The organism is Oligoflexus sp., from assembly GCF_035712445.1.
Taxonomy (GTDB): Bacteria; Bdellovibrionota_B; Oligoflexia; order Oligoflexales; family Oligoflexaceae; genus Oligoflexus.
Map to the genome: position 1 here is coordinate 1 of NZ_DASTAT010000047.1, position 48773 is coordinate 48773.

Annotated in this window: 39 protein-coding genes, 1 tRNA gene and 1 pseudogene; 27 read left to right on the forward strand and 14 right to left on the reverse strand. The window is 53.2% G+C overall.

What is annotated here, in order from left to right:
- Window positions 1-419: pseudogene (locus VFO10_RS09430) on the reverse strand (RNA methyltransferase); the annotation flags it as partial.
- A 179-nt stretch (window positions 420-598) separates the two neighbouring features.
- On the opposite strand from VFO10_RS09430, the gene VFO10_RS09435 reads away from it, so the two are divergent.
- Together VFO10_RS09435 and VFO10_RS09440 are read left to right on the forward strand one after the other, a co-directional pair.
- Complete coding sequence (locus tag VFO10_RS09435; protein ID WP_325139372.1) at window positions 599-1390, forward strand: TIGR00266 family protein; 792 nt, start codon at window positions 599-601, stop codon at window positions 1388-1390.
- A gap of 72 nt (window positions 1391-1462) precedes the next feature.
- A tRNA-Ala gene (locus VFO10_RS09440) sits at window positions 1463-1538 on the forward strand.
- A gap of 65 nt (window positions 1539-1603) precedes the next feature.
- Here the strand turns inward: VFO10_RS09440 and VFO10_RS09445 are convergent.
- Window positions 1604-3175: a response regulator gene (locus tag VFO10_RS09445; RefSeq protein ID WP_325139374.1), complete on the reverse strand. Its 1572-nt coding sequence runs from the start codon at window positions 3173-3175 to the stop codon at window positions 1604-1606.
- 721 nt (window positions 3176-3896) lie between these two features.
- On the opposite strand from VFO10_RS09445, the gene VFO10_RS09450 reads away from it, so the two are divergent.
- On the forward strand, window positions 3897-4700 hold the full coding sequence (locus VFO10_RS09450; RefSeq protein ID WP_325139376.1) for a hypothetical protein: 804 nt from the start codon (window positions 3897-3899) through the stop codon (window positions 4698-4700).
- Between the two features lie 46 nt (window positions 4701-4746).
- Here VFO10_RS09450 and VFO10_RS09455 read toward each other — a convergent pair whose 3' ends face one another.
- Window positions 4747-6483, reverse strand: coding sequence for a DEAD/DEAH box helicase (locus VFO10_RS09455; protein WP_325139378.1), 1737 nt, complete (start codon window positions 6481-6483; stop codon window positions 4747-4749).
- Between the two features lie 93 nt (window positions 6484-6576).
- Between VFO10_RS09455 and VFO10_RS09460 the strand changes: the two genes are divergently transcribed.
- Window positions 6577-7389 carry an aldo/keto reductase gene (locus tag VFO10_RS09460; RefSeq protein WP_325139380.1) on the forward strand — a complete coding sequence of 271 codons (813 nt, stop codon included), beginning with the start codon at window positions 6577-6579 and terminating at the stop codon, window positions 7387-7389.
- A gap of 20 nt (window positions 7390-7409) precedes the next feature.
- Here the strand turns inward: VFO10_RS09460 and VFO10_RS09465 are convergent, their stop codons facing one another.
- The 3 genes from VFO10_RS09465 to VFO10_RS09475 are packed head-to-tail and all read right to left on the reverse strand — an operon-like array spanning window position 7410 to window position 11379.
- Window positions 7410-7859 (reverse strand): hypothetical protein, encoded by a 450-nt coding sequence (locus tag VFO10_RS09465; protein WP_325139381.1) that lies wholly within the window; start codon window positions 7857-7859, stop codon window positions 7410-7412.
- A 34-nt stretch (window positions 7860-7893) separates the two neighbouring features.
- Window positions 7894-10509, reverse strand: coding sequence for a DNA ligase D (gene ligD / locus VFO10_RS09470; protein WP_325139383.1), 2616 nt, complete (start codon window positions 10507-10509; stop codon window positions 7894-7896).
- Window positions 10510-11379 carry a Ku protein gene (locus tag VFO10_RS09475; protein WP_325139385.1) on the reverse strand — a complete coding sequence of 290 codons (870 nt, stop codon included), beginning with the start codon at window positions 11377-11379 and terminating at the stop codon, window positions 10510-10512.
- Window positions 11380-11565: 186 nt separating this feature from the next.
- On the opposite strand from VFO10_RS09475, the gene VFO10_RS09480 reads away from it, so the two are divergent.
- The 6 genes from VFO10_RS09480 to VFO10_RS09505 all read left to right on the forward strand — a co-directional run bounded on the left by VFO10_RS09480 (window position 11566) and on the right by VFO10_RS09505 (window position 22370).
- Window positions 11566-13020 (forward strand): hypothetical protein, encoded by a 1455-nt coding sequence (locus VFO10_RS09480; RefSeq protein ID WP_325139387.1) that lies wholly within the window; start codon window positions 11566-11568, stop codon window positions 13018-13020.
- 108 nt (window positions 13021-13128) lie between these two features.
- On the forward strand, window positions 13129-13632 hold the full coding sequence (locus tag VFO10_RS09485) for a hypothetical protein (RefSeq protein WP_325139389.1): 504 nt from the start codon (window positions 13129-13131) through the stop codon (window positions 13630-13632).
- 347 nt (window positions 13633-13979) lie between these two features.
- Window positions 13980-17918, forward strand: a complete 3939-nt coding sequence (locus VFO10_RS09490) for a PAS domain S-box protein (RefSeq protein ID WP_325139390.1) — start codon at window positions 13980-13982, stop codon at window positions 17916-17918.
- Window positions 17919-17999: 81 nt separating this feature from the next.
- Window positions 18000-20690 carry an ATP-binding protein gene (locus VFO10_RS09495; RefSeq protein WP_325139392.1) on the forward strand — a complete coding sequence of 897 codons (2691 nt, stop codon included), beginning with the start codon at window positions 18000-18002 and terminating at the stop codon, window positions 20688-20690.
- A gap of 16 nt (window positions 20691-20706) precedes the next feature.
- Window positions 20707-21681, forward strand: coding sequence for an NAD(P)-dependent alcohol dehydrogenase (locus tag VFO10_RS09500; protein WP_325139393.1), 975 nt, complete (start codon window positions 20707-20709; stop codon window positions 21679-21681).
- Between the two features lie 23 nt (window positions 21682-21704).
- Entirely contained in the window at window positions 21705-22370 is a 666-nt protein-coding gene (locus VFO10_RS09505) for a YkgJ family cysteine cluster protein (protein WP_325139395.1), read from the forward strand.
- Here VFO10_RS09505 and VFO10_RS09510 read toward each other — a convergent pair.
- Window positions 22367-23515 (reverse strand): hypothetical protein, encoded by a 1149-nt coding sequence (locus tag VFO10_RS09510; RefSeq protein WP_325139397.1) that lies wholly within the window; start codon window positions 23513-23515, stop codon window positions 22367-22369. The genes VFO10_RS09505 and VFO10_RS09510 overlap by 4 nt on opposite strands.
- A 107-nt stretch (window positions 23516-23622) precedes the next feature.
- On the opposite strand from VFO10_RS09510, the gene VFO10_RS09515 reads away from it, so the two are divergent.
- On the forward strand, window positions 23623-23949 hold the full coding sequence (locus VFO10_RS09515; protein ID WP_325139399.1) for a thioredoxin family protein: 327 nt from the start codon (window positions 23623-23625) through the stop codon (window positions 23947-23949).
- A 16-nt stretch (window positions 23950-23965) separates the two neighbouring features.
- On the opposite strand, the gene VFO10_RS09520 is transcribed toward VFO10_RS09515, so the two are convergent.
- Entirely contained in the window at window positions 23966-24376 is a 411-nt protein-coding gene (locus VFO10_RS09520) for a hypothetical protein (protein WP_325139401.1), read from the reverse strand.
- 373 nt (window positions 24377-24749) lie between these two features.
- Here VFO10_RS09520 and VFO10_RS09525 point away from each other — a divergent pair, with 373 nt between their 5' ends.
- The 6 genes from VFO10_RS09525 to VFO10_RS09550 all read left to right on the forward strand — a co-directional run bounded on the left by VFO10_RS09525 (window position 24750) and on the right by VFO10_RS09550 (window position 31050).
- Entirely contained in the window at window positions 24750-26906 is a 2157-nt protein-coding gene (locus VFO10_RS09525) for a carbohydrate-binding domain-containing protein (RefSeq protein ID WP_325139403.1), read from the forward strand.
- Window positions 26907-27157: 251 nt separating this feature from the next.
- Window positions 27158-27646, forward strand: a complete 489-nt coding sequence (locus VFO10_RS09530; RefSeq protein ID WP_325139405.1) for a MarR family winged helix-turn-helix transcriptional regulator — start codon at window positions 27158-27160, stop codon at window positions 27644-27646.
- A gap of 140 nt (window positions 27647-27786) precedes the next feature.
- Window positions 27787-29553, forward strand: a complete 1767-nt coding sequence (locus VFO10_RS09535; protein ID WP_325139407.1) for a chloride channel protein — start codon at window positions 27787-27789, stop codon at window positions 29551-29553.
- Between the two features lie 10 nt (window positions 29554-29563).
- Window positions 29564-29782, forward strand: coding sequence for a hypothetical protein (locus tag VFO10_RS09540; protein ID WP_325139409.1), 219 nt, complete (start codon window positions 29564-29566; stop codon window positions 29780-29782).
- A gap of 21 nt (window positions 29783-29803) precedes the next feature.
- Window positions 29804-30550, forward strand: a complete 747-nt coding sequence (locus tag VFO10_RS09545) for an SDR family oxidoreductase (protein WP_325139410.1) — start codon at window positions 29804-29806, stop codon at window positions 30548-30550.
- An 11-nt stretch (window positions 30551-30561) separates the two neighbouring features.
- The gene (locus VFO10_RS09550; protein WP_325139412.1) at window positions 30562-31050 is read left to right on the forward strand and encodes an SRPBCC family protein; all 489 of its coding nucleotides are present in this window, start codon (window positions 30562-30564) and stop codon (window positions 31048-31050) included.
- Window positions 31051-31076: 26 nt separating this feature from the next.
- Here the strand turns inward: VFO10_RS09550 and VFO10_RS09555 are convergent, their stop codons facing one another.
- Window positions 31077-31985, reverse strand: a complete 909-nt coding sequence (locus tag VFO10_RS09555; RefSeq protein WP_325139414.1) for a LysR family transcriptional regulator — start codon at window positions 31983-31985, stop codon at window positions 31077-31079.
- Between the two features lie 135 nt (window positions 31986-32120).
- On the opposite strand from VFO10_RS09555, the gene VFO10_RS09560 reads away from it, so the two are divergent.
- Window positions 32121-32822 carry a pirin family protein gene (locus VFO10_RS09560; protein WP_325139416.1) on the forward strand — a complete coding sequence of 234 codons (702 nt, stop codon included), beginning with the start codon at window positions 32121-32123 and terminating at the stop codon, window positions 32820-32822.
- On the opposite strand, the gene VFO10_RS09565 is transcribed toward VFO10_RS09560, so the two are convergent.
- The 4 genes from VFO10_RS09565 to VFO10_RS09575 are packed head-to-tail and all read right to left on the reverse strand — an operon-like array spanning window position 32797 to window position 37151.
- Window positions 32797-34434, reverse strand: coding sequence for an MFS transporter (locus tag VFO10_RS09565; protein ID WP_325139418.1), 1638 nt, complete (start codon window positions 34432-34434; stop codon window positions 32797-32799). The genes VFO10_RS09560 and VFO10_RS09565 overlap by 26 nt on opposite strands.
- Window positions 34435-36279: an amidohydrolase gene (locus VFO10_RS09570; RefSeq protein WP_325139420.1), complete on the reverse strand. Its 1845-nt coding sequence runs from the start codon at window positions 36277-36279 to the stop codon at window positions 34435-34437. It lies immediately after the preceding gene.
- Window positions 36276-36494 (reverse strand): DUF1427 family protein, encoded by a 219-nt coding sequence (locus tag VFO10_RS31310; protein ID WP_349259353.1) that lies wholly within the window; start codon window positions 36492-36494, stop codon window positions 36276-36278. The genes VFO10_RS09570 and VFO10_RS31310 overlap by 4 nt, the downstream gene beginning before the upstream one ends.
- A 3-nt stretch (window positions 36495-36497) precedes the next feature.
- A complete protein-coding gene (locus tag VFO10_RS09575) occupies window positions 36498-37151 on the reverse strand; it encodes a hydrolase (protein ID WP_325139421.1) in 654 nt (217 codons plus the stop codon).
- A 370-nt stretch (window positions 37152-37521) separates the two neighbouring features.
- Here VFO10_RS09575 and VFO10_RS09580 point away from each other — a divergent pair, with 370 nt between their 5' ends.
- The 9 genes from VFO10_RS09580 to VFO10_RS09620 all read left to right on the forward strand — a co-directional run bounded on the left by VFO10_RS09580 (window position 37522) and on the right by VFO10_RS09620 (window position 47991).
- Complete coding sequence (locus tag VFO10_RS09580) at window positions 37522-38127, forward strand: hypothetical protein (RefSeq protein ID WP_325139422.1); 606 nt, start codon at window positions 37522-37524, stop codon at window positions 38125-38127.
- Window positions 38128-38444: 317 nt separating this feature from the next.
- The gene (locus tag VFO10_RS09585) at window positions 38445-38651 is read left to right on the forward strand and encodes a heavy-metal-associated domain-containing protein (RefSeq protein WP_325139424.1); all 207 of its coding nucleotides are present in this window, start codon (window positions 38445-38447) and stop codon (window positions 38649-38651) included.
- 67 nt (window positions 38652-38718) lie between these two features.
- Window positions 38719-41184 (forward strand): heavy metal translocating P-type ATPase, encoded by a 2466-nt coding sequence (locus VFO10_RS09590; protein WP_349259354.1) that lies wholly within the window; start codon window positions 38719-38721, stop codon window positions 41182-41184.
- Complete coding sequence (locus VFO10_RS09595; RefSeq protein WP_325139426.1) at window positions 41174-41476, forward strand: 2Fe-2S iron-sulfur cluster-binding protein; 303 nt, start codon at window positions 41174-41176, stop codon at window positions 41474-41476. Before VFO10_RS09590 ends, VFO10_RS09595 begins: the two co-directional genes overlap by 11 nt.
- Entirely contained in the window at window positions 41451-42131 is a 681-nt protein-coding gene (locus tag VFO10_RS09600; protein WP_325139428.1) for an FAD-binding oxidoreductase, read from the forward strand. The genes VFO10_RS09595 and VFO10_RS09600 overlap by 26 nt, the downstream gene beginning before the upstream one ends.
- 58 nt (window positions 42132-42189) lie before the next feature.
- On the forward strand, window positions 42190-42606 hold the full coding sequence (locus VFO10_RS09605) for a heme-binding domain-containing protein (RefSeq protein WP_325139430.1): 417 nt from the start codon (window positions 42190-42192) through the stop codon (window positions 42604-42606).
- 55 nt (window positions 42607-42661) lie between these two features.
- Complete coding sequence (locus tag VFO10_RS09610) at window positions 42662-44446, forward strand: copper resistance system multicopper oxidase (protein WP_325139432.1); 1785 nt, start codon at window positions 42662-42664, stop codon at window positions 44444-44446.
- The gene (locus VFO10_RS09615; RefSeq protein WP_325139434.1) at window positions 44443-45549 is read left to right on the forward strand and encodes a copper resistance protein B; all 1107 of its coding nucleotides are present in this window, start codon (window positions 44443-44445) and stop codon (window positions 45547-45549) included. The genes VFO10_RS09610 and VFO10_RS09615 overlap by 4 nt, the downstream gene beginning before the upstream one ends.
- 189 nt (window positions 45550-45738) lie before the next feature.
- Window positions 45739-47991 carry a copper-transporting P-type ATPase gene (locus VFO10_RS09620; RefSeq protein WP_325139436.1) on the forward strand — a complete coding sequence of 751 codons (2253 nt, stop codon included), beginning with the start codon at window positions 45739-45741 and terminating at the stop codon, window positions 47989-47991.
- 350 nt (window positions 47992-48341) lie between these two features.
- Here the strand turns inward: VFO10_RS09620 and VFO10_RS31395 are convergent, their stop codons facing one another.
- Window positions 48342-48500 carry a transposase gene (locus tag VFO10_RS31395; RefSeq protein WP_414697019.1) on the reverse strand — a complete coding sequence of 53 codons (159 nt, stop codon included), beginning with the start codon at window positions 48498-48500 and terminating at the stop codon, window positions 48342-48344.
- Between the last annotated feature and the right edge of the window lie 273 nt (window positions 48501-48773).

Sequence of the window (48773 nt, forward strand, 5' to 3'; positions counted from 1 at the left end):
AGGCGATTGAAATTCCAATCGTGACCCACGACGGTTCCTTGATTCTGCATGGCCAGGGCGATCTGCATCGTCTTGTTGCCAGGCGCGGCGCAGAGATCGAGGATTCTTTCCCCCGGCTGAGGATCCAGCAGGAGGGGAGGAATCATCGAGACTTCTTCCTGAAGATGGTAGAAGCCTGCAAGGTACTCTGGTTCTTTGCCCGGTTTCCAATCCTCGGGCACGCGAAAGGCATCCGGGCGCCATGCCAGGGGCGTGATATCGTCTGCCGGCCAGGGCATAAGTTCCAAGAGAGCCGCCGAGGAAATCGCGCGGGTGTTGACCCAAAAAGTTGTCGGCAAAGGTTTGTCAAGACTCGCGACAAACGCGGGCCAGTCGGGACAGATCTCACGATAACGCTGGAATTGTGGGCTGACGGACACGGAAACTCCTGGGCATGGGGACGGCTGAGATTAGGGAGCTTCAGTCCCGAGGGCAAGGAGTTTCCCTCCTGGGTTTGCAACCTTGCCGAAAACCCGCAGCCTTCCGACATCTTGCATCCTTGCCGAAATCTCATGATAGTTACGATAGACCCACAGTTGATTTCTTATAGGAGCCAAGCATGTCACGTACCTCGCACGAAGTTGACTATGAAATTCTGGGGCACTCGCTTCAGGTGGTGGAAATCGAACTGGATCCAGGCGAAACAGTGATTGCCGAAGCCGGTGCCATGAATTACATGGAAGACGGCATCGCGTTCGAAACCCGCATGGGTGACGGCAGTGAAGCGGGTGGTTTCCTTGGCAAATTATTCGGAGCCGGCAAGCGCCTTCTGACCGGCGAATCCTTATTTCTGACGCACTTTACCAATCGTGGCATGGGCAAGAAGCGCGTGGCCTTTTCCTCGCCTTTCCCTGGGCAGATAGTGCCCGTGGATCTTGGCGAAGGACGTCGCGCCATTATGTGTCAGAAGGATTCCTTCCTCTGCGCGGCCTACGGAACCAAAGTTTCGATGGCGTTCAACCGGAAACTTGGTGCCGGATTTTTTGGCGGTGAGGGTTTCATCATGCAGAAGATGGAGGGCGATGGCCGCGTCTTCATGCATGCGGGCGGTCATGTGGTGCGAAAGCAGCTCAACAATGAGGTCATTCGCATTGATACCGGCTGTATTGTGGCCTTTGAAGAGGGCATTGATTTTGATATCGAGCGGGCCGGTAATCTTCGCTCCATGTTCTTCGGCGGCGAGGGGCTGTTCCTGGCCACGCTGCGGGGTACAGGTGCGGTCTGGATTCAGAGTCTGCCCCTTTCCCGACTGGCGGATCGCATCATTGCCAGCGCCCCATCCATCGGCGGCGCGGCCCGTGGCGAAGGCTCTGTGCTCGGAGGCCTGGGCCGCATCCTGGACGGGGACTGAGATTTTTCTTTTCCGCGCGGAAAAAAATCTTGCAGGCTGAAAAGAATTCAGGCAATTATACAACTCCTCTGAGGGGGTTTAGCTCAGTTGGCAGAGCGCTAGATTTGCATTCTAGAGGTCAGCGGTTCGACCCCGCTAACCTCCACCAGAGGATAAAAAAGCCCGAGTCACCGTCCAGGTGCTCGGGCTTTTTTCTATCCGCAGTTGTCTCTTTTAAATACTGGCCTGAAGCCTCGTCGTACCCCATTTGGCAACGCTTTCACACAGCGTTATGCTGTCAATGGGTTTGCAGAGGAAGTCATTGCATCCCGCCGCCAGGCTCGCTTCCCGCTCTTCCTTGGTGGCGTTGGCCGTCAGAGCAAGAATGGGCGAGGTATAGCCGAGAGCCCGAAGGCGCGTCGTCGCCTGAAGACCATCCAGTATCGGCATGCGATGATCCATCAGAATAATGTCGAAGTGCTGACTCGTCGCGGCACGGATCGCTTCTTCACCGTTTTCCACGACCTCGACATCCGCGCCTTCATAGGTCAGGATGCGTTCATAAAGCGCCTGGATATCAATGCCATCTTCCGCCAGCAGCACGCGAATGCCGCTCAGGCTCGGGGAATGTCCATCCGCCCGGGAAGGAAGCGGGGCAGAGGGTGGCAAGGCGCTTTCATGGCTGCGATTGGTGGAACCTGGATTCAGAAAAACATCAAAGCGACTGCCGCGACCTTCCTCGCTCTCGGCCAGCACGATATCGCCTCCTAGAAGGCGCGCCAGTTCCCGGGATAAGGTCAAACCGAGGCCCGTGCCTTCGTGATTTTTCGCGGAAGGCATTTTCGCCTGGCTGAACTGATCGAAAATCAAGTCACGCTGCGCCGCGGGAATTCCAATTCCGGTGTCGACGACAGACAGCTGCAGAAGGCCCGAGGGACAAAGTCCGACGATCAATTTCACCCCACCTTGATGGGTGAACTTGATGGCATTGCCCATGAGATTGATCAGAATCTGCCGAAAGCGGGTGGGGTCGGTGAAGATGACTTCCGGCACCTCGGGACTGCTGTTCAGTTCCAAAGTCAGATTTTTTTCCTTGGCTTTGCTGCGCATAATATCAAAGACGAGGCCGATCTCATGAAAGAGGAAGACCTCGGTCGAAGCCAGTTCGAATTTTCGCGCCTCAATCTTGGAAAGATCCAGGACCTCGCCGACCAAGTCCAAAAGATGCCGGGCATTATTGCGAATGATTTCCACATAGGTGGCTTTAGGTGAATCCGGATCCACCTCCCTTTGCAGAAGATCGGCAAAGCCGATGATCGAGGAAAGAGGTGTGCGGATCTCATGGCTCAGGTTGGCAAGAAAAGAACTCTTGGTTTGGTTGGCGAGTTCGGCCTTCACCTTTTCCTGCTCATTCAGCTCCGCTCGTTTTCTTTCGGAAATGTCCTGCAAAGAGAGCAGAACCATTTCCAAACTCTCCTGGACATCTTCGCCAAGGTTATCAAGGCGGCGGGCATTCATATGAAAAGTTTTGCACGCCCCAGGAACATGGCAGGTGATCTCGTGATTCTCAAATTCCTGCTTATAAAGAAAAACAGCTTCCAATTTGTCGCGCAGAATATCGGGCTCAACACTGAAGCTGCTGATTTCGAAGAACGATCGACCATGCATTTCCAGAGGACAGGCACAAAAAGCTTCGTAGAATGCGGGATTGGCCATCAGCACTTCAAGATTTTTGTTGAGAACCAGGAGGGGTTCTCGAACCGTATTGATGATACGTTCCGCAAAAATACGTAGTCGTCCTTGCATTCTTGTCCCACCTCAGGGGGTAGCCTCGCCCGTCCATATGAGCTGACTGCGTTGCGTCCATCCGTAGTTTCATACCTCTGTTCGTGATGAAACACCAGATAATACATGATGTAAAGTCAAAGGGTCTCGTCATGAACAGAGGTACATGATCGAGGCCCTTCCAACAAAAAAATAAGGATGAAAATTCTATGCATTTTTGTTGGACATCACGATAGAAAAGAACTCTCGTGAAGAAGTGAAGTAAAGAAAAATTGCGAACAAAGGAAAGGTTTGCAAAACGTTGCCTCCAGACATCCCTTCCGTTCGAAAAACGAGAGCTGTTGATCTGCAGGCCTTTCCCGATCTTTTCCCCCGTTTTTGCACGCGCCGCGTCCTGCGTTCGTGAAATCCAGAGGTCGATTGATCGTGACGCGTTACGCTCGTCCGGTAAAGAAAAATTAAATGACAGTGCGCGGAGAAGTCGCTGGAAATTGCAAAAACCAGAGACCTTGAACATTCGATGGAATCCGGTCTTACACGATCTTCAAGAAGTATTTTCAAAGTCTTTACATGGCGATGTCTGCTGCGTCTTTTAGCGCTGCTTTCAAATAGATCAGTTGCTCTGGTCTATGTCGCAAGTGAAACAAAATTGCGGATGAAATTATGACAGTCTCAGTTTGACATTTTGTGGCACATGGTTTAAACAGGGGCCTCGACTTTAATTCCGACCAAGAGGTTGCGTATGAATACGACTTCCAAAGCCGCTAAAGTCTTGTCTCTCATGCTGTCCGTGGCTGCTTTCAGCGCCTGCGGCAAGTCCAAGAATAGCAACGATGACGATACCGATACGCAAAAGAAAACCACGGTGGCGGTGCCTCGCAATACGGGTTCAGCCACGACCACTCCTGCCCGCCCTGCCGGGGGCAGCCAATCGGGAACCAATCCCCCTGTCAGCGCCTGCAGCTCGAATTACGAGATCCTGGGAACGGCCAATCCCTTCCTGGCTGGCGCTCCTTCAGGAACAGAATTGGATTATGGTCGCGCACCTTTGGATGCAGCGCCTTTGAATGCGCCTGTTTCCGTCCAGGCTGATGATGTGAAATGCTTCGACGCCGGTCGTCGCCTTTACTTCCAGGTCGCCGGACGCATTGCCTACGATGCCCAGCCCGATATTTTCACTGACGCCGATGGTCAGCCTAATAACACGCCTTCGCACACCCTCGGCAGCGTTCACGGACTGTCGAATATCACAGCGCCGATCAATAGCCTTGTCGGGGTCTTTCTGGACAATACACCCTTCGCCTCGCGTGCGGCTGCGCCGGAAGCCTTGGATTTCAGCAGCGTGGCTTCCCGCAATTTCAAGACTCTGACACCGAAGCTGGGTCAGATCTTTTTCATCGGTGATGGCAAGGATGCCAGCGGACTGCTGCAGGCCTTTGTCGTTCCCGCAGGCACCACCCGCCTTTACCTTGCGATCATGGATCAGTACGAGTGGTCCAATAACCAGGGTCAACTTTCCGGTACCATTCAGTGGGTCAAGCCCTGATTGATGCCGTTATCATAGCCCCCGGGTTTTCGCCCGGGGGCTTTTCTTATTCGAAGATCTTTTCCCGAATCTCCCAGAAATACTTCTTTTTCCGCGCAATGATGAAAAGCGGCATCCGAAAGATGTGCTGATGCTGGATCACATCATCAATCGTGGCCAAATTCCATTTGCGTTCCGGTATCCGAAGATGCAGGCGCATGAAGTTGTAGTAAAAGGCCCGCATGTCGTTTGAACTGTTGAAGGCGAAGAACTCTTTCAGATGCTCGCCATCGCAGTCGTAATAGCGAAGCTCCAGATGCGTGCCTCCTTTGCGGTCATGCTTTTTCTCGAAGACCATGGAATCAGGCCGCATGACATGCGCATCCTTCAGGGCCATGGCCTCGCGCAATTTCTTGTCATTATCCACCAGCGTCCGTTCGCAGCTGCTGCAGACCCTGGCCGCGATATCATTCTCGGCTCCGCAGGTTTCGCAGCGTTTGAAGCGGAAGCGGAAGCTGCAGGGTACGATCTTCAGGGTCTTAGGATCCTGCTGCGCCCCACGGCATTTCCTGCCGAAGTGTTCCATCAGCGTCCCTTCATCATCCACAAGGCCCCAGAAATCATTTTCATGCCCGCAGAGTGGGCAGGTCACCTTCACAGGCACGGACTCTTCGGAGGGTTTGTCATCATCAATGGTGGGACTGAAAATATCGTGGCCGAGTCCCGTGTAGTCGAGGACGAGGCAATCCTTTTTCCCGTCCGCAAGGCGCAGGCCCCGACCGATGATTTGCTGATAGAGGCTGACCGATTCGGTGGGACGCAGCAGAGCGATCAGATCCACGTGCGGCGCATCGAAGCCGGTCGTCAGAACGGAAACGTTGACGAGATACTTGAGCTTGCGCTCCTTGAAGTCCTGGACGATGCGATCGCGTTCCTGGGTGGCTGTATCGCCGACGACCAGGGCCGAGGATTCCGGGGGCAGAAGCGAGAGGATCTCTTCCGCATGCCGGACGGAGGCGGTGAAAATCATGACGCCCTGTCGGTCCGCGGCCATGTCCACGATATTGGCCACGATGCCCGGTGTGACCCTTTTTTGGTCCTTCAGGATATTTTCCACCTCGTTCATGGAAAATGTGCCCTCGCGCAGACGGAGCCGGGAAAAATCATAACCCGCGACCGGGGCATCTATCTTGATCGGAGGCGTAAGAAAACCGCCCTGAATCATGGTGCTGATGGAAAGCTCATAGATGCAGTGCTTGAAAAAGCGTTCTTCCGCTGTCCGCAGCATGCCGCGTGCATGATACTGATAGATCCAGCCGAGGCCCAGGCGGTAAGGCGTCGCGGTCAGGCCAAGGACGCAGAGCTTGGGATTGTTCGAGCGCAGACGAGTGATGACCTGCAGATATTGGGTGTCGCCATCGGTGGCCACGCGATGGCATTCGTCGATGATGAGCAGCGAAAAGCCTTCAAAAAAGGCCGCATCGGCACGCGCCACGGATTGGATGCTGCCAAATATCACCTTGCTATTTTTATCCTTGCGATTGAGTCCGGCCGAATAGATACCGGCTGCATACATATCGCCGTCAAGTCCATAGGACTCGTATTTTTGATGGTTCTGCTCGACCAGTTCCTTGACATGCGCCAGGACCAGCACGCGGCCCTTGGCAATGCGGGCCAGTTCGGCAATCACAAGGCTCTTGCCCGCACCTGTGGGCAGAACGACCACAGCGGGTTCGCGCTCTCTTTGAAAGTGGCGGATCGCGGCATCCACCGCTTCCTGCTGATAGGGACGGAGTTTATACATGAGTCCTCCTTCGGGCGGATTCTAGCGGGTTTTGGTGTTTTTCTCGACAGCATTTCATGGTCATGCGAAGATCGCGGAGGGGAGGGCCAACCAATGCAAATGCCCAGGATCATGTATGGAACCGCATGGAAAAAGGATCAGACGGCACGTCTCGTGGAAAAGGCGGTGCGGTATGGATTCAGTGGAATTGATACGGCCTGTCAGCCCAAGCATTATCACGAAGCCGGCGTCGGCGAGGCTCTCACGGCCCTTCAGGCCCAGGGCCTGCGTCGTGAGCATATCTTTTTGCAGACCAAGTTCACGCCGCTCGCCGGACAGGATCCCGAGCGCGTGCCCTATAACCCCGATGCCCCGCTCGCGGAACAGGTGGCTCAGTCGTTCGCGACTTCGCAGAAAAACCTGGGAACGGAGTATGTGGATTCTTTAGTGCTGCATTCACCGCTCTCGCGCTGGGATCAGTTCCTTAGCGTTTGGCGGGCGATGGAGGCGCTTCATGGTCGCGGAGCAGCCAAACAGCTTGGTATCAGCAACTGCTATGACCCTGTCCTGTTTCAAAGGCTCCATCAGGAAGCGCGGGTGAAGCCTTCGGTTCTGCAGAATCGGTTTTATGCGGATACGGGATATGATAAAGAGCTGCGGGCGTTCTGTCGCGAGCGGGGCATCGTTTATCAAAGCTTTTGGACGTTGACGGCGAATCCGCAGATATTACGGAGCCGGGTTGTGCAGCAGCTGGCGCGGGCCTATCGTAAAACTGAGGCGCAAGTTTTTTTTCGCTATCTGACGCAGATCGGAATCGTGCCTCTGACTGGAACGACTTCGGATCAGCATATGCAGGAGGATTTGGCGATTTTTGATTTTGAGATTGCGGCGGATGCCCTGCCTCATATCGAGGCTTTACTGGTTTGAGATGCATCAGCCGCGTTGATTTATTTTACGAGGGTATTGATCACGATTTTTGCCGTTGAACCGGCTGCGACCTCTTCGGCTATGCCGACGATATCACCAGGTTGATCCTTGCCGGCGCTGCCGTCTTTGTCGAGACGGGCTTTCAGACGGATGGTCGTTGGCAGTGTAGGGGCGCCCATGACCATGACGTTGCCGTCGTTCTTGGTGGACGTCGCCTCAGGATCGACAGTCAGATCGCCTTTATAAAGAGTTCCGGAGGCATCGGCCTTCAGGTCAACTTTCATAGCGCCATAAGGCCTTGGACTCTTGGCGTCAAAGACGATCACATATAGAGTACGAATACCGGCTGCTGCGGTTAATTGTTTTCCCTCGATCGTAACTTCCACTGTTGCCAGCTTTTTAACGGCTGCCTGCAACACGGGGCTAACGCTCAAACCCAAACCCAGCATCAAACATGACAAAAGACGCATGAACACCTCGTAAGAATAATGAGAAGCTGAGATGTTAGTGCTTTTTCCGTTTTTTGTCGACCCCCCGGGCTTTGGGTTCCGGTTCGGCAAGGCGCAGAATCTTTTCAATGCCCACGGGTTTCCCCATGGCGTCTTCCCACAGTTGATGGCGGCTGCGTTCGGGTTTCTTCAGGGTGAAATCAGTAGGCTCGACGCCGTTTTCCAGATCATCCCGACTGATGGGAGTGGAAATGGTCGCCATGGGCTCGGCGCGAACAGACCAGACTCCGGCCACGCTGCGGGTCAGGTAGTTTTGCTGGGCATCAAGGTAAACGGTGCCTTTGGGGCGTTTTTTAACGGAGCGTTCCAGTGTGGAAATTTTAGGAGCCTTGCGCAGGACCAGTGTGCAGACGAGTTCAGCCAGAATGCGAGAGGTTTCCCAACTCGTTTCCGGGGGCAGAGGCAAATAGATATGAATACCCGAGGCTCCGCTGGTTTTCACGGCAGGCTGGATGCCGGCCTCGTCGAGCACATCGAGGCATGCCAGGGCCACCTTGCGCACGGTGCTGAAGGGCGTGCCTTCACCGGGATCGAGGTCGATGATGGAATAATCAGGATGATGGAGCTGATCATAACGCGCATGCCAGGGGTCGTAGCTGATCGCTCCTATTTGCGCCAGATAAAGAAGCGTGACGGGTTCACCGCCGATCAGACGACGCTCCTCGCCCTGCTCGGTTTCGACTTTTTCCACAGGGCCGGGCGCTTTTTCATCGGGCTCCTGCTGATAGAATCCTTTGGACCCTATTCCATCCGGAAAGCGCTTCAACACCAAAGGACGACCCTGCATCCACGGTAAAATAAGATCCATCATCGACGCATAGTAGTTTAAAAGATCGCGTTTGGTCACCCCGACTTTGGGAAAATAAACCTTATCCAAATGCGAGACAGCAAGAGTTTCCGTTCCCACCAAAAGCTCAGCCGATCGATTCGGAAGGGATTGAATCTCCTGTGCCAACTCGGTATTCGGGGCCTTCGCAGGCTCGCCTTGGATATCCTGCGGCCGCTTATCATCCCGCACACCAAGGAAGATGCCCTGCCGCAGTTTGCGATCGGCCGTCCATTCCTTGAAGCGAATTTCCGCGATGACCTCGGGTTTCACCCAGTGCGCCGGGCTATTGGTCTCGACCTTGCCTGTGAAAGGCGAGCGGGATTGCTCAAGCTTCTTCAAAAGGCGATGGACTTCAACCAGGGTTCTGCGGGTGAAGCCACTGCCTGCATGCCCTGCATACTGTAGTTTTTTGTTCTCATCGTAATAGCCGAGCAGAAGACTTCCGATCAATTCCCGACTGCCCTTGGGCTCGGTCCAGCCGCCTATGATAAATTCCTCGCGCTTCAGAGTTCGCCACTTCCACCAGGTTTTGGTGCGAAGACCCGCCTGATAGGTGCTGCTCCGATCCTTGGCGATCAGGCCTTCCCACTCCTCCTTTTCGGAGCGCTGCAGCATCTCTTCGGGATCTTCACTATAAGGCACTAGATGAAGCAGTTTATTCTTATTGGGCTTCATCACCTTTTCCAGGATCTCGCGGCGCGTGGTCCAGGTTTCAGAAAGAAGATTGTCCTTCCCCTGCAAAAGAATATCAAAAATGAAAAAAACCAGAGGAGTGGCCTTGATTTCGGACTTAACGGCCGCTTCATCATCCAGATGAATGCGCCCCATCATGGTTTGAAATCCCAGGGGCTTTCCATCCGGATCGACCGCTGTGATTTCCCCATCCAGAATCAAAGGTCCTTTCAGAGTTTGGGCGAGTTTCTGAAGAGGCGCCTCGAATTCAGGGAACTGACGGGTTTTATCCTTGCCCAGGCGCGAAACCAGGGCCACTCCATCCTTATCGACAAACGCCAGGACCCGAACGCCATCGAGTTTCTGTTCATAAACCCAATCGGCGCCGGTCGGCAGATCTTCCGCGGTGGACACGAGCATGGGTCTTAGTTCAGGTCCAGGAGGGGCAGGAGCCTCCGCTTTTGCGCTGGCTTTCTTCCGTGGACTCGCCGCAGTCTTCTTCGCACCCGCGAGTTCTTCCATCGAACGCTCACTGGCCACAGAGGTCAGTTCATCCCGCACGGGATCATAATCAGGATCAGCCAGGTCATCACTGTGTTTGATTAAAAGCCACTGCGGTTTGCTGCCCGATCCGCGACGCGTGCGCACAAGGGCAAAAGATCCTTTCAGCCGATGCCCATGGAAAGTGATGGAAAGTTTTCCTTTCTCGATCCTTTGCTCCATGATTTCTTCCGGATCCTGATCCGCTGTCGGATCATCCACGGTGTAATAGCCTTCATCCCAGAGCATCACTGTGCCGCCGCCATATTCCGCAACAGGAATCGTCCCTTCAAAGCGGTTATAGGACATGGGATGGTCTTCGACCTCGACAGCCAGCCTCTTCACTTTGGGATCAAAGGAAGGGCCCTTCGGTACGGCCCAGCTTTTCATGACGCCGCGGACTTCCAAACGCAGATCATAGTGCAGATGACTGGCATCATGCTTATGAACGACAAAGGCCAGCTTCTGGTGCTTCGAAGCCTTTTCATCTCCGCGCGGCTCGGCGGTTTTGCTGAAGTTTCGCTTCGACCGATAGACCTTGAGTTTGCCGTGGACGTCCGTTTGTGCCATTTAAGCCCTCTTTTTTGCAGGATGAGCACGCCGGGCTGTTTTGGTGGCGGTACGTTTTGCCGTTTTGGTCTTCGCCTTCTTTGCTGGCTGCGGGCCGCTGCCGGAACGTTTTAAACTGGCCTGCAATCGTTCCACGAGGTCAATCACTGCGGTCGGACGTGGTTCTTCCGCCTCCGTCAGTTCAATATCCTTGCCTTTGACTTTGGCATCTATGATGCTCTGCAGATTTTCGCGATACTGATCCTTATACTTGCGTGGATTGAAATCGGCGGTCAACGATTCGATCAGCTGTTTCGCCATTTTCAAAGCCTGCGTTTTAGGCTTTTCATGGCTGGGAATATCGAAGTCGCTTTGATCGATGACCTCGTCGGCAAAACGCATCAGGTTAATTTCAATGGCGTCATCCAAGGCCCTGACGGCGGCCAGATGCTGCTTGCTGCGTATGGTGATGCGGCCGATGCCGACAGTATCTGTTTCCTTGATGGCTTCCCTCAGAAGGGCATAGACGCCTTCCGCGCCCTCCTCGGGAATCGCATAATAAGGCTTGGAAAAGTAGCGGGAGTCGATCTGTTCGGCCGGGACAAAGTCCTCAATCTCGAAGGCTTTGGAGGTGGCCAGGGCCGCTTTCTCGAAATCTTTTTCGGTCAGGACGACGAATTTGTCCTTGGCATATTCATAGCCTTTGACAATGTCATTCCAGGGAATGGTTTTATTATTTTTCTTGCAGACCCTTTCATATTTCACCTGGCAGTGGGATTTCTTATCGAGCAGGCGAAACTCAATATGATCCTCGCGCACGGCGTTTTGAAGACTGACGGGTATATTCACAAGCCCAAAGCTGATGGATCCTTTCCAGACGTTTCCAGGCATGACAACTCTCCCAAGTATTGGATAGGGCATACGCTGCTGTCTCCATGATAATCAAAAGCCAGGAAGAGGAAATGTCGGAAACTTTGTACAGGGTCGAGTCGACGCCAGGCGCCCTCGATTTTCGAAGAAAAAATGCCGATGAAGAGATGTCAGGTAAGGGTTTCACGGCATCTTTGAGGCGTAAAAATGCTTATAGTTATCAGTGACTTGCATCTTCAACACACGGCGGCGGATGGGTTTGCTTATCAGGACGAAAAAGGTGAGGCGCGAGAGTGCGGCGTGCATCGTAATATCGCGCCTGAGGCTCTTACTCTTTTGAAAGACGAAATTCTGAATTACAAACGCAAGTTTCAAACGCGCTCCATAAGGCTGGTGCTGAATGGTGACATCTTCGAAATATTGCGCACGCCTGTGTGGCTGCAGCAGAACCTGCGTCCTTATCATGAAGGGCTGCCCCCACAGGAACTGCGTGATGTGGTCCTGACCATTCTGGGCAAGATCGAAGAAGACAACCGCGATTTCCTCACCACATTGCGCCAGATCTTTGTGCAGAAGCGTGATGAAAAAGGGCAGGCGATCCCAGAGTTTTCGGACATCAGCTTTGAAATCGTCTATCTGCCCGGCAACCACGATCGGCTGGTGAATGCCTGGCCCGAAACACGGCGCAAGGTTCGTGAGCTTTTGGGAATGCCGATGAAGGATGAGCCTTTCCCTCACGAACTCGCCTTTCGACACAACGAAGTTGGAGCCCGCTATGGCGTCCTGATCCGTCATGGTCATGAATACGATCGCTTCAATTATGTGGCGGCAGAGCCCGGTGAAAAGCCTGAACATCGCTATCTGCGTTCGCCGCTCGGAGATGTGCTGGCTTTGGAAGTCGGAGCGGCCCTGGCTTATAAATTTCGCGAGCTTTATAGCGAGTCGATGAAAAAGCCGCGGGAAGGGGAGGCTTACCGCAAACTCTATCTTGCGCTGCTTGATTTTGATGATGTCCGTCCTGATCACACGACTTTTGATTACCTGACCTATGCCTTGAATCGAATTACGACCGAGGTTGGGAAGGATCTTACGGATGAGGTCGCTGAACTGATGCGCCCTGTCCTTTGGGATGCCTGCCGTGTGATCCTGAAAAATCCCTTCTTCAAGCGCCCCGGCACACCCTGGCTCAGCCGCTTTATGACGACCAAGGTCGTGGCCGCTTGCCTTCTTTGGTTTCTGAAAGTCGTTCCGGCCTCGAAGCTGGTATGGCTGGTGAAGACGGCACTCACGCTAAAAGGTTTCGTGGAAAAGGCCGAACCTGCAAGTTACGCCGCGCAGGAGTCGCTCTTAAAGCAAGGTGAAATCGACCTTGTGATCGCCGGGCACACGCACCATCACGATCAGGTGCCTTTGGAATACTCAGGACCCCACTCCGCTTATTTTTTGGATACCGGGACCTGGCGTACGCTTATCTATGATGGCCCAGGTAATGTCTTCGGACACCTGAAGAGTTTGACCTATGTAGCCGTCCATCAAAGGACCGACTTCGAAAGCGAACGCCGCTTTGATACGTGGACGGGACATCTGGCGTCGTCGGGCTATGGAGCCTACGATCAGCCCGTTAAGAAAAAGCCTGATCCCGTTGTGAAGAAAGTTGCGTGACGATCTGCAGATCTTTTCCTAGCTGGCATCACCAGTCGAGTTTCTACGGATTGTGGAAGACAGGAGGTCTATCCTAAGATCCGTGCATAAACTCACTCTGGAGATAACATGAAAAAGCTGGTCCGTGTCTCGTGCCTTCTTGCTGCGCTGGTGATGGGAAATCAGGGTTTTGCGCTGACGGTGGGGCCGGCCGTGGCTCTGCCTGAGGGATTCAAGGGAGGAGAACTCAGTCCGCTGGAATATGAAGCGACTGTCTACAACCTCTGCAATGAATCCATTTGGGTCTCCACGGTCGAAAGCTATCAATACATTTGCAACGGAGCCAACTGTCCTCCGTCTTCCTTCGCGACACGAGGCTGGTGGGAAATTCCCGCGGGTCATGAACGCGTCTTTGATTTTTCACGCAGCCAGTATATTCAGGGCAGCATCTTTTTCTATATTGAAGATGCGAGCGGCTTTAACGTGGCGCCTTACAGTATGGTTTCCGTGAAGTCATGCGTGAACAATCAAACGTTGGAACTCAAATCCAATAGTGCGCCGCCCGTTTGCGAAAAGAACGCGACCTATTTTAAACCTCAGAGCGCCAGCGTGATGATCAGCCAGTGCTTTTAAGCTCCAGCTGCCGCGCGAGCGCCTCGTCTTCCCATGAGGCTGGAGTCGCTGACTTTGGCCTCCCCAGGCCATCAAACGTCAGGATGAAAATGCATATGCAGCTTTTTTCATACAGCGACCCCATGATTCAGTGAGATGTGGAACTGTGTAAACTTATGATATGGCAAGGGTAATGCCGAGTCGCGATTCGACTCAGCCCTTTCGATATCGGTTCTTGACTCCCCCCTCGCCCTGACATACGCTCAAGCCGCTGATTCCAAGGTATTGCACGAGAATTCACCGTGCGCCTTGTTCCATGAATTGACTGCGTTTGTGCAATGAAAACGCGGCGCCTTCTGAGTTAACCCATGAATGTTGATAGCAATCTGATAGCCGCGGTCCCTGGTGAAGACGCAAGGCCGAGTGGCCTTGCTCGAAGTTTCTACGGGGTCGCCCGGCTGTGCGCGTTCCTGTCCCTGACGATCAGTGGCCTGACACTGATGGGCTGGACATTTGGAATCAAGGCGCTGGTGCGTATGCTGCCTGATTTTGTAGGCATGCAGGCGCCTGCCGCGCTCGTCTGTTTTATACTGAGCATTCTGCTTCTGATGGTGCAGAAAAAAGTTCCTCCTCTTGTTCGCCTGGTGTCCTTGGCGATCCTGGCCTTCTGTCTATTTCATATCACTGGCCTGATTTTGGGTTGGGCTGGGGTCAGCCCACAGGATGGAAGCTCACTCGCGGTGCCGACGGCCACGAGCTTCGCCCTTTTGAGTATTGCCTTCGTGCTTCTGGACTGGGAGCTGAAAGGTGGGCATCGACCAGCCCAGTATCTCGTTATCGCCACTCTTATGTTTCCGCTCCAGGCCTTTGTCATCCATGTGAACAAAACGCTCTATGGCACAATTCATTTTATTTCCTATCGGCAGATGTCCATGCCGGCAGCGGCCGCCGTTTTCGCTCTGGCACTGGGACTTCTGGCTATACGCCCGCAGCATGGCTTTATGAAGGTGGCATCCAGTCCGGACCTGGCGGGACAGGTCCTGAGGCGGCTTTTTTTTCCGCTTATCATCACCATACCGGTGGTCAGCATTGCCCTGAGTTCAGGCATCGGCATCGTCTTCGATCCCTCGTTCGCCAGTTCCGCCTATATCATGATCCTTATTCTCCTTTTCGTGATCCTGACCTGGATCACATCCGAAACGGTGCGATCGGCAGAGACCAGGCTGCGTGAAAGTGAAGACCGCTTTCGGCAGATTTTCGAAAAGGCGCCTGTTGGCATGGCGGAAGCCGATCCGCAAACCCAAAGGTTTGTGCGCGTCAACGCCGCTTTTTCAAAGATGCTGGGCATTGCCGAGAAAGAGCTGCAGCAGATGACCTTGGCGGACGCAGGACTGCCCGGGATCGAATGGGTCGATGATTTCAAAAGCGAGCACGAGCTTTTCGGCAAGGGTGGGACGCGGCGTTGGGTATCTTTGGGAGGCGTGCGGCTCAGGGATGGGGGCACACAGTCGGCCGTTGATCTTTTCATTGCAGAAGACATTACAGAAAGAAGGGCGATTGAAGAATTGAATCGCCAAAGCGAGGAGCGACTGAAGCTGGCTCTGACGGCTTCCGAGATCGGCTTTTATGATTGGGATATTCAGCGCAACATCATGCTCTTCGATCCGCGCATGAGCAAGGATTGGGGTCTCGTGGCTTCGCCTCGGACATTGGAAGAGGCCCTGGCCCTCATTCATCCCGACGATCAAGCGCGGGTGCAGGCGAAGGTCGACCAGAGTGTGCGAACCGGGCAACCCTATATGGTCGACTACCGGGTCGTGCGACCGGAGGATGGACAGATCGTCTGCCTCGAAGTCCGAGGCGAAGTGCACACGGATCAGCAGGGAAAGCCTTTAAGATTCGTGGGAACCTGCCTGAATATCACCGAAAGGAAAAAGTCCGAGCGGGAACTTCAGGAAAGTGAAGCGCGCTTTCGTCATTTCGCCGAAGCCATGCCGCAGATGGCGTTTCTCGCGGATGCCCAGGGGCAGATTCTTTACTTCAATCAAAGACACTATGAATACTTCGGGATTGATCCCGCGAGTAAGTCCTATGAGTGGGAAGAACAGAATCTTCATCATCCCGATGATATGCAGAGAACCATAGATCTTTGGAATCACTGCGTCGCCACCGGCGAGCTTTATCAGAATGAATATCGACTCCGCCGAGCCGATGGCGATTATCGCTGGCACCTCGGTCGCGCTGTGCCTGTTCGCAATAGCCAGGGCGAAGTCGTTCAATGGCTGGGCACCAATACCGACATTCATGAACAGAAGGTCGTGACGGAAAAACTGAAAGAGAATGAAGCCAGATTCCGGACGATTACCGACGCCATGCCGCAGATGGTCTGGTCGACGCTCGCGGATGGCTATCACGATTACTTCAATAGGCGTTGGTATGAATTTACCGGGCTTCGCGAAGGGGCAACGGACGGTCAAACCTGGAACGATGTCTTCCATCCTGATGATCAGGAGCGGGCCTGGGATCAGTGGCGTCACAGCCTGGAATCCGGCGATCCTTATGAAATTGAATATCGCCTCATGCACCGCTCCGGCCAGTACCGCTGGACGCTGGGGCGAGCCCTGCCGATCCGCAATGATGAGGGTAAGATCATTCGTTGGATGGGAACCTGTACCGATATCCACGACCAAAAGCAGGCCAGCGAAATCCTGGCCGCCAATGAAGCGAAGCTGCGGGTGATTCTGAGTCAGCTGCCGGTGGGCGTGGTGATTGCTGATGTCGATGGGGTGATTAACACCACCAACGAAACCTTCCGAAAAATCTGCGGCAATGTCGAAGAAGTCGGCAATCAGAACGAATATGACGCCTTCTGGTTTGATACGGGCGAGAAACTGAAATCCGAGGACTGGGCCCTTGCCAGGGCTTTGACGCGCGGTGATGTCAGCCTGAATGAAGTCATACGTTTGAATTTCTACAGTGGTCAGGAAAGGATAATCCTGAATTCAGCCATGCCTGTGTATACAGAAAGCGGTGAGCTTACGGGCGGCATTGCCGTGGTGCAGGATATCACCGAACAAAAGCGCTTCGAAGCCGAGCTGGGCATGGCCAGGGATGCTGCTGAGCGGGCCAGTCGCGCCAAGTCCCAGTTCCTGGCCAACATGAGCCATGAGATTCGCTCGCCTATGAATAGCGTTCTCGGGTATGCCGATCTTCTGACCGAGCCTGGTTTGAATGACGACGACCGCATGATGTATGCGTCGCGCATCAAGGCCAGTGGTTCCCATCTTCTGCACATTATCGACGACATCCTGGATTTATCCAAAGTGGAATCGGGTCACTTTCAGATTGAATGGCGCCGGTTCGCTGTCACCGAATTGATCAGTGAATGCATCCAGTCCATGACGATCCTCGCGCAGAAGAAGAAAGTTGATCTCCTTTTGTTTTGCGACACGCCGGTGCCCCAGCATATCGAGTCCGATTCGATTCGTTTCCGGCAAATTCTGATGAACGTCGTCGGTAACGCCATCAAATTCACCGAACGCGGCCAGGTGCGGGTCGGTCTCCGATTCCAGCAGAAAAGCGCCCGGGGTCCGGCTTACTTCATTGTGGATGTCGAGGACAGTGGCATCGGGATTACCGCTGCGCAGCAGAAAGAGCTGTTCCGGCCCTTTATGCAGTCGGATGCCTCCATCACGCGAAAATTCGGTGGGACGGGACTCGGCCTTCATCTTTCCCGGCGCCTGGCCGAAGCTCTGGGCGGCGACCTGCAGCTCAGTTGGAGCGTCCCCAACGAGGGCAGTTGTTTCACGATCAAGGTGCTGGCGGGCGCTTTGAATGATAGCCTCTTTATTACGTCCATCGAAAAGCAGCAAAGCGTGCAGGTGATCAGCCCCAATGTCGAACCTTCGCTCGGCAGGAAATATCGGGTGCTGATCGTCGATGACAACGCCGATAATCAGGCGCTGATGAAAGCTTATCTCAGGAAGGCTGACGTTCACTGGGATTCCGCTACCGACGGGGAAAAGGCGCTGGATCTGGCCACGCGCGAAGCCTATGACATCATCCTGATGGACGTCATGATGCCTGTTATGGATGGATTGGAAGCGACCCGGCGTCTCAGGGCTGGCGGTTACACGCGGCCCATCATTGCTTTGACAGCCCATGCGATGAAAGAGGAAGTCGAGAAATCCTTTGCCGCCGGATGTGACGGGCATCTTTCCAAGCCTGTCGATATCAAGGAGCTCCTGGCCACCATGCAACGCTTTGTGGAGCTGTCAGCCCGGAGTGAGCAGCAAATGTTTCACTGAAGCCCCGAGGGCCCCAGCCAACACCCGGATGGAAACGTGCTAGAATAGAGCCGATCATCCACCGTCTGGGGGTTGTCTTTGATGCGAGCTTTGCTGCTGGTCCTGCTTTTGCTTCCATCCCTGGCTCTTTACGCGGTTCAGCCTCCGCAGCTCAGCCTGAGCTACGACGAACTTTTTAAAATCATGATGGACGACCCCACGGCCATGCATCGCTGGTCACGCGAGCAGCTCGATAAGGGGCAGCTGCCCCCCGGTTCACAGGCCTGGGCCAAGGCTCTGGCCATCTACATAACTACATGCATGGAAACCGGATGCGGCGACGACCCTTATGCCACCGAAGCGAATCTTCGAAAGGGCATGGCGATTGCCGCTCAAGGCGACGACAAACCCATGCTCATCCGCATGCATCTGATGATGGATGGCATCAATACCGATAGCGGCGCGGATGTCACCGATTTTCGAAAAGCCTTGGAGCCCATCAAAAAACTGGCTGAAGAGAACGGTGGGGGTCGCCTCCTTGCCGATGTCTATCGTGAATATGCTGCGGCCGCGGAATCCGAAAGCAATCTGCAGCAGGCCTTGAGTTATGCCAAAGACGCTTTGGCCTTGGCTGAACAGTATGGTTACCCTGGCGATATCCTGCCCATCCTTGTAAAAAACGATAGCGCGATCCTTGCCGGACGTATGGGGGATGAAGAGCAGTCGGTTCATCTTTACGAACAGGTCATCGACTACTGCCAGCGGGAGAAGGTCCGGCATATGGGGGTCATCGCTCTGATCAATCTCGGGAGACTCCATACGCGCAAGGAAAACGCTGAAAGCGTGCGGAAAGGTCTTCGTTACTTCGATCAGGCGGAAGTGTTAATGCGGGGACTGAATCAGGATCGCCTTTCCGCTTTCAGCCAGCTGACCCGCGGAGAGGCTCTGCTGAATCTTAAGGATTATGATAAGGCCCTTTATTACATTGATCAGGCCCTGGCCAAATTCAAGGCCTTGGAATCCGCGATATGGACCGCGGATTCTCTGCATTGGAAAGCGCGGGTCTATTTGGGACAAAAACGCTGGGCCGAGGCTTTGGAAACGATCAATCAATCGGATGGGCTTTTCCCCGAGCATCTGCAGGATGACAAGGCTCAGCTGGCCCGTGAACGTGCCCAGGCCCTGAGCGAGCTCGGACGTCATGCCGAGGCCTATCGCTGGATGCAGACCTTTATGGAGATCCATCAAAAAATTGACGAGAAAAACAAGAAGGATCAGCTCAATGAACTTCAGGTTAAACTGGGCAATCAGCTGCAGGAGCAGGAAAACCGAATCCTGAAGAAGGATAACGAGATCAAGGAGCACCAGCTGCGGGAAGCGGATCTGATCAAGAAAGTGGCGGTGGCCCTGATCTTTCTGATTCTTTTGAGTTTGGCGCTGCTGGTCGTCGCACTGGCCCAGGGTCGCCGCACCCGGCAGGCGAAGGCCCGCATCCAGCATATCCTGGACAATATTGAAGAGGGCATCATAACCATAGGCCGGGACCTCAAGGTGGAATCCAGCCTTTCCCCTTATCTTGACCACGTGATCGGGCATGATGCGCCGGATACTGCAAGACAGAACGTTATGCTCTATTTTTTGGAAAAGTCGGATCTGAAGGATGATGAAAAGGAAACCCTTCGGAATGTGATCACATCCTGCGTGGATGAATCACCCTTGGTTTGGGAACTGAATGCAGGGAATCTGCCCCAGAAGCTGAGTCTGGATCACGGTCGGCGGCTGATATCCCTGCACTGGCAGCCGCTTTATGGCAAGGATCAGAAGATCAATCGTATTATCATTGCCATGCGTGACATCACCAAGCAGCATCAGCTGGAACAGGAAGTGGGCGTGGCCCGAGCCCAGCGCGGACGTCTTCAGCACATCATGGAAGAAATCGCCCAGCTGCCTGTTGCGCGTTTCCGAGGCTTCGTTCACGGTGCTGCGCCACGCGCGGAGACGATCCGTCAAGGCGCTGCTCAGCTGCAGGGCTTTTTGCCCGAACTCCATAGCCTGAAGGGCGAGGCGCGCACGCTCGGTTTGCGTGACCTTGCCTCCATCACTCATCAACTCGAAGAGCTTTTGGATCCCAGGCATCAGCCGGCAGCCACGGACTTGGAGATAAAATCCAAGGTGGACGTATGGCTGGAAGTCTGGGCGGACTATCAGAAAATTGCCGAGCTGATGGGGTCCCGAGCGAAGGCGGCCGAGCATGAAACAGGAAGTCTTCTGCAGATTCTAGCGGAGCAGTGGCCTTCGATTCAAAAACACTGCGCTGAACAGCGTATTCCCCTGCATCGGATTCGTGTGGATGAGCAGATTTTTGCCTGGAACCCTGATCTTCAAAAAGCTCTGCGGGAAATACTTTTGCATTCACTGATCAATAGCGTGGATCACGGTTTCAAAGGGCAGACGGACGTGTCGCAGCCAGAACTCTTGGTTCAGCTCCAGCGCAATGCGCGGGGACAGATCGTTCTGAGCATCCAGGATAACGGGCGGGGTTTGAATTGGACGCGTCTGCAGCAGCTGATCGAAGAGCGCAACTTTGTGCCGGGACCAGGACAAACTCGGGCCGATGTCGTGTTTTTAGAGGGACTAAGCACGGCGGAGAAGGTTTCCCAAACCAGCGGACGCGGAGTCGGTCTTGCTGCCATCCGGAGGATCGCCCAGAATTTTCGTGGTGACGTTCATATCAAAGACCGTGATAATCAGCCAGGCTGTGAGCTTCTTATCGAATTGACCGAAGCATCTTAAAAAAAGAGGTTGAGTTATGAAAGCTGCCGTTTGTCATCGCTATGGTCCTCCGGAAAGCGTGGAAATCAAGGATATGCCGCAGCCTGTTCCCCAGGATCGAGAGCTTCTGATTCAGGTGAAGGCCACGACCGTTTCATCGGGAGATTGCCGCATCCGTGGCGCAAACTTTCCACGCGGTTTTGGTCCTTTAGCGCGTCTGGCCCTTGGCTGGTCAGGGCCTCGAAAGCCTGTTTTGGGAACCGAGCTGTCGGGCATCGTGCAGGCTGTGGGGCGTGACGTCACGCGCTTTAAGGTTGGAGATCATGTGATCGCGTATCCGGGCATAAAGGCTGGAGCCCATGCGGAATACTGTGTGATGCCAGAAGATGGTGCCGTGGTCATGAAGCCCGCGAACCTTTCCTTTTCCGAGGCGGCCGCCCTTGGTTTTGGTGGTCTGACCGCCCTTTATTTCCTGCGCGATCGCGCCAAACTTCAGGCGGGTGAAAAGCTTCTGATCATCGGTGCGTCAGGGGCCGTAGGCGTGGCCGCTCTTCAGCTGGCGAAAGAATGGGGTGCCGAGATCACGGCTGTCGCCAGCGGAAGAAACGCGGAACTTCTTCGTTCCCTGGGGGCCAGCCATGTGATTGACTACACGCAAACGGATTTTACGAAGTCAGGCGCCCGCTATGATGTGATTCTGGATACAGTAGGGGTGGTGAACCCGGAAACATACGTGGAGCTTTTGCAAAAAAATGGGCGACTTGTGCCTATCAGTGCGGATCTCTTCCACATCCTGAACTCCCTCTGGAAGCCTATGAAAGACGGCAAGAAGATCCTGACCGGAGTTGGCTCCGAGCGGGGCGTGGACCTTCAGTTCCTGACTGACCTTGCGGCCCGCGGGCATTACAAGGCTGTCGTGGATCGCTCCTTTCCCTTTGCGCAAATCGCTGAAGCCCATGCTTATGTCGACACGGGTCGCAAAAGAGGGAGTGTTGTGCTTACGCTATCCTGATCATAAACGTCGAAGGAGTTTGCATGAGTCGCCACGCGCAGGATAAAAAGTCTCCTTCTTTCAATTTAACGCCGCAGGGTGTATTGATTAAGACGTCGCAGCAGGCTGAGGCGATCAAGCGTTTCGATGAAAAGCTGGTCGGCTATGAAAAGCAGCTGAAGAGCATGGATCCTGATTATGCCCACGCTGTTGCGATCAATAAGATTCAAATCGTCGTGGACACGGCCGGGTTGAATCCCAGCCGCCCCATATCCTGCAAGGCCGGGTGTTCAGCCTGCTGTCATCAGAAAGTGGATCTTGGGATTTTTGAAGGGGAGCTCATCGAAAAATATCTGGGTGAGACGCCCGTTTCGATGGATAGGGAACGTCTGCGCAAGCAAGCGGAGGCCTTGAAGGGCGAAGCCGGATCCTTTGAAAAACTTCCTTTTGCAGATCGACGCTGCGTGTTTCTGAGCGCAGATCAAACCTGTTCCATCTATAGCGTCCGGCCTCTGATGTGTCGCCGGCATTTTGTTCAGAGCGATCCCGCCATCTGCCGCAGTGAGGAATTTTTTCGAATGGAGATGGATGTGAATCCCGATACGGATGCCTACCTCTCGGCCTATGTTACGCGAAATGTGACGCGGAGCCTGCCTGAGTTCGTTCAATCCTTGGACGAATCGGAGCCTCAAGTCGCCAAAAATCCTTAATCGAAGCGAACGAAGGTAACAAAGGCGCCATCAGCGGCATCCTTGGTCACAACATAATAGCCGGCGTTCGCGGGTGCCAGCACACAGGTCGGGATTCCTCCCAGAGTTGTGCATGCATTCTTGCCAAAGTTCGCGAGGGCTGTTTGCGCCTTGCAGCTGCCCGCAGATTTTTCCACCGAGCTGACGGCCTTGTTGATCAGCTGTGCGGCATTGCTTCGCATATCCTGTTTCGTATTCAGATTTTTGGCGCTGACGAAATAGGAATGATGGTCCGAGCTGTTGAAGGGTTCTTGTGGCTTTTGCTTGCCGTCCAGATTCAAAAGTTCCGTATAGCATCCTTCCGGATTGGCCAGTTTCACACTGATAGCGCCCGCTTTCAGGGTGCCCAGTGAGGCGTTCTTCTGAGCGCCTTCGATATAGACGACGGCAGCGCCATCCACATAATCTTTGATCACGAGGAAGCGTCCCAGATCGGTCGGAACGCTGCAGATCACATTCAAGCCGCCCACGCGCTCGCAGACGATTTCATCTTCGAACAGCATTTGGTATTGAAGCGAGCAGCTGGAATCCTTGCCCGCATACTGCTCCACCATTTGATTCAGGACCCGGGCGGAAGCCTGTGCCTTGTTCTCCAGTTCATAGAATACTTCGGCATAGACGCTGTGCGCGGCGCTCTTGAAACGAGGCTGTCCACGCAGTGCGTCGCGACAGGCGCTGGCTTTGGGAACATAGGCCACAGGATGCTGGGTCGGGATCTTTTCATTGATGCACGCGCCGACGGCATCGTAAAGCTTACTGGTATAGGTCAAACGCTTGGAACCATCCAGATTACTTTCCGCAAGCAGAAGGTCCGCTGCGCTTTGGAAACCCTTCAGCTCGCAGCGGTAAGACCGGCTCTGGTTCGTGCCGTTATCATTGCGAGTGATGGCTCGTAGATCCATGTAACATTCGGTATCATTGCAGAGGAGACGATCGAAGCCGTAGTTGAGGTCACCTGCACACCAGCTGTCGCCGCAGATGCTATCAATTTCGCGGACGACGGCCTGGGCCTCTGTCTCGGTCAGATAGGTTGAGGCCAGGGCCGAAGCCTGTCCGAAAAGCGAGAGGAGGACGGCAGTGCCGCGAGTATAAAGAATTTTTCTCATAGTTTTAGCCACTTATCCAATTGAGATCGTCATCGAAAGCGGCTATCATAGTGGGCTGCACGGGAACTGCAAGGGAAATCGGGCGCAAGCTCAGGCGGGAGGCTGTCTTGATCGTTATTTCCGGACTGGAGACTTTTCAATCCAAGGTTTTAGGGAGCCGTGGCAGCTTCCTCGTCGATTTTTGGGGACCAAGCTGTGCCCCCTGCGTGGATCTGAACCGCGCGCTGGAAGACATGGAGGATGCCTACAAAGGGCAGCTGACGTTTGTGAAGATCAATGCGGATGAGGAAATAGATATCGCTGTCGAATACGGAGTGCGCGGCCTGCCGACGATTTTTCTGATTCGGGATGGAAAGATTCAAGAGCGTTGGATAGGAAAGACTTCAGGGGCGAGCCTTAAATCCAAACTGGATAAGGCTCTTGGGATTGCGTAAAACCGCGTCGCAGATCCTATTCCCTTGAAAGCGCAGGGGCTTCGCAGACGATGTCGGCTGCAAACACCCGAAAGCCGGCTTCGACTCCGGTTTCTTCGACGACGTTCATGATCAAGGACTTCGCATCGCCGGCCTTGAGATCAAGTAAATCACAGGCCAAAGGATCGGTATTGGTCGTCAGTTCATCGACGAGGAACTGACTGAACGAATAATCGCGATAAGCAAAGCTCAGAAATTTGATATCCCGACCCTTCATCAGACGGGGATCCTTGGCGACCACGACTTCATAGGATTTTTGGAGTTTCAGGATGCCGCCTGAATTCGGGCGACCTTGAAGATCCGAGTTGGAATCGGAGTGGGAACGACAACTCAAAACGAAACAGGTCAGTACTCCAACGCTCAAAATGGTCCAGATCTTCATACTCAAGTGTGCCTCCGAATAAAATACCGGCCATAAACACTCGCTGCACTTATACAAGCTCTGTGCCAGCACTTTGCTGGGACGTCCAGACTGAATTTGATTCAAAAGAGTTCGCAAACCTGATGAAACGTGTGACCACACTCTAAGCAGTTCCATAGATTCTGGTCGGGCGAAGTTTCGGCTCATACGCGGGGGCGCAGCGTCTAAAATTTCTTCGCTTCCACTATCCTTGTTGAAAAAAACGACGAAATTCGTTTTTCAGTAAACAAAATAGTCAACAATATCAATAATATAAGATAATCATTACGCGGGCATAACAATTGTAGATGCGATTTCCCCAAGGACCTGAGCTGGAATTCTTGATGAGGCACGCAGAGATATGACCAAGATGAAACTCACCCTGATAGTCATGCTTCTCATGTTAAACAATGCCTGTAGCAAACGACCGAAAGAAAGTACTCTGGCGGCCACGGCGGAGGCAGCGGCTCTTCCCCAGTATAATAGCGAAACGCAGTCGCTCTATGCGTTCTTGAAAAACTCTGTTCAAAAGAAGCAATTTATTTTTGGTCAGCAGCGAGCTTCGCTGGTGGGCGTCGGCGAAAACGGTGATAAGGCCTGGACCGATGGTGGCTATGGCAGCCGCACCGACGTTGAGCACTATGTTGGGCAGAAGGTCGGCATGATCGGGATTGATATCTGGGACCTTGCCACAAAAAATCCAACATGGAATCAGCCGGTGTATGCCCAGGCGATTCGTGACTTTTATGATTCCGGCAAGGGCGGCGCGATCACCCTGGACTGGCACATGCGCGGCTGCTCTGTAAAACCCGTGTCCGATATCAATGGCAACAGCGGCATTCCCGGTGATGGTTTCAAGGTGAACGACTGGGAGGATGATCCCAACGCCGATTGCCTTTGCAAAATCGTGAATGAAGAACCTTGGGAAAATGGTTTGACCTGGAAGGACTGGTTTCTGTCCCAGAAGCTGGATAAATTCTATCAAATCCTGGTGAAGGAACAGTTGACGGAAGTCCCCTTGATCTACCGTCCATTCCATGAGCAGACAGGCAACTGGTTCTGGTGGGGTGCGAAGGGCTGGAACTGCCAAAAGCAGCTCGGAAAGAATGATGTCGTGACAGGAGCCGAGGCCTATAAAAAGCTCTTCCGCATGACGGTTGACTATATGCGTCAAACCAAGGGCCTTAAGAATCTTCTGATCGCTTTCGCACCGGATAAGCTTTGCAAGCACGATGGTCACACCTGCAGTTTTAAAAATGCCATCAAAGATGCTCCGACCGACGACGAGCTGAAAAGCGATTATCTGAACAGCTATCCCGGTGATCAGTATGTGGATGTTCTGGGCATCGACCTTTATTACGCGCAGAAGTTCGGCAATGCCTGGGAAGAGGCTGATTACCAGACGAAGCTCTTCAAGCAGCACCTGCGCGTCATGAGCAAGATCGCGGACGAGAAGAGCAAGGTCGCGGCTTTGACCGAAACGGGCAACTACAATCTTCACAATGAAGCCAGTGCAGGCAGCCAGTGGTTTACCAAGCAGCTGCTGTCGATGCTCACCGATCCTGAAGTGAAGATCTCCTATGTCCTGACCTGGGAAAATCGTCGGCTGGCCGACACGGAATATTACATTCCGCATAAGAAGCACGCTGATTTCCAGGACTTCGTCAATTTTTCCGAGAATGCTGCGACGCTTTTCTATAATGACCTTACGGATATGTATAAGACAGCGGTCACTGAAACCGCGGGCGATATGAAGTCTGTGGAGCCAGCCCAAAATAAAGTCTATCCCAGTTGCCAGTCGCGTGACAGCGATCCTGACGGCGACGGCTGGGGTCTTGAGAACGGCCAGATCTGTTTGACGACTCTGATCAGCTATCCGATTTGCCTGAATGTTGCGAGTGATCTGGACAAGGATGGCTTCGCCATGGAAAACGGCAAACTGTGTCGGGTCCGTGCGGAAGTTCAGCCCGAGAAAAAGCCCGAGATGCAGACTCCGATGTGCCAGTCGCAGCTGAGTGATCCCGATGGCGATGGCTGGGGCTGGGAGAATAGTCAGTCCTGTAAGGTCGCGGATGCCTATCTGCCGAGCTGTTCACAAACATCAAGCGATCCTGATCGTGATGGTTGGGGATTTGAAAATGGCCGCAGCTGCCAGATGCGCGAAGATAGTTTTGCAAGTTGCAGCAGCCTCGCGGCCGATCCCGACGGTGATGGCTGGGGCTGGGAAAATAATAAGACCTGTCGTGTGCGGATGGAAAGTCATGCAGCCTGCAGCCAGCTGAATGCCGATCCCGATGGAGACGGCTGGGGCTGGGAAAACGGACGGTCGTGCAAGTCAAGCGCGGAAGGCTTTGCCACCTGTTCGCAAGTGAGCGTGGATCCGGATGGTGATGGCTGGGGCTTTGAAAATGGAGCCACCTGTCGCGTTCGTCTCGAAAGTTATCCGAAGTGCACGCAAGGCACAGGCGGTCGCGGCGATGGCTGGGGCTATGAGAATGGCCGGTCTTGTCGCCAGTGAGTGAAGGGCTGCTGCCCTTAAAGTTTTTCCGCATCCTGCTTGGGGAATGATCAAGCGAATCAAATAAAGAAAAGTTTTCAAGCGCGTTAGCGGTAAAATTGTGGTTGTCCTGAGACGAGTTGTGGTGGATATGAAATGAGCTGAATGCTGCTGGTGTTGGCGTCCTAATCCTGGCGTTTGGCCGAAAATAGGTTTGCAAAAACTGGCCGTTTCTATAGTGTTCCTTGGGTCCCCAAGCGAAGAGGAAGGCTATGGCATCCCAATCTGCAACTTCAATCCTCAATTCTGTGCGGCAGATCGTGCAGGCTCTGCGTATCTCGTCCCGACAGGCTGAATCTCAATTTGGACTCAGCAGTGCCCAGCTTTTTGTTTTACAAAAACTTGCTGAAGCAGACGGTCCCGTTTCCCTGTCTGACCTTGCCGCGATGACTTTGACACACATCAGTTCGGTGTCGGTTGTGGTTTCACGCTTGGGTGATCAGGGACTTATCAAAAAGCAGCCATCGGCGGACGACGCGCGTCGCTCGGAAATCAAGGCTACAGCGAAAGGACTTAAAATTCTTGCGGCAAGGCCCCAGACCGCGCAAGAAGAACTGATAGCTGCCGTCGGCCGCCTGCAGGCTGACGATCAAACTCATTTGGCAAAGTTACTCGAAAGATTGGTTGAAGAGGCCAAATTCACCAGCACAGGCAGTCCCATGTTCTTTGAAGAGGGAGCGAAGAACAAGGACAGCCTCTGAGATCCCACCAGGACGAAGCCTTCTGGCGATAGTGCTTGCAAAAAATCTGATCCAGATCCTATTATTTGGGAGCCCAAGTAATTAGGGCAATGGTGGCGCTGTGCCTATCAGATTCGTTTGCACGGATGGAAGGAACGTTCATGAGTTCTGGGACGCGAGGTGATTTTTCGGTCAACCGACGGCTTTTTAAGCTGATTTTGCTGGCCCTGCCGATCGGCATGATCAGTGCCCTTCTGGGCTGGGTTCTGCTTCGTCTGATTGCGCTCTTCACCAATCTCTTTTTCTTCCATACCTGGAGTTTTTCGAATCAAAATCCTGCCTTAACCTATGGCCCATGGACCATACTCGTTCCCGCGGCAGGTGGTCTGATCATCGGGCTCATGGCGCGCTATGGTTCCGAGCGCATCCGTGGTCACGGGATTCCTGAAGCCTTGGAGGCTATTTTATTCGGCAAGAGCATCATGCGGCCGAAGGTGGCCATCTTAAAACCCGTATCCTCTGCGATTTCCATAGGTTCGGGAGGCCCTTTCGGAGCGGAAGGTCCTATTATCATGACTGGCGGCGCATTCGCTTCGCTTCTGAGCCAGGTCTTTTCACTGACTGCGGCTGAGCGAAAGACCATGCTGGTGGCCGGTGCTGCTGCGGGTATGACTGCGATTTTTGGAACGCCGATGGCGGCCTTGCTGCTTGCGGTTGAGCTTTTGCTTTTTGAATGGCGTCCGCGCAGTCTGATTCCTGTCGGCATCTCCTGCCTTGTGGCCTTTGCCATGCGGCCTCTTGTTATGGAAGGTTCGTTGCCTCTCTTCCCGGTTCCGTCGCTCCCTGAATTGACCAACTTCGAACTTCTTTGCGCTGTCCCCCTGGGCCTTGCGGCTGGACTGCTGTCGTGGGCATTGAGCACGATGCTTTATGCTCTTGAGGACGCATTCCAACGACTGCCGATTCACTGGTGCTGGTGGCCTGCATTGGGCGGCTTGGTCGTTGGTATCGGCGGCTATCTCGATCCGCGCGTTTTAGGTGTCGGGTATGAAGTCATCCAGGCTTTTTTGAAAGGCGAGGGCACTCCGGTTGCGGCGGGAATATTTTTAGGAATCAAAGGTCTTGTTTGGGCAGTTGCGCTGGCCTCGGGAACATCGGGAGGGGTGCTGGCTCCTCTTTTGATGATAGGTTCCGGCATGGGTGTGGTGCTGGCGCCGTGGCTTCCCGGTCCAGCTTACCTTTGGCCTCTTGTTGGGATGACGGGCGTTATGGGTGGGATGATGCGTTCGCCTTTAACGGCCGTGGTCTTTGCGCTGGAGCTGACTGGGGAGATTCAGGCTCTGCCTATTCTTATGGTTGTGAGTTTCAGTGCCTATGCTCTGACCGTCCTGGTTATGAAGCGCTCCATACTGACAGAAAAAGTCGCGCGTCGCGGTTTTGATATTTTCCGCGAGTATGCCGTCGATCCTTTGGAGCAGCTGCGAGCCAAGGATATCATGACCCGTGACCTGGAAACGCTACGAGCGGATTTTCCCATGAAAGACCTTGTGGCTTTGTTTCAATCCCCTGGGAAAAAGCACAGGGGTTATCCCGTGCTGGATGAGTCGGGGCAGCTCGCAGGAATCGTTACGGCCACTGACATTCTGAATTGTGCGTGGCATGATGGAAACGCTCGCGTAGCGGATGTTCCTGCGAAACGCGCGTTGATTGTGGCCCACGCCGATGAATCCTGCAAGGCCGTGGCGGAAAGAATGTCTCAGGAAGAGGTTGGTCGCGTTCTGGTCGTCGATGTGCGGGATAGTCGTAAGCTGCTTGGAATCATTACGCGGAGTGATCTGCTCAAGGCGCGACATAGGCATTATACGGAAGAGCAGAACCGGGAGTCTTTTTTCCGCTTGAAGTCAAAAAAGGTTTCGCAGGATGGCTAAGGGTGGTTTTATGAAAATCACAAGCAAAATAAAAGAGTGGCTGAACCAGGAACAAGCGAGCGGGACCCGCCGTTTTTTGCAGATGACGACGCTGATACTGGGTGGAATTATGGCGATGGGACTTGGCGTGGCCCTTGTGGGAGTCATCCTGGTCACGAGTCCTCTCATCACTGTTCTGGTTATCGCGTTTCTTGGAGTCTATGGTATTGTCTCCCTGGTGAAGAGTTAAGGGCGTGCAAGGGAGACGAGGATGGAAAAGAATCGGTTTCGTGAACGGGTGGTGTTGATTACCGGCGCGGCGAGTGGAATCGGTTTGGCCACAGCCCGGAGGATCGGGAGTGAAGGCGGTCGGGTTGTTCTGGTGGATCGGGACGGTAAAAAGCTTGATGAGGCGGAGTATGATGTTAAGTCTTCCGGTGCAGCCGCGGTTTTGACTTCGGTTTGTGATGTCAAAGACGCTGAACAGGTGAAGGCTACGATCGCGCGTAGCCTTGAGCATTTTGGGAAGATTGATGCCATTGTTAACAATGCCGGCGTTATGATTTTTAAACCGCTGGTTGAGCATACCGTGGACGACTGGACGAATGTATTGAGTGTGGATCTGATCGGTGCCTTTCTTTTTATTCAGCAAGGTTTTCTTGTGATGCAGCCGGGGAGCTGCATCGTCAACGTATCGAGCATTCATGCCGTTGAAACCACGCCTTTGGTGGCGTCCTATGCGGCGGCGAAGGCTGCCCTGCTGTCGCTGACGCGGACAGCGGCTCTGGAAGGGAAGGCCAAGGGGATTCGGGTGAATGCAGTCCTCCCGGGGGCTGTGAATACGCCGATGCTTTGGGATAATCCTAATATCAAGGCTGGACTGGAGACGATCCACGCGGATGATGTGGGGCAGCCGGGGGATATTGCTTCGGTGATCGCATTCCTCGCGTCAGCGGATAGCAGCTTTGTGCAGGGCGCAAGCGTGCGCGTGGATGGTGGGCGGTTGGCGTCGCTTTAAGGAGATGCTCTATGACCTCGACCCGCGTATCACGGCACATTAAGGCCAGTCGTCAGGCTGTTTACAAGGCTCTCCTTGATCCGAAGGCCATAGCCCAATGGAAGGTTCCCGAGGGGATGTCGAGTGTCGTTCATGAATTCGATGCGCGTGAAGGCGGGCGTTTCCGTGTTTCCCTGACCTACGAAGCGCCGCATGCGAGTGGGAAGACGACCGCTCATACGGATACTTATCATGGCTATTTTGCAAGTTTGATTCCGAATGAAAAGGTTGTTGAAGTTACAGAGTTTGAGACGGACGATCCATCCATGCAGGGGGAGATGAGGATCACCATTGTGTTGAAGGATACCGATGGTGGGACGGGGCTGCTCGCGATTCATGATGGCGTGCCGGCGGGGGTTCGCCCGGTTGATAATGAAGAAGGGTGGAGGATGTCGCTGGATAAGCTTGCGGGCTTGCTTGAGAACGATGGTGCAAGGGGAAAAGAAAGCCCCCACGCCTGACCCGGCCCAATCCATCCTCGGGGCACTCACCTCCGACTCCTTTTTTCAAGTTCGTCTGCGGTTGAGCTAAGCTTTGACCAGACGGCCCGAGCAACTGGTCCCATCGGTCGAAGCCTGTGTCGCATGATGTGCAATTCAAGGACAAACCCGCTCGTCAGAGACTTTGGAATGGCGATCAATTTTTTTGACTCAAGACCTGCATCCGCCTCATGCCGGGCAAGCCGTCCCCATCCTAAGCCGTCTTCAATCAAGCGTCGCTTGAGAGCATGGTCTGTGACATAGCAGCGTTTTCCTCCATCGAGGAGACCCAGGTCATCGCGTTTTGTACGATCACAGAGGACGCCGCTGGATGCCACAATGATTTGTGGTTGTTCGCGGAGCCATAGGAGTGAGAGAGGCCCACCATCTGTGACCCTTGAAGCCGCGATGACAGGAATCATATCTACGCGTTCAATTGGAAAGGATTCAATGTCCTCTTCATGATCCACCCGGGGCGTCACTGCAAAATCCACTTCCCCCTTCCTGATAAGATCAGTCCCGACACTCATTATCTCCGACCTTAGTATAAGGTCTGTCGCCTTCATGTCGGCTAAGCACTCGCTAAAAATAGTTCGAATCGCTTCAAATCGCGCCACCGGATCGATGACAACCGTAAGGCTTGGCTCTGCGGCCTTGAGTCCAAGCTCCTTGCCCATGACTTCGAGTCTTCGAAATGACAGAAGAGTCTGCCGGGCCGATTCATAAAATACTCGACCCGCTTCCGTCAGCTTCGGGCGATATTCATCACGACTGAAAAGCGTGAGTTCGAACTCCGCTTCCAGTTTTTTGATAGCGACACTCATGGTAGGCTGGGTACGATTCAAGGCCTTCGCGGCGGCTTTGAAACTGCCTTTTTCCACAATCTTTTCCAAGATTTCCAGCTGATCAAAGGTCATCCTGAACCTCATAAGAATATAAAAAAAATCTATCGACATGGTGAATATTATATAATTTATTTTAATAGGCAACTTCCGATATTATGCCTTCAAGGTGCAAACAGCAGATAAAACGCGCCGGTTAGGGAGAGAAAAATGTTAACTATGAGACGCTCAGGGGAACGCGGCATCGCGAATCACGGCTGGCTCAAATCGCGTCATACATTTTCGTTTGGCAGTTACGTTGACCCCAAACATACGAATTTTGGACCGCTCTTGGTCATCAATGAAGACCGTATTGAAGGCGGATCCGGATTTGAACGGCATCCACACCGTGACATGGAAATCATCTCGTATGTGGTAAAAGGTTCTCTGGAGCATGAAGACACGATGGGCAACAAAGTGGTCATTCGTCCCGGAGAGGTGCAGAAGATGAGCGCCGGTACCGGTGTCATGCACTCTGAGATGAACCACGAAAAGGATAAGGAAACACACTTCTTTCAAATCTGGATTATGCCGGACAAAAAGGGCATCAAACCCTCGTATGGGCAGAAATCATTTGCCACGGATCTCGAAAAGGAGCCGCTGGTATTGGTAGCCTCAGGCGACGGTCGCGACGGCTCCATTCAAATCCAGCAGGACGCGGACTTGTACCTTTCCAGGCTACGTCCTCATTCAAGCCTTCATTTCGGAATCCGCCCAGGACGTGGTGTTTGGGTGCAGGTTGTGAAAGGATCCGTGGCTATTGGCGATATGGATTTTGAGGCCGGAGATGCAGCGTCTTTGACCGATGAAAGCGTTCTTGATCTTTCAAGCAAGAACGATGCAGAACTCATACTGTTCGATCTTCCGCTTTAACAGCGGTTCGATGCACAACTGCAGGGACGCTGTCACCAACATGGAAGCTTTGAACCCGCTGGTAGATATCTTCGTCCGCTTTCGTCAAGCGTTCATGCTGGAGAAGATGGTCTGCCCAGGTGCTGATCCAGAAGACCTCTTCATAAATATCAGGCTGATGAGGCGTGCACAGAACATTCCAATCGTATCCGCCATCACGCAGGCGAACATTTCGAAGCTCGTACAGGGCCGCGAGAAATACCTCTTTCTTATCGGGGGGGACATGATAGCTGATGCGGACTTCTATCGGTCCATCACGGTCTTTAAACTCGTGTCCGGCGACTTTCTTCGCGAATGTTTCCGATGGCGTCAGGTCACGTCCGGAAAGCCACGACAAAGGCCAGATCCTGGTGAGGGCGATCTGAAGGATGAGTGCAGCCGCAGATATGCCAAGGGCTGTTGAAACTGTCGACAGATCAGAAAAGTACCCCCAGGCAATGCCGCTGAGGGCCATGGCCCCCTGAGTTATGACCAGGAACAATGCAACCGCTCGCGCCTGCACCCATCCGGCGACGGATATCTGGGCACATAGATTAAACGTGGCCATCATCGCAATCCAGCCGATCCCGCCGACCGCTAACGCAAGGCTCACCACGATGAAGGAGTCCTCCGTCGCCGCGATAAAAGTGGAGAGAGCGAAGATCGTAGCGCCGGCGGACAGGATATGGTCGATAGGCATTCCACGACGTCGTACCTGCCCGAGCAGAAAAACACCGGCCACGGAGCCTGTCCCCACGCAACCGAGTAAAAACCCAAGGCCGCCTGATGACAGTCCCAGGTCATTCCTGGCCCGTAACGGAAGAAGGGCCCAAAGTGCTCCTGCAGCAAAAAGGGCGACGAAGCTTCTTACCAGCACAGCTCGGACGCCAGGTGACCTCCAGGCATAAATCAGCGAAAGCTTTGAAGCCGCGAGATACTTCTCCGATGACCTGACCGTCGGACTTTGAGCAGGGGTAGGATGCCAGGTCCAAACAATGGCCAGTACAAATATAAAAGTGAGTGCGTTGCAGAAAAAAGTGACGGCAACGCTGGAAGCGCTTATAACGGCTCCTCCAAGCGCAGGTCCCACCGCTCGAGCCAGATTCACTGAGACGCCGGATAGCGCCACAGCAGCCGCAAGCTGGTCTTTTGGAACAAGTCTGGGAAGAGTCGCAGTCCATGCAGGCATGTGAAACGCGCTGCCGATTCCCATGCTGAATGACAGAGCAAGAAGCAAGAGAGGAGTTAAAATCCCGGAATAGGCAAACCATGCAAGCAGCCCGGAAGTCAGAATGAGCCAAACCTGGGCTGCAAGAATTATGGTTCGTCGGTTACGGAGGTCGGCAAGCACTCCTGCAAAAAGGCCAAAAAGAAACATGGGGAGGGCGCTTGCCGCCTGAAGACCACCAAGCCATGTAGCGGAAAGACCGGCTACAGTCAGAAACCAGGCGGCTCCAACATTTTGCATGAAGCCGCCAATGTTCGACACCAAGGCCGCGAACCACATCCGTCCATACGGGGATATCGCGAGCGGCTTCCATGCTGAATCCGGCGCTGGTCCTACAAGAACTTTGTCTTCAACGTGGTTCACCATTCAAAATGCCCAGCACATGCAGCCCATGCTCCAGTCAAGAGCGGCTTCTTCGATCGTATGCCTTGCCGTTTTACGGATCGGGTGAACCGTGCAACATGATGGCGAGGCGGCTGTCTGATGGGCTGTTCCCTGTCCCGAGGGTTTACCCTGGTATCCGCCATAGTACTTGACAGGAGCCCAGTCGGGCATGGGCGGCGGCAGCTTCGGAGCCTTGTTATCAAATGGGCCATCTCCATGGACTATTTTTCCACCCACTACGGTCAGCAGCGAGGTGATATCTTTGATGGCATCTCCATCAACGGAAAAATAATCGTCACTCAGAACAGCGAAATCTGCAAGTTGACCTTTCGTGATTTGCCCGCGCTTTCCTTCCTCGTTCGAAAACCAGGTGTTGGAGACTGTCCAAAGACGCAGAGCTGTTTCACGGTCGAGCAGGCGATTGTCAGAATAGAGCTTGAGACCGCCGACTGTCTTGCCCGTGACCAGCCATGACAAGCTCATCCATGGATTATAGCTCGCAACTCGCGTGGCATCGGTTCCCGCACCAACGGGAAGACCGGCACTGAGCATCTCCTTGACAGGCGGCGAGCCGTCTGCTGCCGCGGCGCCATACCTCTCAACAAAATATTCACCCTGATAGGCCATGCGGTGCTGGACCGCGATCCCACCACCGAGCCCCTTGACTCGATCAATGTTTTTGACCGAGATGGTCTCGGCGTGATCAAAAAACCAATGCAGTCCATCGAACGGGATGTCGCGGTTGACCCTTTCGAAGACAGAAAGCGCCCGTGTGATGGTCTCATCGTAGGTCGCGTGCAGGCGGAAAGGCCAGCGTTTCTCCACGAGCAAGCGGACAACGTCTTCCAGCTCTGTTTCCATGCTTTGCGCCAGATCAGGGCGTGGCTCACGGAAGTCCTCAAAATCCGCTGCCGAGAACACCAGCATCTCGCCGGCGCCATTGTTCCTGAAATAATCGCTCCCTTGTCCGGGTTTGACCATTTCTGTCCAACGCTTGAAGTCCGACAGCTCTTCCTTTGGCTTCTGCGTAAAGAGGTTATAAGCAATGCGGAGAGTCAAATCCCCTTTGTTTGCCAGTTGATTGATGACTTCATAATCTTCCGGGTAGTTCTGAAAGCCTCCACCAGCGTCGATGACGCCAGTTACTCCCAGTCTGTTGAGTTCCCGCATGAAATGCCTCGTCGAGTTCACCTGATACTCGAAAGGCAGTTTAGGACCTTTGGCCAGCGTCGCATAAAGGATCATCGCACTGGGCTTGGCGAGCAGCAGACCTGTAGGATTCCCAGCCTTGTCTCTAGTGATTTGACCACCCGGCGGATCCTTGGTTTCTTTTGTATAGCCGCACACTCGGAGCGCCGCGCGATTGAGAAGTGCGCGGTCATAGAGGTGCAGAATGAAGACAGGAGTATCAGGTGCGACCTGGTTGATCTCATCGAGTGTGGGCAGCCTTTTCTCGGCGAATTGGTGCTCCGTGAAACCGCCGACGACTCTGACCCACTGGGGTGCAGGGGTTCGATCGACCTGCTCCTTCAGCATCCGCATGGCTGTTGATAATGATTCAACCCCGTCCCAGCGAAGCTCCATATTGTAATTCAAGCCGCCCCTGATCACGTGCAAATGACTGTCAATCAGTCCCGGTATCACGCGGCGTTTGCGAAGATCAATGACCTCCGTGGCTGGTCCCTGATAAACTGCAAGATCTTTATCAGATCCAACAGCCAGAATCCGATCTTCAGCCACGGCCATCGCAGAGGCCTCAGGAAGGGCAGGGTCAAGAGTCGTAATGCGTCCATTCAGGAATATGGCATCAGCATGGGTCACGCTCATTTTGTTTCCTCCGGCATTTCTTTGGGCGTCGCGCTTGCCTCAGGCGTTGATTTGGTGATTAAGGCTCGGACCCGTGGCGCAGCTGCCTCCCCGACGACCATTCCTAAGAGGCCAACGAGGGCGACCAGCGGAGGCGCGGGTGAGCGCACATGAATGCAATAGTAAATCACCCCAACAAACAGGCCTGCAAGAAAGGACACCAAATAGGCGTTCATAATTTAATGCCCCTCGTTTCCTCCGAACATCGTTTTTGCATAGATGATTCCCAGCCCATAGGCGCCACCGTTTTCCTTCGCTATCGTGGTGGTGGCTTCATAGGTATCCTGACGAGCCCAATCGCGCTGGAGCTCCAGGAGGTATTGCAGGGAAGTCATCGGCATGGCTCCGGCCTGAATCATCCTGTCCATGGCTTTTTCGTGGGCTTCCACGCTCACATCGCCACAGGCATCAGCGATGACGTAGACCTTGAATCCCTGATCAAGAGCTGACAGGGCGGGTCCGACGATGCAGACCGAAGTCCAAAGTCCAGCCAGTACGACTTTTCCTTTGTCGAGCCTATTCACCTCATTGATGACGTTCCGATCTTCCCAGGTATTCATCGACGTTCGGTCAATCGCCCTGGTTTCCGGAAATGCCAATTTAATTTCATCAAACATGGGTCCTGAAAATGTTTTCTCCGCCACTGTAGTAAGGATGGTGGAAACATGAAAGGTTTTTGCAGCTTTGGCCACCAAGGCAGCATTGTTTCGCAGACTGACGGCATCAATGGACTTGGTTGCGAAGGCCATCTGGGATTGATGATCAATCATAATAAGCATGTGATCTTGAGGGGAAAGAAGAAGGCGTGCTGGGGTTGCTGTAGCTTTGGTCATAGTTGCTATCTCCTACCAAACGTTAATCCGCATGGAGGGATCTTAGCTCTGTATGAAGACGGATGACATTCCAAGTTTTCAATCGACTTAATAGTCTGCATCTATCTTGTTCAGCGAGCTTTCAGTCAGGAAGGTTTCATAAAGCTTGGAAGTATCGATGGGACGTTGGAAGCGCAGAATGCTGCGGGCTGTGTCAGCGCAAAGACCGAAATTTTACATAATGCAGAATCTGTATTCTGGTTTCGTATGGACTCTGTATACATAAAAGATCAGGTAAAACAAAGAGATGCACGAAGCGAACCGGGTATTATGTTTTCCTGGTTTTGGGCCGATCCTTCCTACGGCGACATGAGATCTAAAAGGAGCGAAGATGACGAGCAATAAATATTCGCAAATCGCATCCCATGCTCTGATTCTGACGGTTTTCGGATGTGGTAAGAATGATAGTAAAGATCTGTCGCTGCAGGAACGCTTCGAAGCGATTTATGGCTATACAGACTGTGCAGAGATGACTATTGGCACTGCGCTATTGCAATCAACGTGGATTAGGGTCTTTCATACTTATTATGGGGGGTACCTTGACCAAAAGGAAACAACCTTTCTCGACGAGAAATGCAAGACAACGTTCACATCCGTGAATCGATGGGCTGAATATCAAATATTGGACTCTTCAGACCAGGACAGCGGAGAACTGCGCCTGGCGATCAAAACCAGAAGAATTTTGACAGTCACAAATGAAAATGCTCCACCGGAAATGATCGGAATTCCAAAGGTTAACTGCAATATTGAAATGGCAGAAGACCTAAGGAAGGAAGAGTGTAAAGCATATTTTTCGGTCAGACGCTATGTGACTTTAAGGCTTACCGCCGAAGGTTTGCGCACATTCAAAGATATTGATAGTGCAGGCACTACCGAGGAGACGCGAAGTATTGAGCTTGCACCATTCACATTAGGTATACTCGATCCAATAGACTAAAAGTTCGTTTATAGCCCGATCTACTCCTTTCGATCGCAGAGCATCTGGACTATGCAAGCAGGCCATGGGCGAAAACCTTAGCATTATGGTAAGGTGTCCAGACATTAACCTTCCTGCTGTGGGAAGGTAGCATCATCCTCCCTCACCATCCTCTTTTTGCCCGGAAAAGCGCCGAATATCCATCAAAATTCCGTAGCAATTCAAGAGGCATACAGACTAACAAAATTTTTTTAAGATTTTTCCTTGACCTTCCCACGGTAGGAAGGCCGATGGTTGAGTTGTGGTTGATGAATGAGCCACCAGAAAGGAAACAACATATGTACGAATTCAAAGTTCAAGGTATGACCTGCGGAAGTTGCGCCAATACGATTACCTACGCACTGCGTAGCATCGATCCCAAAGTGAAGGTATCGGCGGACATTAAAACTCAAACTCTCAGGGTCGAGAGCAGTCAGGATCAGGCCGCGCTTTCAAGTCTCATCGAAGAGGCTGGCTATGCGGTCAAGTCCGTAACCAGCATTTAACGCAAATCAGGTGGAGGCCCCAGGAGGAGCCTCCTCATAACACGGGGAAGAGGAGGATATCATGCAAATGAAAGTCAAAGCTCAATTCGAAACCGAAGAGGATATCAAAATCAAAGGCATGACCTGCGCCTCGTGCGTCTTTCGTATTGAAAAGGCCGTGCAGAAAGTCGAAGGCGTGGACAGCATCGCTGTGAACCTTGCCAATGAAACCGCCCGGGTTAGACTTTCCGATCAGGCTGCTCTGCCGAAGGTTAGGGAAGCCATTGAGAAGGCAGGCTATGAAGTGGACACCAGCGAAATCGAGCTGTCAGTTGAAGGCATGACCTGCGCCTCCTGTGTTCGCCGCATTGAAAAGGCTCTTGCAAAGGTCCCAGGGGTACAGGGCGCCACAGTCAATCTCGCAACTGAGCGGGCAAAAGTTTCTTTCACTTCGGGCAAGGTCTCATCTGAAGACCTCATCCAGGCCGTTGAAAAAGCGGGCTATAAGGCAAACCTTATCAAGAAAGACCAGCCCCGCGGCAGTGAGGGAGAGAAGAAGGCAAGGCTCCTGAAGAAGGAACGCCTCCATTTGGCGATTGGAGCTCTCCTCTCGGCGCCGCTCGTCCTTCCCATGCTTTTGGAACCTCTTGGCATTCACTGGATGCCCTCAGGATGGATTCAGCTCCTCCTCACGATTCCCATCCAGTTCTGGCTGGGCGCTCGCTTTTATAGAGCGGCCTGGAAGGCAGTCAAAGCCCGATCAGGCAACATGGATCTTCTCGTTTCACTGGGCACGACAGCTGCGTTCGGGCTGAGCCTTTATCATCTCTTTCTTTACGGGGAACACGCAGGACATAACGGCAATGGCCACCTCTATTTCGAAGGAGCAGCGGTTATCATTGTTCTTGTCCTTTTCGGAAAATACCTTGAGTCGCGCGCCAAACAGCAAACTTCAGAGGCGATCAAGGCCCTTGAGGCGTTAAGACCCGACAAGGCCCGGGTTCGGAGAAATGGTCGGGAGGTCGAGGTTTCCATCAATGATGTGGCGCTTGATGATCTGGTCATTATCCGGCCAGGGGAAAAGGTTCCCGTCGATGGCGTCATTGCTGAGGGCCTGAGTCAGCTGGATGAGTCTCTTATCACCGGGGAAAGTGTTCCTATTGCCAAGGGCCCAGGGGAAAAGGTTACCGGCGGATCAATTAATACCGACGGCCTTCTGGTCGTCAAGACCACGGCACTGGGAGCGGAAACAACCCTTGCCCGAATCATCCGTCTGGTTGAAAGCGCCCAAACGGCAAAGGCTCCCATACAAAGACTTGTGGATAAGGTGAGTTCCATTTTTGTGCCGGTGGTGCTCCTGTTGGCAACACTCACGGTGCTTGGCTGGTATCTCTATTCAGGAAATATTGAGACAGCTTTGATCTATGGAGTTGCTGTTCTCGTTATCGCCTGTCCTTGTGCCCTTGGTTTGGCAACCCCGACCTCCATCATGGTGGGCACAGGCATTGCTGCAAAAGCCGGGATTCTTATTAAGGATGCCGAAACTCTGGAAATCGCACATTCGGTCACAACGGTGGCCTTTGACAAGACTGGAACTTTAACCGAGGGGAAACCTCAAATTGCTGAACTTTTTCCCTACAACATGCCGCGGCAGGACCTGCTCCGGATTACGGCATCCGTGCAGTCCGGAAGTGAACACCCACTGGCAAAATCCGTTGTGGAAAAGGCTCATGAGGAAGGTCTTCTGTATGAGCCGGCCAGGGACGTGAAGGCCATTGCAGGAAAAGGTTTGGAAGGGCGTGTCGGTCATCAGACCATTCTGGTTGGCACAAAACGTCTCATGCTTGAACATGGGGTTGACAGCGATGGCCTTTCCTTGAAAGCCAGGGAGTTCGAACTGCAGGGACACACAGTTTCCTTTATCGCCGACAAACAGTCGAAAACGCTCATGGGAATATTAGCTTTCAGTGACAGGGTTAAGAGCACGGCTTTCGAAACCATTCAGGAGCTTCACGCTCTTGGTATCAAAACGGTTATGATCACAGGCGATAATCAGGGTAGCGCAGACCTTGCTGCAAGAGCACTTGGCATTAAGGAAATCCGCGCTCAGGTGTTGCCGGAGGATAAGTCCCGCATCATTGAAGAACTGAAGGCTCGCGGAGAGATCGTGGCCATGGTCGGTGATGGCATCAACGATGCTCCAGCCCTGGCCGCCGCCCATGTAGGTATCGCCATGGCAACCGGTACGGATGTTGCGATGCACACCGCAGGCATCACGCTTATGCGGGGCAATCCCCTCCTGATTCCGGATGCCTTGGATATTTCGAGAAGGACCTATCGCAAGATCAAACAGAATCTATTCTGGGCTTTCATTTACAACGTCATTGGCATCCCGCTGGCCGCATTGGGTCTCCTTAATCCGGTCATAGCCGGTGCCGCCATGGCCTTCAGCAGCGTCAGCGTTGTTACAAATGCGCTACTGCTCAAAGGCTGGCGTCCGGCCAGCCGTTCACCTTCACTTCGGAGAAAAGCAGGAGTCAGCCATGAGCTATAAGGCAAGCATCCTTTCCATTGACAAGGATATCAGCGTGAATGAAGAGGAAACCCTTTTGGATGCCGCCTTGAGGCAGGGAGTGGATTACCCCCACTCTTGCAAAAATGGTCGGTGCGGAGCCTGTAAATCCCGCCTGCTTTCCGGAGAGGTGGAGCATCTCACCCATCTGCGGTTTACGCTGACCGAGCAGGAGAAAGCGGATGGCTTCATTCTTGCCTGCCGGGCAGTACCGAAATCAGCCGCGGTTTCGCATGAAGGGGCAGGTATTGGAAAAGTCATGGCTTACCCATGATACCGTGCGGCTGATTGTAGTGCTTCCGGAGAATGTGCGCTTTCACCCCGGGCAGTATGCTCTCCTTCGGATAAACGATTTCGGGGAACGCAGCTACTCGATGGCAAATCGAGCCAATGGCAGGACGCTGGAATTTTTCGTCAGGCAGGTTCCTGATGGGCGTGTCTCGGGTTTTATTGCAAACGGTCTCAAAGCGGGAGATTCCCTGGACGTGGATGGTCCCTTTGGAACCTCCTATCTTCGGCAGGATCATACGGGCCCCATTCTCGCAGTAGCGGGAGGTTCGGGGATTGCGCCGATCAAAGCAATCGTTGACGCGGCCCTTTACCATGGGATGAAGCAGGATATTCACCTCTATTTTGGCGTGAGAGAGGATAGGGACCTCTACCTTTCCAGGCATTTTGAAAATCTTGCGCAGCAGTATCCGAATTTGGATTTTCATACCGTTCTGGACCGCGGGAACACCCATGGCAAGCAGCGGATAGGACGGCTTGATCAGGTAATTTTCTCAGACTGGAAGTGCTTCGAAGGGATGTGGCAGGCTTACGTTGCTGGACCTCCGCCTCTGGTTGAAACCTTGGCCCATCGTCTTCCGGAAATGGGGATTCTGCCCGACAGTATATTTGCTGATCCGTTTGTCTTCTCAAGAGATTGACTGTTGTGGCACAGTAAAACCAGTTTTGTCACAAAAATGATCCGTGGTCCGTATACGGATGGATCATGTTGGCAATGAAAGGGTCGATGCATTGCGCTTAATGGAATTACATACTGTCAAGGCATTCCTGGGTTTTCTTCTGTTGATAGATCTGAACCCAAGCACCGCTTATGCGCACAAAAGTCATATTCATGCGAAACCAGGCCCAGGTCTTAACGATGAAAAAGAGCCAGTTAAGGAAGCAGGAATCGAGGCTGACGCCGTTTTCAGTCCGATAGGAGCGTGCAGGGGATTCCCATTCAAAGGGCATGGCTCGGTGTCTGAGGATTTGACAGCAATTGAAGAGGTTGTCCGTGACGGATCAATGCCTCCGGTTCGCTATCGTGTCTTGCATCCTGGATCGAGCCTCACAGGAGTGGAGCGGGAAAGAGTAACGAATTGGGTGGAGGATAGCTTAAAGCTCTTGAAAGAATAGGCTTCGTTTTCGCCTGGAGTTTAAAAAAGCTATGCATAGAAGCGAGAAACACTGCATGAAATACTCAATAAATCGTCGAACCTTTTTGTGTGGCACGACTGCCCTTGGCGGGACCGCAGCATTTGCTTCCTGGTTTCCTGCTTGGGCCAAGCCGGTATCGGCAGGGATTGTGCGCCCCCTTCCTACGCTGTCAGGCGAAAACATTCATCTGAAAATAGCCCATCAGATGATGACGATCGATGGCCGGGAAAGTCATGCCATCGGAATGAACGGAACTGTGCCTGCTCCCCTGATACGTCTCAGGGAAGGCCAAAAGGTACGTATTCACGTGCAAAATGATCTAGACGAAGATTCGTCCATCCATTGGCACGGCTTGATCTTGCCTTTTCACATGGACGGCGTTCCAGGCGTGAGCTTCCCTGGTATCAAACCTCGCTCGACATTTGTCTATGAGTTCCCAATCGTTCAATCGGGAACCTATTGGTACCATAGCCATTCAGGATTGCAGGAGCAGCTGGGACATTACGGTCCTATCGTTATAGATCCCGCTGGGCAAGACCCCATAAAATCGGACCGAGAACATGTGATCGTCCTTTCCGATCACAGTCAGATGCATCCCCATATCATTGCTCGAAAACTCAAGCAGCAGGGTGGTTACTTCAATCGCCAAAAGCAGACACTGGCCAGTCTTCTGGCAGGAAAGGATCAGCCTTTATCCGAACGCTTTGAGTGGAGCGCGATGAGGATGGATCCGACCGATATCTCCGATGTGACCGGATCGACTTATAGCTACCTCGTCAACGGCCACGGGCCACTTGACAATTGGACAGCCCTTTTTGTGCCCGGAGAAAAAGTTAGACTTCGCATTATTAATGCCTCGGCGATGACAACCTTCAATTTTCGAATTCCGGGCTTGCGCTTGACAGTAGTCCAAGCTGATGGGTTAGCTGTTCGACCAGTCGCGGTGGACGAGATTCAGGTCGCAGTCGCCGAGACTTACGATGTGATCGTAGAGCCGAAAGAAAATGTCGCGTACACCATAGTCGGCGAGACGGTTGATCGCTCGGGTATGGCGCGCGCGACCCTTGCTCCTCGCGAGGGTATGGTAGCAGCTGTCCCACCTCTTCGTCCCCGCCCTCTTGCTGATATGAAAGATATGGGTATGGGAAGCATGGGAGGTGCAGGCAACTGCCCTCCGGAGCACGCTGCAATGGGTCATTGCAAGCCCGACGCTGGACCAGCGCACTCAGGAATGAATCACGGCGAAGCAGGAGGAATGGATCACTCGATGCGTGATATGTCTCTCGCGCCTGGGGTTAAAGATACACCAACCGTGCAGAGTATCTCTCCTATGCCAGTCGACAGGATGGGCGAGCCAGGACAGGGATTGCAAGATGTTGGGCACAAGGTTCTCGTCTATCGTGATCTGGTGGCGGTTGAGCGCAATCCAGACGTGCGCGCTCCAAGTCGGACCTTGCAAATTCATCTGACCGGCAACATGGAGCGCTACATGTGGGCATTCGATGGGGTAAAGCTCAACGAGGTGAAAAAACCGATCCCCTTTACTGAAGGCGAACGTGTGCGCGTGACCCTTGTGAATGACACAATGATGGGCCATCCCATCCATCTTCACGGTCACTTTTTCGAGCTTGTGACCGGGCACGGCGACTATGCTCCGCGTAAGCATACGATTCAGGTTCAACCTGGTGGAACAGCTACTTTCGATTTTACAGCTGATGCAGTCGGCGACTGGGCTTTTCACTGCCACTTGCTCTATCACATGCACGCAGGGATGATGCAGGTGGTTACGGTCAGACCTCGAAAAGGAAGTGCATCATGAAGTTATCTCATATTCCCGGCGCTGCATTAGCACTCGGCTTGGCTATCCCTGGGCTATCGCAGACACATGATCATAATTCGCAAAAAGAAAAAGTTTCGGAAACAAAGCCTAACGCTAAGCCTGAAGCTGCGGAAGCCTGTACACCCGAGCACGCTGCGATGGGGCATTGCACGCCTAAAGAACCGGCACACTCAGCAGCAGGCAAGCATCACGAGGCTGGAGCTGTTAAGCAGTCGGATAAGGCGTCACCACCAGACGATCCCGATTGTCCCCCAGAACATGCAGCTATGGGGCATTGTACTCCGAAGAAACCTATTGCCGCTTCTCAAGCTAACGGCACTGCGACAGGTACCGATCTACCCGCGGGAAATGCTCCAGCACCCGAAGCTCCGGAAGTCAACTATGCTGATAAGGTCTGGGGCAAAGAGGCTATGGCTCCGGTCCGAGCGAATATGTACAACGAGCACGGCGGTATGATCTCGTCGATGTTCCTACTTGACCTTGCTGCGGCTCGCTTCCGTGACGGCGAAGATGGCTATCAATGGGACGCTGAAGCTTGGCTCGGCGGTGATCTCAATCGTATCGTTATCAAATCAGAGGGCGAGAGCTACAGTGATGAGGAAGTAGAGGAAGCTGAAGTACAAGCAATCTATAGCCGAGCCATTGGCCCGTATTTTGACTTTCAAGCGGGAGTCAGGCATGACGTCCGGCCTGAACCCTCAAGGACCTATCTTGCATTAGGTTTTGAAGGTCTTGCACCCTACTGGACTGAGGTCGAGGGAACGCTTTTCATTTCAGACGAAGGTGATCTTTTTGCAAGATTCGAAGGGCGTTATGATCAGCTCATTACTCAGAAATTTGTTCTTGAGACGGGTGGCGAGATCAATCTTTCTGCTCAAGACGTGGAAGACGAGGCAATAGGTTCGGGACTTGTCGATGCCGAGTTTAGTTTACGACTTCGTTACGAGATAGAACGCGAGATCGCTCCCTACTTTGGAGTATCCTGGAAGAGTACGTTTGGCGAAACAGCGAGTCTTGCTCGTGCCAACGGCGAAGGCAAGGACCATTCCAGTCTGCTTGTAGGCCTTCGTCTTTGGATGTAATTTTTTATAAGTAATTGGCGGTGGATCCTAAAACGCCTGGGTGTCGGATGGTTTTGATTGGTAGCTGCGATGGGTCCTTGTTGCATGACACTCGGTTTTGGGAAGATTTTTACCGTGGAGACGAGCATAGCCTCACGGACATCAGCAAGGAATTTTTCCTGATTTCGAAGCGCCTCTCATGGAGTTTTTATGCTTAAGGATGCCAATGACAAGAATTCAAGAGTTCACCATAATCATCAGCACCAGGCTCACTCCATGCGCCAGGGAAAAGGCCCTCCGGCCAAACTGGAATCTGCAAAATCAACAGAGTCTTCAACTCAATCAAATCAGACTATATATACCTGCCCCATGCATCCGGAAGTCAGGCAGAACGGGCCAGGCCACTGCCCGATTTGTGGAATGGCACTGGAGCCGCTTCTTCCCGGTACCGAGGACAATGCCGAGCTCAAGGATATGTCCCGCCGGTTCTGGATTTCTGCAGTTCTGACCATTCCCTTGCTGTTCCTTGCCATGGGGGACATGCTTCCGGGACAGCCTGTTTCAGCCCTCATAACGCCCCAGGGAAGGGCTATCTGGGAGCTTATTCTGGCTACACCTGTCTGTATCTGGGCCGCTTGGCCCTTTTATTATCGCGGCTGGGACTCGATCGTGAGACGACATCTGAACATGTTCACCCTCATCGCTTTGGGGGTAAGCGTGGCTTATATTTACAGTGTCGTTGCCGTGCTTGCTCCGGATGTGTTTCCTCCTTCATTTCGCGATCACAGCGGACACGTATCCGTCTACTTTGAAGCTGCAGCTGTCATTGTTACGCTGATACTACTCGGGCAGGTGCTGGAGCTTAAAGCACGGAGTCAGACGGGTTCAGCCATTCAAAAGCTTCTCGGTCTGGCTCCTACCGTTGCGCATCTCATGGATTCAGATGGGAACGAAAAGGATGTCCCACTGGATCAGGTGAAAGTGGGCGACAAGCTGAGAGTCAGGCCAGGTGAAAAGATTCCCGTCGACGGCTCTGTCGTTGAAGGGAAAAGCTCCGTGGATGAATCCATGATCACAGGTGAGCCAGTTCCGGTTGAGAAGGTGCCAGGATCCAAAGTGGTAGGCGCCACTATCAACGGAACCGGTTCCATCATATTCATCGCAGAAAAGGTGGGCTCGGATACACTGCTCGCGCGGATTGTGCATATGGTGGCTGAAGCTCAGCGCAGTCGGGCTCCCATCCAGAACATGGCAGATAAGGTTTCCGGCTATTTTGTGCCGATTGTCATCCTCCTGGCAATCGTAACGGCGATTGTTTGGGCTTTGGTAGGGCCTGATCCGAAAATGGCCCATGCCCTGGTCAATGCTATTGCAGTGCTGATCATTGCTTGTCCCTGTGCCCTTGGGCTGGCAACGCCGATGTCGATCATGGTGGCCACCGGTCGCGGTGCAAACCTGGGAATTTTGTTTAGAAACGCAGCCGCTATCGAGCTGATGGAAAAAGTCGACACGCTTGTCGTTGATAAAACGGGAACATTGACTCTGGGTAAACCTAAACTCGCTCAGGTTATAACGGTCAGTGAATTCGATGAGAAAAAATTTCTCCTCCTGGTGGCCTCTCTGGAAAAGAGCAGTGAACATCCGCTGGCCTCAGCAATAGTCGAAGGGGCTCGGGAAAGAGGCATTCAGACAGTTCCGGTAACGGACTTCGAGTCCATCACCGGTAAAGGGGTGCGCGGGAAGGTCAATGCAGTGGAAGTGGCTCTTGGCAGCCGCTCCATGATGGATTCGCTCGGCCTCTCCCTGGATGAGCTTTGGCCAAAGGCTGAATCTCTGCGCGAGGAAGGTCAGACTGTAATGTTCGCAGCTATCGAAGGGAGGCTCGCAGGCTTGATAAGCGTGGCTGACCCAATCAAGGAATCCGCGCAAATAGCGGTTAAACAAATGCAGGAGGCCGGCGTCCGCGTGATCATGCTCAGCGGCGACAGCCGGACCACGGCTCAGGCTGTTGGCCGCAAGCTGGGGCTTGACGATGTAGTAGCCGAGGTTATGCCTCACCAAAAAGTCGAATACGTCGCACAATTGCAGGAAAAGGGCCAAATTGTAGCCATGGCAGGTGATGGGATCAATGATGCTCCCGCTTTGGCCAAGGCTCATATCGGAATCGCCATGGGCACAGGGACAGATGTGGCCATGGAAAGCGCTGGCGTGACGCTCGTGAAGGGCGATCTTATGGGGATAGTGAAAGCCAGAAAGCTCAGCCAGTCCACGATCAGGAATATAAAGCAAAATCTCTTCTTTGCTTTTGCTTATAATGTGGCTGGAATCCCTGTGGCGGCCGGAGTGCTCTATCCAGTCTTCCATTTACTCCTGAATCCCATGATCGCGGCAGGGGCCATGAGCTTGAGCTCGGTCTCAGTAATTGTGAATGCATTGCGCTTAAAGTATGAAAAGATCAACTGAAGGCAGAGGGCCAGGCACCTGTTGAGGGTTTAACAGGTCGCCTCAAGCTTTGATAGTCAACATCTGTCAAGGTCAGTCCAGAAATGATTCAATTGCTTTCAGCTTCCACAGGGTTTATGTCTACCGCCTATATCATGGGTTTTCAGTCTGTGATTGACCATCGCACTGTGGACAAGGTCCTGTGGATCCCCAGATAGCCGTCGAAAGTTTTTCACAGTCAGGGCACGTCGCAGAGATTTCCATCTGTTTCAGAATTGCAAAAATCTTGATTTGTCGCGATGACTAGAACCTATTTCTAAACCCTCGTTAACGTAATCATAGCACTTTCCGCAGGGGGTCCCATCTGCGGATCACTTTTTCAAGCGGCGCCATACAGCAGAAGAACTTCCAGATCTTGACGGTAGCTCGCTCCACGGCGTACCGGTCCTGAGTATCCATAGAATGCCCTCAAAGCACTTGCGACTGCTTGCTGGCGGTCGACCGCCAAGTGAAGACCTCTTTTTGTGCAGTGCAGATGCGGTTCAATTTTGGCCCACTGCTCATCCGTAAGCTTGCGCCACCTATCAATCCCTTTGCGAAAGATAAGTGGCGAGATACTATATGAAAAATTTCGGTTTAGAAATGACTTCTAGTAGCCGATCCCTATCCAGGCAGCCATGCGAGCCAAGAGGAGCAATAGTGAAGGTTCTTAGACTTTCTCGGCGAGTCGTATATGCTCTAGCTGTGACGTTTTTCGGCTGTGGTAAGGCTGAGAATAAGGACTTGTCGTTACCCGAAAGGTT

Bases quoted from the DNA above. Each gene is read 5' to 3' on its own strand.
- VFO10_RS09435 (WP_325139372.1), top strand. From the start codon at position 599: ATGTCACGTACCTCGCACGAAGTTGACTATGAAATTCTGGGGCACTCG.
- VFO10_RS09445 (WP_325139374.1), bottom strand. From the start codon at position 3,175: ATGCAAGGACGACTACGTATTTTTGCGGAACGTATCATCAATACGGTT.
- VFO10_RS09450 (WP_325139376.1), top strand. From the start codon at position 3,897: ATGAATACGACTTCCAAAGCCGCTAAAGTCTTGTCTCTCATGCTGTCC.
- VFO10_RS09455 (WP_325139378.1), bottom strand. From the start codon at position 6,483: ATGTATAAACTCCGTCCCTATCAGCAGGAAGCGGTGGATGCCGCGATC.
- VFO10_RS09460 (WP_325139380.1), top strand. From the start codon at position 6,577: ATGCAAATGCCCAGGATCATGTATGGAACCGCATGGAAAAAGGATCAG.
- VFO10_RS09465 (WP_325139381.1), bottom strand. From the start codon at position 7,859: ATGCGTCTTTTGTCATGTTTGATGCTGGGTTTGGGTTTGAGCGTTAGC.
- ligD (WP_325139383.1), bottom strand. From the start codon at position 10,509: ATGGCACAAACGGACGTCCACGGCAAACTCAAGGTCTATCGGTCGAAG.
- VFO10_RS09475 (WP_325139385.1), bottom strand. From the start codon at position 11,379: ATGCCTGGAAACGTCTGGAAAGGATCCATCAGCTTTGGGCTTGTGAAT.
- VFO10_RS09480 (WP_325139387.1), top strand. From the start codon at position 11,566: ATGCTTATAGTTATCAGTGACTTGCATCTTCAACACACGGCGGCGGAT.
- VFO10_RS09485 (WP_325139389.1), top strand. From the start codon at position 13,129: ATGAAAAAGCTGGTCCGTGTCTCGTGCCTTCTTGCTGCGCTGGTGATG.
- VFO10_RS09490 (WP_325139390.1), top strand. From the start codon at position 13,980: ATGAATGTTGATAGCAATCTGATAGCCGCGGTCCCTGGTGAAGACGCA.
- VFO10_RS09495 (WP_325139392.1), top strand. From the start codon at position 18,000: ATGCGAGCTTTGCTGCTGGTCCTGCTTTTGCTTCCATCCCTGGCTCTT.
- VFO10_RS09500 (WP_325139393.1), top strand. From the start codon at position 20,707: ATGAAAGCTGCCGTTTGTCATCGCTATGGTCCTCCGGAAAGCGTGGAA.
- VFO10_RS09505 (WP_325139395.1), top strand. From the start codon at position 21,705: ATGAGTCGCCACGCGCAGGATAAAAAGTCTCCTTCTTTCAATTTAACG.
- VFO10_RS09510 (WP_325139397.1), bottom strand. From the start codon at position 23,515: ATGAGAAAAATTCTTTATACTCGCGGCACTGCCGTCCTCCTCTCGCTT.
- VFO10_RS09525 (WP_325139403.1), top strand. From the start codon at position 24,750: ATGACCAAGATGAAACTCACCCTGATAGTCATGCTTCTCATGTTAAAC.
- VFO10_RS09530 (WP_325139405.1), top strand. From the start codon at position 27,158: ATGGCATCCCAATCTGCAACTTCAATCCTCAATTCTGTGCGGCAGATC.
- VFO10_RS09535 (WP_325139407.1), top strand. From the start codon at position 27,787: ATGAGTTCTGGGACGCGAGGTGATTTTTCGGTCAACCGACGGCTTTTT.
- VFO10_RS09540 (WP_325139409.1), top strand. From the start codon at position 29,564: ATGAAAATCACAAGCAAAATAAAAGAGTGGCTGAACCAGGAACAAGCG.
- VFO10_RS09545 (WP_325139410.1), top strand. From the start codon at position 29,804: ATGGAAAAGAATCGGTTTCGTGAACGGGTGGTGTTGATTACCGGCGCG.
- VFO10_RS09550 (WP_325139412.1), top strand. From the start codon at position 30,562: ATGACCTCGACCCGCGTATCACGGCACATTAAGGCCAGTCGTCAGGCT.
- VFO10_RS09555 (WP_325139414.1), bottom strand. From the start codon at position 31,985: ATGACCTTTGATCAGCTGGAAATCTTGGAAAAGATTGTGGAAAAAGGC.
- VFO10_RS09560 (WP_325139416.1), top strand. From the start codon at position 32,121: ATGTTAACTATGAGACGCTCAGGGGAACGCGGCATCGCGAATCACGGC.
- VFO10_RS09565 (WP_325139418.1), bottom strand. From the start codon at position 34,434: ATGGTGAACCACGTTGAAGACAAAGTTCTTGTAGGACCAGCGCCGGAT.
- VFO10_RS09570 (WP_325139420.1), bottom strand. From the start codon at position 36,279: ATGAGCGTGACCCATGCTGATGCCATATTCCTGAATGGACGCATTACG.
- VFO10_RS31310 (WP_349259353.1), bottom strand. From the start codon at position 36,494: ATGAACGCCTATTTGGTGTCCTTTCTTGCAGGCCTGTTTGTTGGGGTG.
- VFO10_RS09575 (WP_325139421.1), bottom strand. From the start codon at position 37,151: ATGACCAAAGCTACAGCAACCCCAGCACGCCTTCTTCTTTCCCCTCAA.
- VFO10_RS09580 (WP_325139422.1), top strand. From the start codon at position 37,522: ATGACGAGCAATAAATATTCGCAAATCGCATCCCATGCTCTGATTCTG.
- VFO10_RS09585 (WP_325139424.1), top strand. From the start codon at position 38,445: ATGTACGAATTCAAAGTTCAAGGTATGACCTGCGGAAGTTGCGCCAAT.
- VFO10_RS09590 (WP_349259354.1), top strand. From the start codon at position 38,719: ATGAAAGTCAAAGCTCAATTCGAAACCGAAGAGGATATCAAAATCAAA.
- VFO10_RS09595 (WP_325139426.1), top strand. From the start codon at position 41,174: ATGAGCTATAAGGCAAGCATCCTTTCCATTGACAAGGATATCAGCGTG.
- VFO10_RS09605 (WP_325139430.1), top strand. From the start codon at position 42,190: ATGGATCATGTTGGCAATGAAAGGGTCGATGCATTGCGCTTAATGGAA.
- VFO10_RS09610 (WP_325139432.1), top strand. From the start codon at position 42,662: ATGAAATACTCAATAAATCGTCGAACCTTTTTGTGTGGCACGACTGCC.
- VFO10_RS09615 (WP_325139434.1), top strand. From the start codon at position 44,443: ATGAAGTTATCTCATATTCCCGGCGCTGCATTAGCACTCGGCTTGGCT.
- VFO10_RS09620 (WP_325139436.1), top strand. From the start codon at position 45,739: ATGCTTAAGGATGCCAATGACAAGAATTCAAGAGTTCACCATAATCAT.